This is a genomic window from Pseudomonas sp. S35 (assembly GCF_009866765.1).
In the GTDB taxonomy this organism is placed as follows: Bacteria; Pseudomonadota; Gammaproteobacteria; order Pseudomonadales; family Pseudomonadaceae; genus Aquipseudomonas.
Genome location: NZ_CP019431.1, coordinates 1 through 56,774, shown reverse-complemented (window position 1 = coordinate 56,774; position 56,774 = coordinate 1). Strand labels below are relative to the sequence as shown.

At 60.2% G+C, this 56,774-nt stretch carries 54 protein-coding genes (1 of these 54 running past the window's edge); 24 read left to right on the top strand and 30 right to left on the bottom strand.

The features are described 5' to 3' along the window. The 6 genes from PspS35_RS00270 to prlC all read right to left on the bottom strand — a co-directional run. A protein-coding gene (locus tag PspS35_RS00270; RefSeq protein ID WP_159932258.1) for a PA0069 family radical SAM protein crosses the window boundary here: on the bottom strand, nt 1-905 show its 5' portion. 154 nt of this gene lie to the left of the window's left edge; the window shows 905 of its 1,059 coding nt (coding positions 1-905); its start codon is at nt 903-905; the stop codon falls past the left edge of the window. A gap of 81 nt (nt 906-986) precedes the next feature. Further along, complete coding sequence (locus PspS35_RS00265; RefSeq protein ID WP_159932256.1) at nt 987-2,282, bottom strand: cytochrome c; 1,296 nt, start codon at nt 2,280-2,282, stop codon at nt 987-989. Between the two features lie 12 nt (nt 2,283-2,294). Continuing rightward, a complete protein-coding gene (locus PspS35_RS00260; RefSeq protein ID WP_159932254.1) occupies nt 2,295-4,079 on the bottom strand; it encodes a GMC family oxidoreductase in 1,785 nt (594 codons plus the stop codon). 2 nt (nt 4,080-4,081) lie between these two features. After that, nucleotides 4,082-4,834: a gluconate 2-dehydrogenase subunit 3 family protein gene (locus PspS35_RS00255; protein ID WP_159932252.1), complete on the bottom strand. Its 753-nt coding sequence runs from the start codon at nt 4,832-4,834 to the stop codon at nt 4,082-4,084. A 261-nt stretch (nt 4,835-5,095) separates the two neighbouring features. Continuing rightward, nucleotides 5,096-5,371 carry a YheV family putative zinc ribbon protein gene (locus PspS35_RS00250; protein ID WP_010207776.1) on the bottom strand — a complete coding sequence of 92 codons (276 nt, stop codon included), beginning with the start codon at nt 5,369-5,371 and terminating at the stop codon, nt 5,096-5,098. Beyond that, nucleotides 5,368-7,467, bottom strand: coding sequence for an oligopeptidase A (gene prlC / locus PspS35_RS00245; protein ID WP_174244773.1), 2,100 nt, complete (start codon nt 7,465-7,467; stop codon nt 5,368-5,370). Before prlC ends, PspS35_RS00250 begins: the two co-directional genes overlap by 4 nt. A gap of 54 nt (nt 7,468-7,521) precedes the next feature. Here prlC and PspS35_RS00240 point away from each other — a divergent pair, with 54 nt between their 5' ends. Together PspS35_RS00240 and PspS35_RS00235 are read left to right on the top strand one after the other, a co-directional pair. Next, the gene (locus tag PspS35_RS00240; RefSeq protein ID WP_159932248.1) at nt 7,522-8,064 is read left to right on the top strand and encodes a gamma carbonic anhydrase family protein; all 543 of its coding nucleotides are present in this window, start codon (nt 7,522-7,524) and stop codon (nt 8,062-8,064) included. After that, nucleotides 8,061-8,720: an HAD family hydrolase gene (locus PspS35_RS00235; protein ID WP_159932246.1), complete on the top strand. Its 660-nt coding sequence runs from the start codon at nt 8,061-8,063 to the stop codon at nt 8,718-8,720. Before PspS35_RS00240 ends, PspS35_RS00235 begins: the two co-directional genes overlap by 4 nt. 255 nt (nt 8,721-8,975) lie before the next feature. On the opposite strand, the gene PspS35_RS00230 is transcribed toward PspS35_RS00235, so the two are convergent. Further along, on the bottom strand, nt 8,976-10,019 hold the full coding sequence (locus PspS35_RS00230) for an aminopeptidase (RefSeq protein WP_159932244.1): 1,044 nt from the start codon (nt 10,017-10,019) through the stop codon (nt 8,976-8,978). 74 nt (nt 10,020-10,093) lie between these two features. Between PspS35_RS00230 and PspS35_RS00225 the strand changes: the two genes are divergently transcribed. Further along, nucleotides 10,094-10,516 (top strand): hypothetical protein, encoded by a 423-nt coding sequence (locus tag PspS35_RS00225; RefSeq protein ID WP_159932242.1) that lies wholly within the window; start codon nt 10,094-10,096, stop codon nt 10,514-10,516. On the opposite strand, the gene PspS35_RS00220 is transcribed toward PspS35_RS00225, so the two are convergent. Beyond that, nucleotides 10,517-10,756, bottom strand: coding sequence for a DUF1161 domain-containing protein (locus PspS35_RS00220; protein WP_159932240.1), 240 nt, complete (start codon nt 10,754-10,756; stop codon nt 10,517-10,519). Between the two features lie 209 nt (nt 10,757-10,965). Then, a complete protein-coding gene (locus tag PspS35_RS00215; protein WP_017253980.1) occupies nt 10,966-11,397 on the bottom strand; it encodes an OsmC family protein in 432 nt (143 codons plus the stop codon). Nucleotides 11,398-11,618: 221 nt separating this feature from the next. On the opposite strand from PspS35_RS00215, the gene PspS35_RS00210 reads away from it, so the two are divergent. Next, on the top strand, nt 11,619-12,620 hold the full coding sequence (locus tag PspS35_RS00210) for an LLM class flavin-dependent oxidoreductase (RefSeq protein ID WP_159932238.1): 1,002 nt from the start codon (nt 11,619-11,621) through the stop codon (nt 12,618-12,620). A 68-nt stretch (nt 12,621-12,688) separates the two neighbouring features. On the opposite strand, the gene PspS35_RS00205 is transcribed toward PspS35_RS00210, so the two are convergent. Then, nucleotides 12,689-12,913: a DUF1161 domain-containing protein gene (locus PspS35_RS00205; RefSeq protein ID WP_159932236.1), complete on the bottom strand. Its 225-nt coding sequence runs from the start codon at nt 12,911-12,913 to the stop codon at nt 12,689-12,691. A gap of 116 nt (nt 12,914-13,029) precedes the next feature. Beyond that, complete coding sequence (locus PspS35_RS00200; protein ID WP_057011580.1) at nt 13,030-13,245, bottom strand: dodecin; 216 nt, start codon at nt 13,243-13,245, stop codon at nt 13,030-13,032. A gap of 156 nt (nt 13,246-13,401) precedes the next feature. Between PspS35_RS00200 and PspS35_RS00195 the strand changes: the two genes are divergently transcribed. Then, entirely contained in the window at nt 13,402-13,728 is a 327-nt protein-coding gene (locus PspS35_RS00195) for a DUF883 family protein (RefSeq protein WP_032885107.1), read from the top strand. Here the strand turns inward: PspS35_RS00195 and PspS35_RS00190 are convergent. Next, entirely contained in the window at nt 13,725-14,621 is an 897-nt protein-coding gene (locus PspS35_RS00190; protein WP_159932234.1) for a LysR family transcriptional regulator, read from the bottom strand. The two genes, PspS35_RS00195 and PspS35_RS00190, sit on opposite strands and share 4 nt — an antisense overlap. 110 nt (nt 14,622-14,731) lie before the next feature. Between PspS35_RS00190 and trpB the strand changes: the two genes are divergently transcribed. The 5 genes from trpB to PspS35_RS00165 all read left to right on the top strand — a co-directional run bounded on the left by trpB (nt 14,732) and on the right by PspS35_RS00165 (nt 20,710). Further along, nucleotides 14,732-15,958 (top strand): tryptophan synthase subunit beta, encoded by a 1,227-nt coding sequence (gene trpB / locus PspS35_RS00185; RefSeq protein WP_159932232.1) that lies wholly within the window; start codon nt 14,732-14,734, stop codon nt 15,956-15,958. Beyond that, entirely contained in the window at nt 15,958-16,770 is an 813-nt protein-coding gene (gene trpA, locus PspS35_RS00180; protein WP_159932230.1) for a tryptophan synthase subunit alpha, read from the top strand. Before trpB ends, trpA begins: the two co-directional genes overlap by 1 nt. Before the next feature lie 199 nt (nt 16,771-16,969). Next, nucleotides 16,970-17,635 carry a hypothetical protein gene (locus PspS35_RS00175; protein ID WP_159932228.1) on the top strand — a complete coding sequence of 222 codons (666 nt, stop codon included), beginning with the start codon at nt 16,970-16,972 and terminating at the stop codon, nt 17,633-17,635. A gap of 20 nt (nt 17,636-17,655) precedes the next feature. Further along, nucleotides 17,656-18,804 (top strand): hypothetical protein, encoded by a 1,149-nt coding sequence (locus PspS35_RS00170; RefSeq protein ID WP_159932226.1) that lies wholly within the window; start codon nt 17,656-17,658, stop codon nt 18,802-18,804. 247 nt (nt 18,805-19,051) lie between these two features. Next, nucleotides 19,052-20,710 carry a BBE domain-containing protein gene (locus PspS35_RS00165; RefSeq protein WP_159932224.1) on the top strand — a complete coding sequence of 553 codons (1,659 nt, stop codon included), beginning with the start codon at nt 19,052-19,054 and terminating at the stop codon, nt 20,708-20,710. Between the two features lie 39 nt (nt 20,711-20,749). Here the strand turns inward: PspS35_RS00165 and PspS35_RS00160 are convergent, their stop codons facing one another. The 6 genes from PspS35_RS00160 to PspS35_RS00135 all read right to left on the bottom strand — a co-directional run bounded on the left by PspS35_RS00160 (nt 20,750) and on the right by PspS35_RS00135 (nt 26,367). After that, entirely contained in the window at nt 20,750-22,060 is a 1,311-nt protein-coding gene (locus tag PspS35_RS00160) for an MFS transporter (protein WP_159932222.1), read from the bottom strand. A 120-nt stretch (nt 22,061-22,180) separates the two neighbouring features. Further along, nucleotides 22,181-23,329: a galactonate dehydratase gene (gene dgoD / locus PspS35_RS00155; protein ID WP_159932220.1), complete on the bottom strand. Its 1,149-nt coding sequence runs from the start codon at nt 23,327-23,329 to the stop codon at nt 22,181-22,183. Nucleotides 23,330-23,377: 48 nt separating this feature from the next. After that, entirely contained in the window at nt 23,378-23,998 is a 621-nt protein-coding gene (locus PspS35_RS00150) for a 2-dehydro-3-deoxy-6-phosphogalactonate aldolase (RefSeq protein ID WP_159932218.1), read from the bottom strand. 1 nt (nt 23,999) lies between these two features. Next, nucleotides 24,000-24,959 (bottom strand): 2-dehydro-3-deoxygalactonokinase, encoded by a 960-nt coding sequence (locus PspS35_RS00145; RefSeq protein ID WP_159932216.1) that lies wholly within the window; start codon nt 24,957-24,959, stop codon nt 24,000-24,002. 96 nt (nt 24,960-25,055) lie between these two features. Then, nucleotides 25,056-25,385, bottom strand: coding sequence for a DOPA 4,5-dioxygenase family protein (locus PspS35_RS00140; RefSeq protein ID WP_159932214.1), 330 nt, complete (start codon nt 25,383-25,385; stop codon nt 25,056-25,058). A gap of 31 nt (nt 25,386-25,416) precedes the next feature. After that, on the bottom strand, nt 25,417-26,367 hold the full coding sequence (locus PspS35_RS00135; protein ID WP_159932212.1) for a LysR family transcriptional regulator: 951 nt from the start codon (nt 26,365-26,367) through the stop codon (nt 25,417-25,419). A 103-nt stretch (nt 26,368-26,470) separates the two neighbouring features. Here PspS35_RS00135 and betC point away from each other — a divergent pair, with 103 nt between their 5' ends. The 3 genes from betC to PspS35_RS00120 all read left to right on the top strand — a co-directional run bounded on the left by betC (nt 26,471) and on the right by PspS35_RS00120 (nt 30,628). Then, nucleotides 26,471-27,985, top strand: a complete 1,515-nt coding sequence (betC, locus tag PspS35_RS00130) for a choline-sulfatase (protein WP_159932210.1) — start codon at nt 26,471-26,473, stop codon at nt 27,983-27,985. 16 nt (nt 27,986-28,001) lie between these two features. Next, nucleotides 28,002-28,916, top strand: a complete 915-nt coding sequence (choX, locus tag PspS35_RS00125; protein ID WP_159932208.1) for a choline ABC transporter substrate-binding protein — start codon at nt 28,002-28,004, stop codon at nt 28,914-28,916. Between the two features lie 143 nt (nt 28,917-29,059). Then, nucleotides 29,060-30,628, top strand: a complete 1,569-nt coding sequence (locus PspS35_RS00120; RefSeq protein WP_159932206.1) for a SulP family inorganic anion transporter — start codon at nt 29,060-29,062, stop codon at nt 30,626-30,628. A gap of 28 nt (nt 30,629-30,656) precedes the next feature. Here the strand turns inward: PspS35_RS00120 and aroE are convergent, their stop codons facing one another. Both aroE and hemF read right to left on the bottom strand, forming a co-directional pair. Beyond that, nucleotides 30,657-31,475 (bottom strand): shikimate dehydrogenase, encoded by an 819-nt coding sequence (aroE, locus tag PspS35_RS00115; protein WP_159932204.1) that lies wholly within the window; start codon nt 31,473-31,475, stop codon nt 30,657-30,659. Continuing rightward, nucleotides 31,475-32,407: an oxygen-dependent coproporphyrinogen oxidase gene (hemF, locus tag PspS35_RS00110; RefSeq protein WP_159932202.1), complete on the bottom strand. Its 933-nt coding sequence runs from the start codon at nt 32,405-32,407 to the stop codon at nt 31,475-31,477. The genes aroE and hemF overlap by 1 nt, the downstream gene beginning before the upstream one ends. A 160-nt stretch (nt 32,408-32,567) precedes the next feature. Between hemF and PspS35_RS00105 the strand changes: the two genes are divergently transcribed. After that, nucleotides 32,568-33,545, top strand: coding sequence for a quinone oxidoreductase (locus PspS35_RS00105; RefSeq protein ID WP_159932200.1), 978 nt, complete (start codon nt 32,568-32,570; stop codon nt 33,543-33,545). Between the two features lie 42 nt (nt 33,546-33,587). Here PspS35_RS00105 and PspS35_RS00100 read toward each other — a convergent pair whose 3' ends face one another. From PspS35_RS00100 to PspS35_RS00090, 3 genes are all read right to left on the bottom strand, one after another. After that, complete coding sequence (locus PspS35_RS00100; RefSeq protein WP_159932198.1) at nt 33,588-34,145, bottom strand: L-threonylcarbamoyladenylate synthase; 558 nt, start codon at nt 34,143-34,145, stop codon at nt 33,588-33,590. 75 nt (nt 34,146-34,220) lie between these two features. After that, entirely contained in the window at nt 34,221-35,324 is a 1,104-nt protein-coding gene (dprA, locus tag PspS35_RS00095; protein WP_159932196.1) for a DNA-processing protein DprA, read from the bottom strand. A 63-nt stretch (nt 35,325-35,387) separates the two neighbouring features. Then, nucleotides 35,388-36,164: a peptidoglycan-binding protein gene (locus tag PspS35_RS00090; protein WP_159932194.1), complete on the bottom strand. Its 777-nt coding sequence runs from the start codon at nt 36,162-36,164 to the stop codon at nt 35,388-35,390. A 135-nt stretch (nt 36,165-36,299) separates the two neighbouring features. Between PspS35_RS00090 and def the strand changes: the two genes are divergently transcribed. From def to PspS35_RS00065, 5 genes are all read left to right on the top strand, one after another. Then, nucleotides 36,300-36,806 (top strand): peptide deformylase, encoded by a 507-nt coding sequence (def, locus tag PspS35_RS00085; protein ID WP_159932192.1) that lies wholly within the window; start codon nt 36,300-36,302, stop codon nt 36,804-36,806. A gap of 69 nt (nt 36,807-36,875) precedes the next feature. Next, nucleotides 36,876-37,829 (top strand): methionyl-tRNA formyltransferase, encoded by a 954-nt coding sequence (gene fmt, locus PspS35_RS00080; protein ID WP_159932190.1) that lies wholly within the window; start codon nt 36,876-36,878, stop codon nt 37,827-37,829. Continuing rightward, nucleotides 37,826-39,136, top strand: a complete 1,311-nt coding sequence (gene rsmB / locus PspS35_RS00075; protein WP_159932188.1) for a 16S rRNA (cytosine(967)-C(5))-methyltransferase RsmB — start codon at nt 37,826-37,828, stop codon at nt 39,134-39,136. Before fmt ends, rsmB begins: the two co-directional genes overlap by 4 nt. Before the next feature lie 23 nt (nt 39,137-39,159). Further along, nucleotides 39,160-40,533 (top strand): Trk system potassium transporter TrkA, encoded by a 1,374-nt coding sequence (gene trkA / locus PspS35_RS00070; RefSeq protein WP_159932186.1) that lies wholly within the window; start codon nt 39,160-39,162, stop codon nt 40,531-40,533. A gap of 18 nt (nt 40,534-40,551) precedes the next feature. Beyond that, nucleotides 40,552-40,863, top strand: a complete 312-nt coding sequence (locus PspS35_RS00065) for a hypothetical protein (protein WP_159932184.1) — start codon at nt 40,552-40,554, stop codon at nt 40,861-40,863. 72 nt (nt 40,864-40,935) lie between these two features. Here PspS35_RS00065 and PspS35_RS00060 read toward each other — a convergent pair whose 3' ends face one another. Both PspS35_RS00060 and tag read right to left on the bottom strand, forming a co-directional pair. Beyond that, nucleotides 40,936-41,823 carry a lysophospholipid acyltransferase gene (locus tag PspS35_RS00060; protein ID WP_122306920.1) on the bottom strand — a complete coding sequence of 296 codons (888 nt, stop codon included), beginning with the start codon at nt 41,821-41,823 and terminating at the stop codon, nt 40,936-40,938. A 40-nt stretch (nt 41,824-41,863) separates the two neighbouring features. Continuing rightward, complete coding sequence (gene tag, locus PspS35_RS00055; RefSeq protein WP_159932182.1) at nt 41,864-42,421, bottom strand: DNA-3-methyladenine glycosylase I; 558 nt, start codon at nt 42,419-42,421, stop codon at nt 41,864-41,866. 81 nt (nt 42,422-42,502) lie between these two features. Here tag and glyQ point away from each other — a divergent pair, with 81 nt between their 5' ends. The 4 genes from glyQ to PspS35_RS00035 all read left to right on the top strand — a co-directional run bounded on the left by glyQ (nt 42,503) and on the right by PspS35_RS00035 (nt 46,900). Continuing rightward, complete coding sequence (gene glyQ / locus PspS35_RS00050; RefSeq protein WP_003213601.1) at nt 42,503-43,456, top strand: glycine--tRNA ligase subunit alpha; 954 nt, start codon at nt 42,503-42,505, stop codon at nt 43,454-43,456. Then, a complete protein-coding gene (glyS, locus tag PspS35_RS00045) occupies nt 43,453-45,507 on the top strand; it encodes a glycine--tRNA ligase subunit beta (RefSeq protein ID WP_159932180.1) in 2,055 nt (684 codons plus the stop codon). The genes glyQ and glyS overlap by 4 nt, the downstream gene beginning before the upstream one ends. Beyond that, nucleotides 45,507-46,046 (top strand): D-glycero-beta-D-manno-heptose 1,7-bisphosphate 7-phosphatase, encoded by a 540-nt coding sequence (gene gmhB, locus PspS35_RS00040; RefSeq protein WP_174244848.1) that lies wholly within the window; start codon nt 45,507-45,509, stop codon nt 46,044-46,046. The genes glyS and gmhB overlap by 1 nt, the downstream gene beginning before the upstream one ends. Nucleotides 46,047-46,129: 83 nt before the next feature. Beyond that, nucleotides 46,130-46,900, top strand: coding sequence for a lysophospholipid acyltransferase family protein (locus tag PspS35_RS00035; RefSeq protein ID WP_159932178.1), 771 nt, complete (start codon nt 46,130-46,132; stop codon nt 46,898-46,900). Nucleotides 46,901-47,078: 178 nt separating this feature from the next. Here PspS35_RS00035 and PspS35_RS00030 read toward each other — a convergent pair whose 3' ends face one another. Beyond that, entirely contained in the window at nt 47,079-49,364 is a 2,286-nt protein-coding gene (locus tag PspS35_RS00030; RefSeq protein WP_159932176.1) for a CHASE2 domain-containing protein, read from the bottom strand. A gap of 370 nt (nt 49,365-49,734) precedes the next feature. Here PspS35_RS00030 and PspS35_RS00025 point away from each other — a divergent pair, with 370 nt between their 5' ends. Continuing rightward, nucleotides 49,735-50,457: a response regulator transcription factor gene (locus PspS35_RS00025; RefSeq protein WP_159932174.1), complete on the top strand. Its 723-nt coding sequence runs from the start codon at nt 49,735-49,737 to the stop codon at nt 50,455-50,457. 108 nt (nt 50,458-50,565) lie between these two features. On the opposite strand, the gene gyrB is transcribed toward PspS35_RS00025, so the two are convergent. From gyrB to dnaA, 4 genes are read right to left on the bottom strand one after another with little or no spacing between them, the layout of a single operon-like run. Further along, nucleotides 50,566-52,983, bottom strand: coding sequence for a DNA topoisomerase (ATP-hydrolyzing) subunit B (gene gyrB, locus PspS35_RS00020; protein ID WP_159932172.1), 2,418 nt, complete (start codon nt 52,981-52,983; stop codon nt 50,566-50,568). A 4-nt stretch (nt 52,984-52,987) separates the two neighbouring features. Further along, nucleotides 52,988-54,091 (bottom strand): DNA replication/repair protein RecF, encoded by a 1,104-nt coding sequence (gene recF, locus PspS35_RS00015; RefSeq protein ID WP_122306927.1) that lies wholly within the window; start codon nt 54,089-54,091, stop codon nt 52,988-52,990. A 20-nt stretch (nt 54,092-54,111) separates the two neighbouring features. Then, nucleotides 54,112-55,215 carry a DNA polymerase III subunit beta gene (gene dnaN / locus PspS35_RS00010; protein WP_005783345.1) on the bottom strand — a complete coding sequence of 368 codons (1,104 nt, stop codon included), beginning with the start codon at nt 55,213-55,215 and terminating at the stop codon, nt 54,112-54,114. Nucleotides 55,216-55,253: 38 nt separating this feature from the next. Then, on the bottom strand, nt 55,254-56,774 hold the full coding sequence (gene dnaA / locus PspS35_RS00005; protein ID WP_159932170.1) for a chromosomal replication initiator protein DnaA: 1,521 nt from the start codon (nt 56,772-56,774) through the stop codon (nt 55,254-55,256).

Sequence of the window (56,774 nt, the reverse complement as noted above, 5' to 3'; positions counted from 1 at the left end):
AAACGGCTGTCATACACCTCGCCACCACGTACCTGACGCACCAGGCTCATCACATGGGCTGCGCGCTGCGGGTAATGCGCCGCCAGCCACTCCTCGAACAACGGCGCCACCTCCAGCGGCAGGCGCAGCATCATGTAGGCGGCGCTTTGCGCACCAGCAGCGTGGGCTTCGGTCAGCAGGCTCTCCAGTTCGCTGTCGTTGATCATCGGAATCATCGGCGAACACAGCACGCCCACCGGAACCCCCGCCTCGCGCATCACCCGGATCGCCCGCAGCCGTGCCTTGGGCGCTGCCGTGCGCGGTTCCAGGATGCGCTTGAGCTCGTCGTCCAGGCTGGTGAGGCTGATCATCACCGCCACCAGGCGCTGGCGGGCCAGTTCGGTGAGCAGGTCGAGGTCGCGCAGGATCAGCGAACCCTTGGTGATGATGGTGACCGGGTGCCGATAACGCAGCAGTACTTCGAGGGTTTGCCGGGTAATCCTGTATTCACGCTCGATGGGCTGGTAGGGGTCGGTATTGGAACCCAGGTTGATCGGCGCGCATACATAGCCCGGCTTGGACAATTGCTGCTCCAGCACATCGGCGGCATTGCTCTTGGCGATCAGCTTGGTTTCGAAATCCAGCCCCGGCGACATGTCCCAATAGGCATGGCTGGGCCGCGCATAGCAATAGATACAGCCATGCTCGCAGCCGCGATAAGGGTTGATCGAACGATCGAAGGGTAAATCCGGCGAGTTATTGCGGGTGATGATGGTCTTGGCCGTCTCAATGCGCACTTCGGTGCCCTGGGTCGGTGGCACTTCCTGGTACCAGCCATCGTCCTCGGCCACGCTGACCGTAGGCGCGAAGCGGTTGTGCAGGTTGGTGGCCGTGCCCCGGCCACGGGGCGGCAGCGGAGTAGACATAAAAGCGCCTCGATACTGTTTTTATATACAGTATCGAGGCGCGGGGTTCCTGACCAGTGCCGTTTGGCGGCTAGCCAGGAATCAGTGCTTTTGCGTGACCTGCCCCAGGTCATCGCCCGAGGTGGTTCGCATATCGTGCTTGCGCAGGTCGGCCACGTCGCTGGCTTTGACCGGCGCACCTTTATTGCCCCAGCTGCCACGGATGAAACTGACCACATCCGCCACTTCCTGATCCGACAGGCGCCAGGCAAACGCCGGCATGGTGAAGGTGGACGGCGCCGCGTGCGTGGCTGGCAGGGTGCCGCCGTTCAACACAATGTTGATCAACGAGGTCGCATCCGCCGTCTGCAACACCGGGTTGCCCGCCAGCGCCGGGAACACCCGTGTGTAGCCGTGGCCATCGGTACGGTGGCAGGCCGCGCAGTTGTCGATATACACCGACGCACCCGCCTGGCTGTCATCGCCTTTCCACAGCGCCTGGGCCACCTGCTTGTCGTACACATGCGGCGTGTCCTTGGGATCGACCGCCGGCAGGCTCTTGAGGTAACGGGCGATCGCGGTCAGGTCGTCTTGCGACATGTACTGCATGCTATGGACTACGACGTCGCTCATGCCGCCAAACACCGCGCTGCGATCACTGCGACCGGTCTTGAGGAACTGTACCAGTTGCTCCTCGCTCCAACTGCCGAGGCCGTCCTTATGGTCGCCACGCAAGCTCTTGGCGATCCAACCTTCCAACGGCGCACTGCCAGACAGGAACGCATTGCCATCGGTGGCGCTCAGGGCTTTTTCCTGCATGGTCAGGGCACGCGGTGTATGGCATGCGCCGCAGTGGCCGAGGCCTTCGACCAGGTACGCGCCACGATTGATCACCGGGTCGGCGTCCGCGGCCGGGGTGTCCGCCACCTCCGGCGCAAACATCCAGCGCCACGCCGCCAACGGCCAACGCATGCTCAAGGGCCACGGAATGTCGCTGGCCTTGTTCGCTTGGGCGACCGGCTCCACACCCTTCATGAAGTACGCATACAACGCCTGCATATCGCTGTCGCTGACACGCGCATAGGACGGGTATGGCATCGCTGGGTAAAGCGTACTACCGCTCTTGGCGACGCCATGACGCACGGCCTTGTCGAAGTCTTCGAAGCTGTAGTCGCCCAGGCCGGTCTTGTCTGGGGTGATGTTGGTGGAGTAGATCACGCCAATCGGGGTTTCCATCGGCAGGCCACCGGCGAAGGGCTTGCCGCCTTTGGCGGTATGGCAGGCGACACAGTCGCCAGCGCGGGCCAAGTATTCGCCCTGTTTGATCAGGTCGCTTTCGGCGGCGCTGATCGAGCAACTGCTGAACAGCGCAAAGGTCGCGATAACAAGTGCTTTCATGGTCATCGCTCCTTATGCCTGAACCAGTGGGCCGGGGTTTTTCAGGTACTGCTCGCGGATCGCCCGGGCCGACCAGTAGGTCAGCGCTGCCACCAGGCCTGTCGGGTTGTAGCCCAGGCCCTGTGGGAAAGCGGACGCGCCTGGGACAAACACATTGTGTACATCCCAGCTCTGCAGGTAACGGTTCAACGCACTGGTTTTTGGGTCGGTGCCCATGATTGCGCCACCGTTGAGGTGGGTGGTCTGGTACGACGCGGTGTTGAAATGCTCGCCGACTTTTTTGCCGAGCACGGCAATCGCCTTGGGGCTCATCGCTTCGGCGACCTTGCCCATTTTCTCGACCATGAAGCGGTTCATCTTGATGTCGTTTTCCTGCCAATCGAACGTCATACGCAGCAGCGGCAAGCCGTAGGCATCGCGGTAAACCGGGTCCAGATCCAGGTAGTTGCCCCGGTAGGATTGATGGGCGCCGTGGGCGTCCATCGACACCTGATGGGTGTAGTAATCGGCGGTGGCGCGCTTCCACGCACTGCCCCAAGCCGGGGTGCCGGGTGGGTTGGACGTACCGGCAATCGGCCGGCTGCCGGCCTGGTTGACCCACATCGGCGAGCCGCCCACAAAGCCGTGGGGGCCGTGGTCGAAGTTGTCCGCGTTGAAGTCGTCCATCGCCACGCCATTACCGCCCGCGCCGATGAAGTTGTTGGTGTGGGTGTCTTTGTCGAAGAAGGCCTTGATGGTGGCCATGTTCTGGTAGGCGAAGTTCCGCCCGACCACGCCCTCATTGGTGATCGGGTCGTACGGCTTGCCGATGCCCGACAGCAGCATCAGGCGCACGTTGTGGAACTGGAATGCACCGAGGATCACCAGGTCCGCCGGCTGCTCGATCTCGCGGCCCTGGGCATCGATGTAGGTCACACCCGTGGCTTTTTTCTTGGTGCTGTCGAGGTTGACCTTGAGTACGTGGGAATTGGGCCGCAGCTCGAAGTTCGGCACCTGGCGCAGCGCCGGCAGGATGTTCACGTTCGGCGAGGCCTTGGAGTACATGTAGCACACGTAGCCACTGCAAAAACCGCAGAAGTTGCATGGGCCCATTTGCGCGCCATAGGGGTTGGTGTACGGCCCCGAGGTGTTGGCGGACGGCAGGTTGTAGGGTTTGTAACCTACATCGGCAGCCGCTTTCTGAAACAGCTGTGCGGAGACGGTATTTTTCTGCGCTTGCAGCGGGAACGGGTTGGAACGGTCCGGCGCATACGGGTTGCCGCCACGGCCTTCGCCCACCAATTGCCCTTTCACCGTCCAGGCCTGGCCGGAGGTGCCGAATACTTTTTCCGCGTAGTCGAAGAACGGCTCCAGCTCTTCGTAGCTGACGCCGAAGTCCTGGATGGTCATGTCCTTGGGAATGAAGTTTTTCCCGTAGCGCTCTTCGTAATGGCTGCGCATACGCAACTCGATGGGGTCGACACGAAAGTGCACGCCCGACCAATGCAGGCCCGCACCGCCCACGCCATTGCCCGGCAAAAAAGCGCCGAGCTGACGGTTAGGCAGGGCGACGTCATTGACGCTGTGGCGAATGGTCACCGTCTCCTTGGAAATGTCCTGGAAGAGTTTCTTACGCACGCTGTAGGTCAATTCGTCGATGACCTGGGGATAATTGCCGTCCGGGTACGTGTCCTGCATCGGGCCGCGCTCCAGCGCCAGCACGTTGAGGCCGGCTTCCGTCAGCTCCTTGGCCATGATCGCGCCGGTCCAGCCGAAGCCTACGATCACTGCATCCACTTTCTTCATGATGGTCGCCACGTTTATGCCCTCTCGCCACGGATGGAAACAGCCGGGAAGGGGTATTGCTCGTTGCGTTCCACCCAATCCATAAAGTCGGCGCGAGCGCCGGGGAAGCCGATCATGGTCCAGCCGACCATGCCTTTATTGCCACCGTGGATCGGGTCGCAGAAGAAGCCTTCCTTGGTGTTTTGCAGCAGCAGGTTGAAAAACATCTTGGCGGGCACCGCCTCGAAATGCGCCGCCATTTCACTGCCGCCAGCCTCCAGACGGTGCAACATATCGTCTCGGGTAGCGCTGTCTTGCGCAGCAAAAGCTTTACCGTTGAAGGCTTTCGACCAAGCGTCCGTCGCGGCAATGCCCAGGCGATAGATCTCTTTGGGCACCAGTTTGCTCTGCCAGCCCATCTGCGGCGCAGCGTCGGCGTTGAACGGACCTTGCATGAACCACAGCGCGCCGCTGGCATACGGTGTGTTCATCTGACGGTCGATGTATTCCGGCGCGCCGGCTTCCAGGGCGCCAGGGCCTTGGGCATCGGCGGGGATCAGGCGCTCGACGGCGGCGTTGATAAACGCCCATTCCTCTGCGGTGAAATAGCTCGGCTCGTAAGCCTTGTCGCTCGTTGCAGGCTTGGCTGGCGCGGCTTGGGCCGGCTCCGGAGCAACCATCAATATCGAGCCGCCGAGGCCGGTACTGGCAACCGTGACCACCGGGATCAAGGTCAAGGATTTGCGTAGAAAGTCACGCCGGGGGTTGTCTTGATCTTGATCAGACATGGGTGCACCTCATCATGTGGTCACGGGTTTGTTCGGCCGCTTCTGGGGAGCGGCTCGTGTATTTTTGGCAATCAATGGTTACAAATGATAGCAGGCTAAGGATGTGGAGAATGGATTCAGCGACCTAAGTCGAATAAACGCAGGCAAAAAAATGTGGAAGGGGGCTGGCTCCCGATAGCGGTGGGTCAGCCAATTTAGAGCCTGACTGGCCTTGCGCTATCGGGGGCAAGCCCCCTCCCACATTGGATGTGCGTAAAACTTTTAGTCTTTTTTCAACTTCGGGTTCGGGAAGAATTGCACTGCCTGAACCTTGGGGTCCGCCGGCGCTTTGAGCGCCGAAGTATTGACCCGCGTACCCAGTTCCTTGGGCACTGACAGCCCTTGGTCGTTCAAGGTGTCGGTGTACCCGCAGGCCACGCACTCGCGGTGTGGCACGTTGTCTTCGGTCCACATTTTCAGCTTGTCCGGCTCGCTGCACGCCGGGCAGACCGCCCCGGCGATAAATTGCTTCTTGGTGATCACAGGCCCTTCACTCATGCTGCCGCGTCCTCACTCAGGCCGCTGTGGCGCAAGAGTGCGTCAATCGACGGCGCACGTCCGCGAAAATCGACGAACAGCACCATCGGCGCCTGGGAACCACCGCGGGCCAGGATTGCCTCGCGAAACGCGCGACCAGTATCGGCATTGAGTACGCCGTCCTCTTCGAACTTGGAGAAGGCATCCGCCGACAGCACTTCGGCCCACTTGTAGCTGTAGTAACCCGCCGCGTAACCACCGGCGAAGATGTGCGCAAAGCTGTTGGGGAAGCGGTTGTAGGCTGGCGGACGCATCACCGACACCTCGTCACGTACGCCTTCCAGCACCTGCGCCACACTGCGGCCATCACCGTGGGTGGCGTGCATTTCGAAGTCGAACAACGAGAATTCCAGCTGGCGCACCATCATCAGGCCAGACTGGAAGTTCTTGGCCGCGAGCATTTTTTCCAACAGGTCCTGAGGCAGCGGCTCACCGCTTTCATAGTGGCCAGAGATCAGCGCCAGGCCTTCCGGCTCCCAGCACCAGTTCTCCATGAACTGGCTCGGCAACTCCACCGCATCCCAGGCCACGCCGTTGATACCGGATACGCCAGCGTGCTCGACGCGGGTCAACAGGTGATGCAGGCCGTGGCCGAATTCGTGGAACAGCGTAGTCACTTCATCATGGGTCAGCAGGGCAGGCTTGCCGCTGTCGGCCGGGGTGAAGTTGCACACTAGGTTGGCCACCGGGCTTTGCAGCACGCCATCGACAGTGCGGCGGCGGTCGCGCGCGCCGTCCATCCAGGCACCGCCACGCTTGTTGGCGCGGGCGTAGAGGTCGAAGAAGAAGCGGCCGACGTGCTGGCCGTTTTCCTTGATTTCAAACAAGCGGACATCCGGGTGCCAAGTGTCGAAGCCTTTCTGCTCGGCAATCTCGATGCCGTACAGGCGCTGCACAATGGCGAACAGGCCGCCCAGCACCTTGTCGATCGGGAAGTAGGCGCGCAGGGCTTCCTGGGACACGCTGTAGCGCTGCTCGCGCAGTTTTTCGCCGTAGAAACCGCTGTCCCAGCTTTGCAGGTCGGCGCAGCCTTGTTCAGCCGCGTAGGCCTTGAGTTGTTGCAGGTCTTGGGTGGCAAACGGCTTGCTGCGCTTGGCCAGGTCGCGCAGGAAACTCAGGACCTGGTCGCTGGATTCAGCCATTTTGGTGGCCAGGCTCAGTTCCGAGAACGACGCGAAGCCGAGCAGTTGAGCCAGTTCCTGACGCAGGTCGAGGATCTGTTCCATCACCGGGCCGTTATCGTTCTGACCGGCATTCGGGCCTTGGTCCGACGCACGGGTGCAGTAGGCCGCGTAGATTTCTTCACGCAGGGCGCGGTCCTGGGCGTAGATCATCACCGCGTAGTAGCTAGGAAACTCCAGGGTGATCAGCCAGCCGTCGAGGCCTTTGGCCTGGGCGGCAGCGGCCATTTGCGCCTTGGCCGAGTCGGTCAGGCCGGCGAGGGTGGCTTCATCGGTGACGTGTTTGGTCCAAGCCTGGGTGGCGTCCAACAGTTGGTTGGAGAACTTGCTGCCCAGCTCGGAGAGTTTGCTCTGCACTTCGGCATAACGCTTCTGCTGCTCAGGCGGCAGGTCGATACCCGACAGGCGGAAGTCACGCAAAGAATGCTCAAGGATGGTTTTTTGCGCCACATCAAAACCGGCGGCTTCGGGGCTGTTGGCCAGGGCTTCGAAGGCCTGGAACAGTGCACGGTTCTGGCCCATTTCGGTGGAATACGCGCTCAATGCCGGCAGGCAGCTTTCATAGGCCTCACGCAATTCGGCGCTGTTGCACACCGCGTTGAGGTGGCTGACCGGGCTCCAGGCGGCGCCCAGTCGGTCGTTCAATTCGTCCATGGCCAGTACAAGGCCAGCCCACGTAGGATTTTTACCCTGGCTTTGCAGGATGCCTTCGATGGCAACGCGGTTGTCGGCAAGGATCTGTTCGATGGCCGGCTGCACGTGCTCGGCACGGATCACCGAGAACGGCGGCAGGTCGTAGGACTGCAGAAGAGGGTTGTTCGCGCTCACGGTTGGCACCTTGGCTGAAGAAACATGTAAGAACAAAGATGGGGCCATCTTAATTACAATCAACGCCCACCGCAGCTATCAGCAGAAGAGAGAGAGCCTATCGTGACCCTTCGCACCTATCAGAACCACACGCCAACCCTGGGCGCCGGGGCTTTTGTCGATGTTTCGGCGGTGGTGATCGGCGATGTCGAAATCGGCGCCGACAGCTCGGTATGGCCGTTGACCGTGATTCGCGGCGACATGCACCGCATCCGCATCGGTGCGCGCACCAGCGTGCAGGATGGCTGCGTGCTGCACATTACCCACGCCGGGCCGTTCAATCCTGACGGTTTCCCGCTGCTGATCGGCGACGACGTGACCATCGCCCACAAAGTCATGCTGCATGGCTGCACCGTGGGCAGCCGCGTGCTGATCGGCATGGGCAGCATCGTGATGGACGGCGCCGTGGTGGAAGACGACGTGATCATCGGCGCCGGCAGCCTGGTGCCGCCGGGCAAGAAACTCGACAGCGGCTTCTTGTATGTGGGCAGCCCGGTTAAACAAGCCCGCGCGCTGACGGACAAGGAGCGCGCCTTTTTCACCTACAGCGCCGCGAACTACGTGAAGCTCAAAGACCTGCACCTGGCTGAAGGATTCGACCAATGAGCCTGCCTTACCAAACCGTGCTGTTTGACTTGGATGGCACCCTCACCGATCCGCGTGAAGGCATCACCCGCTCGATCCAGTACGCCCTCGGCAAACTGGGCATCGATGAACCGGACCTGACCAAACTCGAACACTTCATCGGCCCGCCGTTGCTGCAAGCGTTCATGCAGTTTTACGACTTCGATGAAGCCAAGGCGTGGGAGGCGGTGAATTTCTATCGCGAGCGCTTCAAGGTCACCGGGCTGTATGAAAACCGCGTGTTCGACGGTGTGATGCCGCTGCTGCAGGACTTGAGCAGCCAAGGCCGCCAGCTGTATGTCGCCACCTCAAAGCCGTGGGAATTTGCCCGTGAAATCGCCAGGCATTTCGACTTTGCCAAGCACTTCAAGGTGATCTACGGCAGCGAAATGGACGGGACGCGTACCAACAAGGTCGAGCTGATCGCCCATTTGATGCGCGAGGAAGGCCTGGACCCGGCCACCACCTTGATGATTGGTGATCGCAAGCACGACCTGATCGGCGCGCGCAGCAATGGGCTGGATTCGGCGGCGGTCGGTTATGGGTTTGGTAGCTTTGAAGAGTTGAACGCCGAGGCGCCGACTTGGCACTTTGAGACGTTGGCGCAGATGCATCAGGCGTTTTTGCAGCGGCCTTGAGGCCGCCATCGGGGGCAAGCGCCCTCCCACCTTATCCGGCTTATACATAACTCTGTGGTGAGCGGGCTTGTCCCGCGCTGGGCTGCGCAGCAGCCCCAAAACCAGGCAACTTGGTTTTTCTGAAAAAACGCGGTGGCTTTGATGGGGCTGCTTCGCAGCCCAGCGCGGGACAAGCCCGCTCACCACAACAGCCCATTTGCCATAGATTCAGCATCCACGGGAAGTTGTGTAGATACCTATGCCCCCGATGAGGCCCTACAGATCAACCCCCGCCAACTGCCTCAACGCAGCCTTGCGCTGCGCCACCGGCAATTCACCCAGCTGCTCAACCGCAGCATAGAACTTCAGCCAATCGCCACCTGCCTGCCGGAACAACGCCGCAAACGCCGACACCCATTGGTCATACAGACCAAACGGCAACAGCCGCGCATTGTTCATCGGCTGGTTGATCCAGGCGTCATAGCGTTTGTCGCCACCCCACTGGCTGTCGCGCATCTGCCGGTATTCAAGGCGCAAGTGCTCGAATTCGGCCGCCTTGGCTTGGCGCATCACATCAGCCGCCAACGGTTGAGCGTAGAGTTGTTCCAGGCGCTTGCGGGTGTCGAGAATCAGCTGGGTAAATTGGTCACGCTGCTGCACAGAGCCATTGCCGGTGGGTGCCAAACCACGGGCGGCGCGCCATTGGCGAGTGCCTTCCTGCTCGACAAAATTGGCAAATGACTCGTTGAACTCGGTGTCGTCCTTCACGTAGAAACGCTGGTGCGCCAGCTCATGGAAGATCAGCGTGGCCAGCCGCTCATCGCCCCAGTGCATCATCGAATTCATGATCGGGTCATTGAACCAGCCCAAGGTGGAATAGGCTTCGACGCCGCCAACCGACACATCCATGCCTTGCTGGCGCAATAACGCCGCCTCACCGCGCGCCGCGCCTTGGCTGTAATAACCGCGATAGGCCACGCAACCGGCAATGGGGAAGCAGTGGTTTTCGGGCGACAGGGAAAATTCCTGGGTGGCGAAGACATTCCAGACGACATAAGGCCGACCAATATCGGCGTACAGCCGGTAACTCTGGTTGTCAGGCAGGTGCAGATGTTCGCTGGCGAAGGTTCGCGCTTTCTGGGATTGAGCGAGATGGTCGCGCAATGGCTGCGGCCGGGAAAGGTCGGCGATGACCTCTGAAACCGGCTCCCTGGCCCGTAGGAGCTGCCACTGACCGCTCGCCAGTTGCCCGTAATAACTGACGCTGGAGCAACCACTGAGCAGCACCACCATCAACCCCGGAAGAAAACGCCTGACCATGCCCTGACTGCTCCTGGGTGTTAGGTTCGTGCTTATACTGACAGAACTACCCGTCCTATCGCCGAGTGCCTGTCATGCGTCAGCTCTTGCTTTGCGTCGCCATCGTGTTCATCGGCGCCTGTACTTCGACCCCCTTGCCTGCAGCCGACCCGCAGCAGGCCTGGGTCGATTTCATCACGCCAACGCCAAGGGCCAAGTTGGTGATGGCACAGCGTCTGGACGGCAAAAACCTCAACGACGGGCGCTATTTCCAGATGCCGCCCGGGGCCCATGAGCTGATGGTGCGCTTTGACTTTGAAGTGCCCGCCGGCGCAGGCCTGGGCGGCATGACCGAAATGCAGGAGCGCACGTGCTTCATGACCTTGCAGTACGACCACTTCCAAGCGGGCCAGCGCTATGTGCTGGAGGGACGCTCGCTGGCGTTCACACCCAACATCCGGCTATACGACTCAAGCCGTCAGTTGCTGGCAGAAGAACGCAGCGTGAACTGTCTCTGATCAGTCGTTGTTGCGCTGGTAGATGATCGCCTTCGTCCCATTCTCACAGCTGCCGACGACCATGGCTACGTCGTGCTTGTCCGCTTCTTCCTTGCTGACGATCTCGAGGGTGTAGGAAGGCACCGCATTAGCCTGGATCTTGACCTCGATCTCTTTCCTGAGCTCTTCACAATCTTTGGGCGCGGCCACAGCCGAAGTGGCCAACACACCGCAGATGATCGCCAAGGCAAAACGTTTCATGTGTGAAGCTCCCTGAATACAGTGCGCACGGGTGTGCGCCTAGGCTGCATATGGCTATTCGACCACAGTTTGGAAACACGAGTTCTGATTTAACGCACAAATGAATGTAGGAGGGGGCTGGCTCCCGATAGCGGCGGATCAGGCAACATCTCTGTCACTGATTAGACCGCTATCGGGGGCAAGCCCCCTCCCACAGTGGACCTACGGGGTTAGCTAACCAGCGTGGCATCCAGGCTGATTTTTGCATTCAGCACTTTGGACACCGGGCAGCCTTCTTTCGCCTTCTTGCTCAGCTCATCGAACTGCGCCTGGCTCGCGCCTGGGATCTTGGCCTTGAGGATCAAGTGCACAGCGGTGATCGCAAAACCGCCATCTACTTGGTCCAGCGTCACTTCGGCCTGGGTGTCGATGCTGTCAGCCTTAAGCCCCGCATCACCCAGAATCATGGAAAACGCCATGGAGAAACAGCCAGCATGGGCCGCGCCAATCAGTTCTTCCGGGTTAGTGCCCTTGCCGCCTTCAAAACGCGCCTTGAAGCCATAGGGCGCTTCACGCAGTACGCCGGTTTCCGTGGAGATGGAGCCCAGGCCCGTCTTCAGGTCACCTTCCCAATGCGCGGATGCTTTTTTAACGATACTCATAGCGGTCTCCTCGAACGGTGGTTTTGCGTCAGTAAGGGTTCTGAGGATAGACAGCCTGGCAAAGTTCATCTTCTTGTCGGAGAAACCTAGCAATTCAGTAGGAATTTTCACGCTCACTATTGAATCTCGGGTATATGCCCTCATTGCATAGAGCATGCACATGAAGCGGCAGGTTTTGGATCGTCTAAAAAGCCTGCGCGCCCCCTTGGAGAAGCAGGCTTATGAAATCGCTGTCCGACGTGAAGTTTTCGACCCTCGACCTGGTTCCGGTGCGAGCCAATGGCAGTCCGGCGCAGTCGCTGCGCAATTCCCTGGACCTGGCCCAGCATGTGGAAAAGTTTGGCTACAACCGTTTCTGGGTGGCTGAACACCACAATATGGACGGCATCGCCAGCTCGGCCACCTCGGTGTTATTGGGTTACCTGGCGGGTGGTACATCAACCATCCGCGTCGGCTCCGGCGGCGTGATGCTGCCCAACCACGCGCCGCTGGTGATCGCCGAACAGTTCGGCACCTTGGAAAGCCTGTACCCCGGCCGTATCGACCTGGGCCTGGGCCGCGCACCGGGTTCCGACCAGATGACCGCCCGCGCCCTGCGCAGGGAACGCTCCGGCAGCGCCGATGAGTTCCCTGAAGATGTTGCCGAGCTGATGGCCTACCTGGGCCCGCGCACACCCGACCAACGCATCATCGCCGTACCCGGCACCGGCACCAACGTACCGGTCTGGCTGCTCGGTTCCAGCCTGTTCAGCGCACAGCTGGCAGGCGAGCGCGGCTTGCCCTACGCCTTCGCTTCGCATTTCGCACCGCGCCTGATGCACGAGGCGATTCGCGTCTACCGCAATCACTTCAAGCCGTCGGCCGTGCTGGACAAGCCCTACGTGATGCTCGGCATCCCGCTGGTCGCCGCCGACACCGACGAGCAAGCCGATTACCTGGCCACCTCGGTGTACCAACGCATCCTCGCGCTGATGCGTGGGCAAAGCCTGGTGCAACGCCCGCCGGTAGAGACCATGGACGGGCAGTGGCTGCCCCATGAGAAAGACGCAGTGGGCAGTTTCCTCGGCCTGGCAATGGTCGGCAGCCCGGCGAAGATCCGCGCCAAACTGGAGGTGCTGATCGAACAGACCGGCGCCGACGAGTTGATCTTCACTTGCGACTTGTATGAGCACGCCGACCGGATTCATTCCTACGAGCTGCTGGCGCAGTTGATGAAGGGCTAAACCCCAGACGAAAAAAAACCGACGCTCCCTTGCCACAGGTGCGTCGATTTTATGTCTGCAACACGCAATCAACCGCGCTTGTAGACGATTTCCTTGGTGCCGCCTTCACAGCTACCGACCACTTCTGCGTCGGTTGCAGCGCCTTTATCCACCACTTCCAGCGAATAACCCGAAGCGCCCTTGGCGTCGATTTTCGCTGCAATTTCACTTTTCAGCTCTTCACAAGGCTTGCCCGCAGCCAGTGCGGTACCCGCGAGACTCAACAACCCTACCGCTAACAGAAACTTCTTCATCCGTTACTTTCCTTGCGCTGATCTAAAAGAACATGCCGACGCACATGGCGTCGGCACCCATTGTTTGTAGCGCAGGTTATGGCAATCGGCCAGCGGGCAAAGTTCAACTCGCCCTATCAGCTACTGGCAATTCGGAACCCCACCTTGAGGGTAACTTGAAAATGCGCAGCTTTGCCGTCCTTGATGTGACCTCGGGTTTCAGTCACCTCAAACCACTCCAAGTGCTTGATGCTCTTATTGGCTTCAGCCAAGGCATTGTTGATCGCATCTTCGATGCTGGTGGTGGATGAGCCCACCAATTCGACTTTCTTGTAGGTGTGGTGATCAGTCATGGCGTATCTCCTTTGGGTCGTTTATGAAGCCTAGCAGTCATTCTTCGTACTGCTTCTGGCGACCGTTCCCACCCGAAAGTTCAGATTTACTGCACTTTCTGAAACCGCTGGAGTCGGTATCTACACACGCCACTCAATCACTTCAGGAGAGTCCACATGGCCAACACTTCTTTACGCAAAGCGTCGCTGGAAAGCATGGAAGCCGAGATTTCGAGCCTGCTCAAGTCCCTTGAGAGCCTCAAGGACGATGCGTCCGATGAGTCGCGCAAAACATTGAAGGCCCTCAAAAGCAATGCCGAGAATGCCCTTAAGCACTCCCGCCATCTGATCAGCGACGCCTACGAAGAAAGCAAAGTCAAAATCCGCGAAACCAGCGTTGCCACCCGTGACTACGCCCAAGAGCACCCGTGGACTACAGCGGGTGTAGCGGTAGGCGCATTGGGCCTGCTGGCCGCTTACCTGTTGTGCAAACGCGGTGACTAAATCGGTTGGCGCATCAGCTCAGCCTTGAGCCATTGCGCCAACTGTAGAGCGCGCCCGTCTGCGGCGCGCTTGGGCAGCCACAGTGCCAGGTGCGCCGGGGTTTCACTGAAACCCCACGGCGCCACCAGGCGGCCTGCACGCAAGTCCTCTGCCACCAGTGGCTGTGGTGCGATTGCCACACCCAAACCGGCCACCGCCGCCTCCAGCAAATAATACAAATGCTCGAACCCCTGGCCGTGCTTTAACGCGCTGGGCGTGATGCCGTGTTGCAGCGCCCAACTGGGCCAGGCCTGTGGACGCGACGTGGTGTGCAACAACGCCTCGCCGCACAAGGCCGAAGCAGGCGCTTGGCGCAAGCGCTCGTAGCCGGCAAAACGTGGGCTCATGACCGGGCCAATGCGCTCGCTGGCCAACTCATACACATGCATGTCCACTGGCCACGGCGGCTCGGCGAATACCAGCAACGCGTCCAGGCCCGGACGACGCGGGTCGAGATCGCCGTCGCCCGCCGAGAGGTGCAAGCGCAGGTCCGGAAGGTCGGCGTTCAAGCGACCCAGGCGCGGGATTAACCAGCGAGCCAATAAGCTGCCTGAACACCCCAAGACGAACGGCGCATCGGCACTGCTCTGGGTGAGCTCAGCGCACACATCCCTCAACCGCTCGAAGGCCTCGGCACTGGCATCCCGCAGTCGGACCCCGGAATCTGTGAGTTTAAGGCCACGTCCGTCCTTAACGAACAGGCTGACACCCAAGTGCTCTTCCAGCACTTTCAGCTGGCGACTCACCGCACCGTGGGTCACATGAAGCTGCTCGGCAGCCTGGCTGACGCTGTTGAGTCGTGCGGTCGCTTCAAACGCGCGCAGGGCATTGAGGGGCGGAAGATCTCGGCTCATCTGTGAGTTTTCCTGACAGGTTGCAGCGATCTTATCGGTTTTCAGCGTAGTGCGTCAGGGGTAGAGTGGCCCTCATTGTTTCCTACACACTTTCTTTCCTGGAGCGTCCCATGACTCAGTCCCAGACCGATCTACGCAACGGCCCTGACGCCAACGGCCTGTTTGGCGCGTTCGGCGGCCGCTACGTCGCTGAAACCTTGATGCCGTTGATCCTCGAGCTGGCCCGCGAATACGAAGCGGCCAAGATTGATCCGGCATTCAACGAGGAATTGGCCTACTTCCAACGTGACTACGTGGGCCGCCCGAGCCCGTTGTACTTCGCCGAACGCCTGACTGAGTTTTGCGGCGGCGCCAAGATCTACCTCAAGCGCGAAGAGCTCAACCACACCGGCGCGCACAAGATCAACAACTGCATCGGCCAGATCCTGCTGGCACGGCGCATGGGCAAAAAACGCATCATCGCCGAGACCGGCGCCGGCATGCACGGCGTGGCTACTGCTACCGTGGCCGCGCGTTTCGGCCTGCAGTGCGTGATCTACATGGGCACCACCGACATCGAGCGCCAACAGGCCAACGTGTTCCGCATGAAGCTGTTGGGCGCCGAAGTGATCCCGGTGGTGGCCGGCACCGGCACCCTCAAGGACGCGATGAACGAGGCCCTGCGTGACTGGGTCACCAACGTCGACGACACCTTCTACCTGATCGGCACCGTCGCCGGCCCACACCCTTACCCGGCGATGGTGCGCGACTTCCAGGCCGTGATCGGCAAAGAAACCCGCACCCAACTGCAAGCCCAGGAAGGCCGCCTGCCGGACAGCCTGGTGGCGTGCATCGGCGGCGGTTCCAACGCGATGGGCCTGTTCCACCCGTTCCTGGATGACACCAGCGTCGAGATCATCGGCGTGGAAGCCGCCGGCCACGGCATTGAAACCGGCAAGCACGCCGCGAGCCTCAACGGCGGTGTACCGGGCGTGCTGCACGGCAACCGTACGTTCCTGCTGCAGGACGACGATGGCCAGATCATCGATGCGCACTCGATTTCCGCCGGCCTGGACTACCCCGGCATCGGCCCGGAGCATGCCTGGTTGCATGATATCGGCCGTGTCCAGTACACCTCGGTGACCGACGACGAAGCCCTCGATGCATTCCACAAATGCTGCCGCCTGGAGGGGATTATTCCTGCACTGGAAAGCGCCCACGCCCTGGCCGAAGTGTTCAAGCGCGCACCGACCCTGCCCAAGGATCACCTGATGGTGGTCAACCTCTCTGGCCGTGGCGACAAAGACATGCAAACCGTGATGCACCATATGGAACAGTCCCAGCAGGAGAAACACTGATGAGCCGCCTGCAAACGCGCTTTGCCCAACTCAAAGAACAGAACCGTGCCGCCCTGGTGACCTTCGTCACCGCCGGCGACCCTGGTTATGACACCTCCCTGGCGATCCTCAAGGGGCTGCCGGCAGCTGGCGCCGATGTGATCGAGCTGGGCATGCCCTTCACCGACCCGATGGCCGACGGCCCGGCCATTCAATTGGCCAACATCCGCGCGCTGGAGGCCAAGCAGAACCTGCTGAAAACCCTGCAAATGGTTCGCGAGTTCCGCAAAGACAACAACGACACTCCGCTGGTGTTGATGGGCTACTTCAACCCGATCCACAAATACGGCGTGCCTACGTTCATCGCTGATGCCAAAGAGGCCGGCGTCGACGGCCTGATCGTCGTCGATATGCCACCTGAGCATAACGGCGAGTTGTGCGACCCGGCCCAGGCCGCAGGCATCGACTTTATCCGCCTGACCACGCCAACCACCGACGACGAGCGCCTGCCAACCGTGCTCAATGGCAGCTCCGGCTTTGTGTACTACGTGTCGGTGGCCGGTGTGACCGGCGCCGGCGCCGCCACCCTGGAACACGTCGAAGAAGCCGTGGCCCGCTTGCGCCGCCACACCGACCTGCCGATCAGCATCGGTTTTGGCATCCGCACGCCGGAACAAGCCGCTGCCATCGCGCGCTTGGCAGACGGTGTGGTGGTGGGGTCGGCGCTGATCGATCACATCGCCAATGCCAGCAATGACCAGCAAGCCATCGATGGCGTGTTGAGCCTGTGCGCGGCGTTATCGCACGGCGTGCGTAACGCGCGCGCAGGTTAAGGCGACCAACAGAGGGTTCAACAGCTCTGTTGAACCCTCTTTATTCAGGCTTTTGCGCGCACTGTCTTGCTCTGAAAGACTCCAATATCTGATGCGTTGTCTTACGGCAGAACACGACGCCGGCTTCACCCATACGGTTACTCTTCACTGATAATCCTTCGGCAAATTTTGGTTCTATAACGCCAGAAAGGATACTTTGATGAAGGTAAATACTCTTCCACAACCCCATCCCCAGGCTGACGCCGCTCTAGCGTCCACCACGCCTACGCCAATTCCCCCTGAAAAACAATTCAGCTCACGCGTTTACGAAGAATTGAAAAGTCTCGATCACCTGTCGGCACTCCTTAAAGAGTCCCCGTATAAAAACGGCTACTTGCGCTTCTCAGAGGACACCGGGTGGAAGTTCAGCCCCAACATGAGCTGGCGCGACAAACTTAACTTACGGGATGCCGGGTTTTCAAAGGCCGCTATCAACCCCGCCGATATGGGGCTGGTAAAACCTGGTGAAGAAATCGCGCGTTGCAACCTTTTACAACGGGTGAAGACAAAAATAAACAGCTACCCAGTCACGGTGGAGTCATTCGAAAAAACACCCGCCAAACCACCCGTTGCCAAGCCACACACGAGCTTACTCGCTGCGAATATCGTAAAGCCTACGCCAATGCCTCGTACGATTTCCCCAGACGCTACACCGACTGACAGACCGATCCCCGCACTACGTCTGGATATACAAAAGCATCTGAACGCTATGGACGATTCTATACAGCCGCCAACATTATCCAGCGCCCCTGTCGAGCCAGATAGTTTGTCCATCAAGGAACGTGCGCAAGCGTGGGAACGCCGTAATCAACCAGCGATTAACTAACCTGAAAAATAGGTCATCCTATGTTAAGTACGATTAGAAATCACCTTGTGCATCGTGAGCTGTACCCAACAGACACCTCTCAAGAACTCCAAACTAAAGCAGAGCGACTCAACGACCAGATTAAGCTCACAGAAAACAGCAATGAACTTCGAACGAAAAAACTCGAGCATCTGGCTAAACATCCTCTTTTGGCAGCGGAGCTCTCCAGTGCTGCCGCAAGTAGCGAGAGAAAGTTGGCGCACTTCACCAAGTACACATCGCCTTGGAGCACCGAGTCCAGGACGGAGGGCTATCCCCGGATAAAAGATGGCAAATTTACCCTCTCCGCGCACAAAGGGGTGAAAGTGTACTGGGCTGAAAAGTTTGACCGGACGTTCGATACCCAGTTGACGTTAAAACACAAATCCTGCAACGGCGGCTTTAAAGAGGCACAGCATAAATTAATTCCGCTTGACGCAAGCCTTGCCGAGAGGATGATTGACACATCATCACGAATTACAGTTTTAGACTTAAAACTTGCCGTAGATGCCATTAAGCAATTAGAAGTACTCGATGTACGCGAAAAAGAGAAAGCTGTTTATGAGGAAAAACAGGCCAGGAACCAGAAAAAACTTGACAAGGAAACTGCAAAGCAAAATGCAGCTAGCCATTTGAGGGAAGGCGCTCTAAACATCTTTAAAGACGGGCCGGCTATGGACTATGTAAACAAAAAAGCCACGCCCGACCGTTCCAATAAACAGCCTACATTGAAAAATACTGAAGATCCGAGCATGGCAAAAATATGGGCTCATTCGCGCGAAGGTATCATTACTTATATGAATGCCGCGCTGAACAATCAATCGGACAAGGGAAATATGTATACGCATACGACTTATTTGTCCGAGAAAGAGGTCAAAAACCTAGTAAAACTTGAACACACTCAAAAGCATTACAAGCCCACCGGCTTTATCACCGCCTCATTGAGTAACAGCAACGCGGTCGAAGGTCATCAACCACTCAATGCGGTATTCACTATCGTCGGAAAACCTTACCAGGCAACGACTCATGATGGAGCCGATAATGTGTTCAAGAGCGGGACACCCTTTATTGTCGAGTCCGTCACTCAGGAAAACGGAATGGCCCATGTAAAAATGCGTGAATCTGGCGTGCCACCACTCATGGAGTCATAGTCAGTAATTATCCAAGCAGCCGGCTATACCGACAGTCAATACGTTCCATCCCGGCCGGAGTGTGGATCGCGTTGTAGTTAGCCATCAATACTTCGATTTTCCGCTAGGCTTGAGAGGGGGACATTCCGTCCCCCCAACACACTTCGTGCCTATTGTCGTCTAACCACCTCGCAAGCCCCGCATTCCTTGCCTTTCGGTCGTTAAGTTAGCTGCATCAGAAGTCATCCTTGTCTCCTAGGAGTACATCATGGCATTTGATCTCGTCACCGCTTCGGACCGCCGTCACTCAACCTTGCAGAAAGGCTTCAACCTGCGCTGGCCACTGGGCAACGCCCAAGGTCAATCATCAGCCAATGGCGCCAACCTGATTTACCTCTGTTACAGCCCACAGGACATTATCGACGCGGCTGCACAGGCCCTGGCGATTGCCAACGGCCGGATCACGGTTCGCAGTGGCGGCCACTGTTACGAAGGGTTTGTCGCTAACAAAATGCCCGGTGCTCCCAACGAGGTGTTATCGATTCTGGATATTGGGCAAATGAACCAACTGGCCTATGACGCGACGGGGCAAATCCAATCCCAACTGGTGGCAGGCCTACCCTATCGCTACACCGTTCGCCTGGAAGCAGGCGGCCAGAATTGGGATGCCTATGTCGCGCTCTACAAACTGGCCGGCAAGACACTGCCCGGTGGCTCTTGTTATTCCGTGGGGCTGGGCGGGCATATCTGCGGCGGCGGCTACGGGTTGCTGTCGCGCAAACACGGGTTGGTGTGCGACTGGCTGGACGGGGTCGACATACTGGTCCCCAACGCCCAGGGCAACGGCTTGATTCCGGTTCACGTCTCCCGTGACAGCACAGACCCAGACGAACTCAACCTGTTCGCCGCGTGCTGCGGTGCGGGGGGCGGCCAGTTCGGCATCATCACCAGCTATTACTTCAAGGCATTGCCGGACGCACCGAAAGAGGTGCTTTGGCTGGTGCTGGAATGGGACTGGGCGCTGCTGACCAAACCGGCAATCGACAACCTGCTGGCCGCCTACCAACTGTGGTTTGCCAGCAATCAGAACAACCCGGATACCTGGGGATTGGCGAGCAAACTGGAGATGCGCCATCAGCACACGGGCAACGTAACCCTGGGCATTCACTACGTGGACAAGGATGGCGAACTGAACGACCAGGCGCCCTTCGACGATTTCGTCACCCGGATGCTCGCCGCCATCGCACTACCGGCCACGGAGTCGCTGGTTCCGTTTCACGTAGTCCATATGCCACGCGGCAATGCTGCCGGGCGTACCATCCACTCTTTGTCCGCTGCCCGGGAAGCCGCTCAACGCCTGGATTGGCTACCGTGCCAGCAAACCTTGAATGGTTCAGGGGACAACCAGCGAGGACGGTACAAGTCGGCGTACCAGAAGGGGGGGTTCACGCCTCAGGTACTGCAGGCCATCTGGGACACCTTAACCCTGGATGACCCCGACAACGAGCTGACCCAGAGTCTGATCCAGATTCAATCCTTTGGCGGGCGCATCAATGAACCCGCTCCGGGCGTACGTCGAGAGTCGTCGGCGGCGCAGCGCTCCTCTTACTTGAAGTGGCAACCGCAATGTTACTGGCGCGGTGCCAGCGCCGCCTCGGATCAGGCTCACGCGCGATGGATCCAGGGGTTGTATTTCAAGGCCTTCGTCAATGACGGCGGCGTGCCCGTCAACAGCGAGTTCGAGGGCTGCTACATCAACTACCCCGACCTGGACATGACGCACCTCGGGGGTAACCCCGCCAATGCCAAAAACCCCAATTGGTACAGCATCTTCTTCCCGAACCTGATCATCGAAAGCCGTCTGCGGCGTACCAAGCAACACTGGGACCCGTTGAATGTGTTCCGTAACGAGATGTCGGTGCCGTAATCCAAAAAAAGAAGGGCGCCCCAGGAGGCGCCCGCTTTTCTACACCTCGATCCGTTCGACCTTGCCCACCAGCAGGATGTAGGACAACGCCCCCAGCAGCGCCAGCACCGCGATATAGGTGATTGCCGGCGCAAACGAATCGCCGCTGGCCAAAAAGCCAATCACGATCGGCGTGGTAATCGCTGCCAGGTTGCCGATGAAGTTGAACACGCCGCCGGTGAGCCCCAGCAACCGTGCGGGCGCCAGCGTCGAGACCAACGACCAGGTAATCGAGGCCAGGCCATTGCCGAAAAACGCCACAGCCAGGAAGGCGATAACCAGCGGTGTCGAGTCAACGAAGTTGGCGCCGATGATCGCCGTGGAGATCAACAGGCCGCTGATGATCGGCAACTTGCGTGCAAAGCCCACCGACGCACCCCGGCGGATCAACCAATCGGAGAACAACCCGGAACACAACACCCCGACAAAGGCTGCCAGGAACGGCAGGGAGGCCAGCATCCCGGACTTGATGAAGTCCATGCCGCGATATTTCACCAGGTACGTCGGGAACCAGGTCAGGAAGAACCACAGCGTGGAGTTCAGGCAGAACTGCCCCAGGTAAATCCCCCACAATTTGCGCTTGCTCAGCACAATGCCCAGGTCAACCCAACTGAATGGCGCCTTGCTTTTGGCCGCCTGTGCGTTGAGGTCGACCAGCCCGCCACCGTCGCGGATCAACTCGATCTCGGCCTCGTTGACGCCCTTGAAATCACGGGGTTCGCGATACACCGCGTACCAGATCGCCGCCCACAAAATACCGACGCCACCGGTGACGATAAACACCATGTGCCAGCCGTAGTGATGCTGCAGCCAGGCCAGAACCGGCGTAAGGAATGCCAACCCGACGAACTGCCCTGAGGTGTAGAAACCAATGGCCGTGGCGCGCTCGCGCTCCGGAAACCAACTGGTGACCACACGGCTGTTGATCGGATACGCCGGCGCCTCCAGCGCCCCTACCGCCATGCGCAGCACAAACAGCGCAATGAAGCTGGCAGCGAAACCCAGCATCACCGTGGCGATGGACCACAGCAACAGCGCGACGGTGTAGAGGATGCGCGGCGGCACGCGGTCGACCAGCCAGCCGCCGGGGATCTGCATGGCGGCGTAGGTCCAGCCGAACGCGGAGAAGATCAGGCCGACGTGCACCGGGTCTATCCCTAAGTCGCTGGTCAACGCCGGGGCAGCAATCGACAGGTTGCTGCGGTCGAGGTAGTTGATGACCACGGTGATAAACAGCAACACCATGATGAAGTAGCGCTTTCGGGTAGGCGTGACTAAAGACGCCTTTCCGGTGAGGGATTCAGGGTGCATGGGGGTTGCCTCTTCTTATGTTTGTTGAGGACTGAAACTGAGCTGACTGAAGAAACCGGATCAAGTGTGGGAGGGGCTTGCCCCCTCCCACATTTTTGACCGTGTTCTTTCAGGCAGAAATCACCACTCGGCGAAGCTGCCGTCGGCATGGCGCCAGATCGGGTTGCGCCAGCGGTGGCCGATGGCTGCGCGTTCGATCACGTATTCCTCGTTGATCTCAATGCCCAGGCCCGGCCCGTTGGGGATCTTCACGAAGCCCTGGTCATAGTCGAACACGCCCGTGTCACGCACGTAGTCGAGCAGGTCGTTGCTCTCGTTGTAGTGAATGCCCAGGCTTTGCTCCTGGATAAACGCGTTGTAGCAAACCGCGTCCAGTTGCAGGCAGGCTGCCAGGGCAATCGGGCCCAGCGGGCAGTGCAGGGCCAGGGCCACGTCGTAGGCTTCGGCCATGTTGGCGATCTTGCGGGTTTCGGTGATGCCGCCGGCGTGGGACGCGTCCGGCTGGATGATGTCGACGTAGCCTTCGCTGAGCACGCGCTTGAAGTCCCAGCGCGAGAACAGACGCTCGCCCAGGGCAATCGGCGTGCTGGTCAGCGGCGCGAGTTCCTTGAGTGCCTCGTAGTTCTCGCTGAGCACCGGCTCTTCGATAAACATCAGTTTGTACGGGTCCAACTCCTTCATCAGCACCTTGGCCATTGGCTTGTGCACACGGCCGTGGAAGTCGACGCCGATGCCTACGTTCGGGCCCACCGCATCACGCACGGCAGCGACGTTGGCCAGGGCCAGGTCGACTTTTTCGAAGCTGTCGACGAACTGCAATTCTTCGGTGCCGTTCATTTTCACCGCAGTGAAACCACGGGCCACGGCCTCTTTGGCTGCGCGGGCGGTGTCGGCCGGGCGGTCGCCGCCGATCCATGAATACACGCGGATCTTGTCACGCACCTGGCCACCCAGCAGGTCGCTGACGGACACGCCGAGGGCCTTGCCCTTGATGTCCCACAGCGCCTGGTCGATACCGGCGAGGGCGCTCATGTGCACGGCGCCGCCCCGGTAGAAACCGCCGCGATAGAGCACCGTCCAGATGTCTTCGATATTGCGTGGGTCTTTGCCGATCAGGTAGTCGGACAGTTCTTCAACAGCAGCCGCCACGGTGTGGGCGCGGCCTTCGACCACGGGCTCACCCCAGCCAGTCACGCCCTGGTCGGTTTCGACCTTGAGGAAGCACCAGCGCGGCGGGACGATAAAGGTCGTCAGTTTGGTGATTTTCATCTGTTATCTCTCTTATAGATGCAGCGCCTGTGGGCGCGGAACTTGATATCAGCTCAGGGCTTTCCAGGCGGCGACATAAGCCTGGGCGCGGCTCGCTACCTGATCCACTGTCATACCCGGTTTGAACAACCCGGAACCCAACCCGAACCCCTTGGCGCCGGCGTCGGTGAACACCTGCATGTTGTCCGGGGTAATACCGCCCACCGGCAGCAGCAATGTGCCCGCCGGCAATACCGCCAGCCACGCCTTGATCACCGCCGGGCCCATTTGCTCGGCCGGGAACAGCTTCAACACGTCGGCGCCTTCGCCCAGCGCCGCAAAGGCTTCGGTGGGCGTGGCCACACCCGGCGACAGGTACAGGCCAGCGGCTTTGGCGGCGCGCAAGACCTTGGCATCGCTGTGGGGCATGACGATCACTTGGCCGCCGGCGGCTTTGACTTGCTCGACGTGCTCCGGCGTCAACACCGTGCCGGCACCGATCAGGCAATCGGCGGGCAGGCTGTCGCGCAGGGTGCGGATGCTGGTGTAAGGGTCCGGCGAATTCAGCGGGACTTCGATCACGCGAAAACCGGCGTCGTACAGCACCTGGCCGACCGCCTGGGCTTCATCCGGGCGCAGGCCGCGCAGGATCGCGATCAAACCGTTTTGTGCGAGTGCTTGCTTGAGCATGTCAGGCCTCCGATACAGGTTGAGTGAGCCCGGCTGCCACGGCGAGTTGCCACAGGCCACGCTCGGTGGCTTCCTGCGCCAGGCTGACGCGGGCAAAGCCGCAGAGGGCCAGGGCGCGCTGGTAGCGGGCGCACAGCGGCGCGGCGCCCACCAAAATAATAGGGTTCGTGCGGGCAGTGGCTGGCAGCCCGGCCAGTTCGTGACCGATCAACAGGCCAGACAAATAATCGGGCTGCTGGTCGGCGGCGAGCTCGGCGGTGAGCCCCAGGGTACGGGCGCTGAACAAGGTCGACAGCACGCCGCGCTGGCCGTCCTGGGAGAGCGCCACGCGCACGCCTCGGTCAAAGGCGTCAGCCTGGAACGCTTCGGGCGTCTGTTGGGTGCGGCCGAGGATGCTGTGCTTGCTCAGCACGGCGAACACTTCACCGGTCATGAACGTATCGAAGTGAGTGATGCAGCCATCGACCACCTCGACCCACTTGGAGTGGCTGCCCGGCAGGCCGATCAACACCTCAGCGGCCAGCCCTTGCAGCACACCCAGCACTTGGGTTTCTTCGCCGCGCATCACATTGGGCAGACCGACCTGCTCGATCACACCGGGCACGATGTGCACATCGACACCGCGCAGGCTGCGCACTGTGTGCAGCGCCTGGCCCAGGCTGGCGACGTCGACAGGCGTGTTGCGATAGGTCGCTTCGCTCCAGCCTTGGGCGCTGCCGACCATGCCGCAGGCAATCACCGGCAAGCCCGGCTGGGCGTCGAGCCAGTCACCGCAGGCCGCATCGAAGGCCAATTCAAAACCATCACTGCAACGCACACCGGCGATGTCCCGGGGCTCGCTGGGCAAATGCATGATGCCCGACGCCAGCGAGCGTTGTTCCAACACCACGCCTGCGGGGCCGAGTTTGTAAGCACGAAGGGAGCTGGTCCCCCAATCGAGCGCGATCAATTGCGCCTGCATCGCTTCACCTGATTTCAGAGCGGATGCGGCGAATATAAACCTAAGGGCTGAAAAGTCTCAATATATAAATATCAATCCCATATTTAGGGATTATATTTAAGATAAGGCTGACAGGTTCAGGTCACGCATGGCGCCCATCCAGACTGCGTAGTCGGTGTGGTCCTTCAAGTCGTCGCCGGTATCCGGGTGCAGGAACACCACCAAGCCGTTGCGATGGATGACCAGCCACGGCAGCACCACGCCGATGTATTCGGGGTCGAACGCCAATTGGCAGCTCCAGTCCGGGTGCGGGCCTACGGGCTTTTGGTGCACACGGCCCATGCGCAGGGGGAAGAGCTTGGCAGCGTCTTCGCACAGCGTGCGCGCCTGCTCGAGGGTGCTCGCGTCGAAGTAGATATGGGCGTGATAGCCCTTGATACGTTGCATGGCGGACTCCGGATCCAATAGGCGCCAAATCCTAGACCGCAATCGACGGCAGGGCCAGCCCGGTCAACGACTGCGCGCTGTTGGCCTGCTCGGCCACCAGCCACTCGACAAAGCGCTCGACCAACTGCCCACGGCGTTTGCGCTGGGGCTGCACCACGTAATAGCCGTAGCGTGAGATCACGGTCTCGCTGATCGGCCGGCACAGCCAGTTCTGCTCCAGCAGGTTATCCACCAAATGGCGCCAGCCAATGGCCACACCCTGGCCAGCAATCGCTGCCTGGATCAGCAAGGTGTAGTTATCGAAACGCAGCTGGCCGGGGGTCGGCACGGTGGTGATGCCCAGTTCGCGGAACACACCGCTCCAGTCGAACCACTGGCTGTTGTTTTCCTGGCGCAGGTGCAGCAGGGGAACGTCATGCAGGTTCTGCAAGGTCAGGGGTGTCGCCTGGGCCTTGAGCCACTGCGGGCTGCACACCGGGAACACTTCTTCATTGAACAGCCACAGGCTGTCGCCCTGCTTGAAGCGGCCATCACCAAACAGCACCGCCACGTCGATGTCGCTGCGCAGGGTGGCGTGGTTGCGTTCGCTGGTCACCAGGCTCACATCGACCTGAGGGTTGGCCTGGTGGAAACGGTGCAGGCGCGGCATCAGCCAATAGGCGGCGAAGGCGAAGTCGGTGGCCACTTGCAGCACTTCGTGCTGGTCCTGTTGGGTGATGGCGCTGAGGCCCTGGTTGATGCTCTGCAAGCCGCCTTGCACATGCTCGAACAGCAGCGCGCCGGCGTCAGTCAGTTCGATGCCACGGTAGATACGATCAAACAGCCGGACCGCCAACTGTTCTTCCAGGCGCTTGATCTGCTGGCTGATCGCCGGTTGGGTGGTACCCAGCTCCATCGCCGCCGCCGTAAAGCTGCGATGGCGCGCCGCCGCTTCGAACGCGCGCAGCAGGTCGAGGGACAAGTCACCCAGGGCTTCATACATAAGCTGTGCTTATCCTAGACATTGCTTTTCATGGGCTTTACCCGATTTTCCATGGGCCGCATGCTCATTCGCATAAACACCGCCTATGGAATGCCGAGAACCCATGAAGCGCAAGAACATTCTTTTCATCATGGCCGATCAAATGGCCGCGCCGATGCTGCCGTTCTACGGTTCTTCCCCAATCAAGCTGCCTAACCTGAGCCGCCTCGCCGAACAGGGCGTGGTGTTTGACGCCGCCTATTGCAACAGCCCGTTGTGCGCGCCGTCGCGCTTCACCTTGGTCAGCGGCCAATTGCCGAGCAAGATCGGCGCCTACGACAATGCGGCGGACTTCCCCGCCGATGTACCGACTTATGCCCACTACCTGCGTCGCCTCGGTTACCGCACCGCGCTGTCGGGCAAGATGCACTTCTGCGGGCCGGACCAGTTGCACGGCTACGAAGAACGCCTGACCAGCGACATCTACCCCGCCGACTACGGCTGGGCGGTGAACTGGGATGAGCCGGACGTGCGCCCCAGTTGGTATCACAACATGTCGTCGGTGCTGCAAGCCGGCCCCTGCGTGCGCACCAATCAGCTGGATTTCGACGAAGAGGTGGTGTTCAAGGCCCAGCAGTACCTGTTCGACCATATCCGCGAGGACGGCGACCAGCCGTTCTGCCTGACCGTGTCGATGACCCATCCCCACGACCCGTACACCATTCCCAAGCCGTTCTGGGACCTGTACGACGACAACGACATCCCATTGCCTGTAACACCCGCGCAAGCTGATCTCGACCCGCACTCCCAGCGCCTGCTCAAGGTCTACGACCTGTGGGACAAACCGTTGCCGGTGGATAAGATCCGCGATGCGCGCCGGGCTTACTTCGGTGCTTGCAGCTACATCGACAGTAATGTCGGCAAGCTGCTGCAAACCCTGGAAGATACCGGCCTGGCCGACGACACGGTCATCGTGTTCTCCGGCGACCACGGCGACATGCTCGGCGAGCGCGGCCTCTGGTACAAAATGCACTGGTTTGAAATGGCCGCCCGCGTGCCGCTGCTGGTCTGTGCACCGGGGCAGTTTGCGGCGGGGCGCGTCTGCCACGCGGTGTCCACCGCCGACCTGCTGCCGACCCTGGTCGAGCTGGCTGGCGGCCAGCTCGACCCACAACTGCCACTGGACGGCCGCTCATTGGTCCCGCACTTGCAAGGGCAGGGCGGTCACGACGAGGTGTTCGGCGAGTACATGGCCGAAGGCACCATCAGCCCACTGATGATGATTCGCCGGGGCGCCCACAAATTCATCTACAGCGAGGACGATCCCTGCCTGCTGTTCGATGTGCACAACGACCCACGGGAGCAGGAAGAACTCAGCCAGTCGCCGCAACATCGGGCACTGTTCGACGCCTTCCTGGCTGAAGCGCGGGCCAAATGGGACATCCCGGCGATCCACCAGCAGGTGCTCGCCAGCCAACGCCGTCGGCGCCTGGTGTTCGAGGCGCTGACCCAAGGCAAGCTGAAGAGCTGGGACCACCAGCCACTGGTAGACGCCAGTCAGCAGTACATGCGCAACCATATCGACCTCGATGACCTGGAGCGCAAGGCACGTTATCCACAACCCTGCCAAAACCAATAAATACAGAGGGAAGGCCATGCAAAAATTAACCGTGGTATTGGGCATCCTGGCGCTAGGCAGCGCCAACGTGTACGCAGACGCCAGTTGTGAAACGGTGAAGATGGCCGATCCAGGTTGGAGCGACATCGCGGCTACCAATGCCATCACTGGTTTTCTACTGACCGGCATGGGCTACAAACCCAAGGTCGATACCCTGGCGGTACCGATTACGTTTGGTGGGCTCAAGGACGGCCAGGTGGATGTGTTCCTTGGCAACTGGATGCCGGCGCAGCAGGGTTTCTATGACAAGTTCGTGGCCAATGGCGATGTGGTGCAACTGGCGAAGAACCTCGACGGCACCGAGTTCACCCTCGCCGTACCAGACTACGTGTGGGACGCGGGTGTGCATGATTTTGCCGACCTGAACAAGTTCGCTGACAAGTTCGACAAGAAGATCTACGGCATCGGCTCCGGCGCACCGGCGAATATCTCGCTGCAGGAGATCATCAAGAAGAACGACTTTGACCTGGGCCAGTGGAAGCTGATCGAATCCAGCGAACAGGCGATGCTTGCCGAAGTGTCGCGGGCGGTGAAGAAACAGCGCTTCGTCACGTTCCTCGGCTGGACCCCGCACCCGATGAACGTGCAGTTGAAAATGCACTACCTCAAAGGGGGCGAAAAGTATTTTGGTGACACCGGCAGCGTGTACACCCTGACCCGCAAAGGTTATGCACAGGCCTGCCCGAACGTAGGCAAACTGCTGACCAACCTGAGTTTCACCCAGGAGATGGAGAACAGCATCATGGCCGAGGTGGCCAACAACAAGGTCAGCAATGGCGAGGCAGCGAAGGCGTGGATCAAGGCCAATCCGGCAGTGCTGGATAAATGGCTGGATGGGGTGAAAACCGTGGATGGCAAAGAGGCGCTGGCAGCCGTCAAAGCCAAGCTCTAACGCCTGGCACAGCCTCAATGTGGGAGGGGGCTTGCCCCCGATTGCGGTCTGCCAGTTACAAATACCCTAGCAGGCAAGCCCCCTCCCACAACATTCGGCGTGTACTGATACCCTTGAGCCAAACCTTTTCAGCCGAGTTATAAATGCCCCGGCCCAACCGCCACACACTCTTGCCCTTCCTCAGCTGGCTCCCACGCCAAACCCGCGCCAGCGTTGGCCGGGACGCGCTGGTCGGTCTCAGCGGTGCCGTGCTCGCGTTGCCGCAGTCGATTGCCTACGCGCTGATCGCCGGTCTCCCACCGGAATACGGGCTGTATGCCGCCATCATTCCAGTGCTGATCGCCTGCCTGTGGGGCTCGTCCTGGCACCTGATCTGCGGTCCGACCGCGGCGATTTCCATTGTGCTGTATGCCAGCGTCAGTCCACTGGCCGTGCCGGGATCACAGGACTACATCACCTTGATCCTGTTGCTGACGTTCCTCGCGGGCGTGTTCCAGTGGTTGCTGGGCATGCTGCGCTTCGGCGCGCTGGTGAACTTTGTGTCCCACTCGGTGGTGCTGGGGTTCACCATGGGCGCCGCCGTGGTGATCGCGCTCGGGCAGTTACCCAATCTGCTGGGGCTGGACCTGCCGAGCCAGGCCACGGCGATCAATAGCCTGCTGGCGTTGATCGACCACGGCGGCGAATGGGACCACGCCTCACTCGCCCTGGGTCTGGGCACTCTGCTGGTAGGCGCAGTGCTCAAATTCCTGATGCCACGCTGGCCGACACTGTTGATCGCCCTGACCCTGGGCAGCCTCGCGGCATGGCTGTGGCCGGCGATGTTCGGGCATGTGGCGCTGGTCAGTGCGTTTATCGGCAAACTGCCGCCGTTCAGCCCGTTGCCGCTCGACCTGGACATGATCCTGCGCCTGCTACCGAGTGCAGTAGCGGTGGGCATGCTGGGGCTGGTGACCAGCCTGTCGATTGCCCGCTCGCTGTCGGCGCGTTCGCAGCAGTTGCTCGACGCGAATCAGGAAGTTCGCGCGCAGGGTTTATCCAACATCGTCGGCGGATTTTTCTCCGGCTACTTGTCGGCCGGTTCTTTTACCCGCTCGGGTCTGAGCTACGAGGCGGGCGCCTGCTCACCGTTGGCCGGGGTATTTTCTGCATTATGGGTGGCGCTGTTTGCGCTGTTTGGCGCAGCGTTGATCGCGCACATTCCGATCCCGAGCATGGCGGCGAGCATCCTGCTGATTTGCTGGGGCTTGGTGGATCATCGCGGTATTCGCGCACTGTTGCGTGTCAGCCGCGCCGAGTTTGTGGTGATGAGCCTGACCTGCGTCGCCACCTTGCTGCTGGAGCTGCAAACGGCGATTTATGCCGGGGTGTTGGCGTCGCTGTTTTTCTACCTCAAGCGCACCTCGCAACCACGGGTCCAGCAATGGCGCGACGGTGACGAAGATGTGCTGCGGGTCGGCGGCTCGATCTTCTTCGGCGCCAGCCATTACCTGCAAGTGCGCCTGCAAAGCCTGGCGGGCGAGCGGGTGGTGATCGAAGCGCAGCAGATCAACTTTATCGACTATTCCGGGGTGGAGATGCTGCACCAGGAGGCGCGGCGGTTGAAGGGTTTGGGGCGTAGCCTGACGTTGCGCGGGGCAAGGCCGCAGGTGGTGCAAGAGCTGAAGAAGCTGGAAGGGGCCGACAAATGCCCCCTCCATTTCGAGAACTGAACGCGGTTCACATGTGGAAGGGGCTGTATCAGGCCAACTGGCGGCGTAGCTCAGCCAACACCGGTGCCGAATCCGGGCGCACACCGCGCCACAGGAAGAACGCTTCGGCTGCTTGCTCAACCAGCATGCCCAGGCCATCCATCGCCACCGCTGCACCTTGCTCTGTGGCCCAACGGCAGAACGCGGTGGGCTCCTTGGCGTACATCATGTCGTAGCAAAACGTCTTGCCCGGCTCGATCAGGCTGCCGGCAATCGGCGGTACTTCGCCTGACAGACTGGCAGACGTGGCATTGATAATCACGTCCACCGGCTCACGCAGCCAGTCGAAACCACTGGCAGACACTGGGCCCAGGTCGTCGAACAGCTCGGCAAGCATTTCAGCCTTTTCCACCGTGCGGTTGGCGATGATCAACGAAGCAGGCTGCTCAGCCAGCAACGGCTCCAGCGCCCCGCGCACGGCGCCACCGGCACCCAGTAACAGGATGCGTTTGCCCTGCAGGCTCAACCCTGCGTTGACCGTCAGATCGCGCACCAGGCCCGCGCCGTCGGTGTTGTCGCCCAGCAGCGTGCCATCGGCCAACTTGCTCAGGGTGTTCACCGCGCCGGCGCGTTGGGCGCGCTCGGTAAGGCTGTTGGCCAGGCGGTAGGCATCTTCCTTGAACGGCACGGTGACGTTGGCGCCACGGCCTTGCAGAAAGAACTCACGGGCACAGCCGGTAAAGTCCTCCAGCGGCGCGAGCAAGGTGCTGTAGTCCAGTTGCTCGCCGGTCTGCTCGGCGAACATGCGGTGGATCAGCGGCGATTTGCTGTGGCCGATGGGGTTGCCGAACACGACATAACGGTCCATCAGACTGCCGCCTTGGGCGCGGCAACGCCCAGCCAGTCACGGTCCTGCAGGAAGTAATCGGTGAGCCGCGCCTCTTCGCTGCCGGCCTCGGCTTTCCAGTCATAGCTCCAGCGCACTTGGGGCGGCAGCGACATCAGGATCGACTCGGTGCGCCCACCCGATTGCAGACCGAACAGCGTGCCGCGGTCGTAGACCAGGTTGAACTCAACGTAGCGGCCGCGACGGAACTCCTGGAATTCGCGCTGCTGCTCGGTATAGGCCAAGGCCTTGCGGCGCTGCACGATGGGCAGGTACGCGTCGATGTAGGCATCGCCGATGGCGCGGATGAAGGCGAAGCAGGTGTCGAAGTCCCACTCGTTCAAGTCATCGAAGAACAGGCCGCCGATGCCACGGGGCTCGTTGCGGTGCTTGATGTGGAAGTAGGTGTCGCACCACGCCTTATAGCGTGAGTACACGTCCGGACCGAACGGCGCACAGGCCTGTTCGGCCACCCGGTGCCAGTGGACGCAGTCTTCTTCATTGCCGTAGTAGGGCGTGAGGTCAAAGCCTCCCCCGAACCACCACACCGGCTCTTCACCTTCTTTTTCAGCGATGAAAAAACGCACGTTGGCGTGGGAAGTCGGCACGTGGGGGTTGTGCGGGTGGATCACCAGCGACACGCCGAGGGCTTCAAAGCCACGGCCAGCCAACTCGGGGCGGTGCGCACTGGCGGACGGCGGGAGGCCGCTGCCAAACACGTGGGAAAAGTTAACGCCGCCTTTTTCGATCACCGAACCGTTTTCGATCACACGGGTGCGACCGCCGCCGCCGGCAGGCCGGGTCCAGGCGTCTTCGATAAAGCGAGTGTCCGTCTCGAAGGTTTCCAGGGCACTGCAAATGCGGTCTTGCAGGTCGAGCAGGTAGGCCTTTACAGCCTCGGTGCGGGTAGTCATGGCATCACCTTGAATCGGGCAAAGCTACGCGAGGCCATTGGGCGTCGGCGGCAAATGGGCGCACAGGATACCACTGCACCCCACACCGCCGCAGTTGACGAAGATCAAGCTTAGGAGTCCGATAGGGGGCTACGCAAATTCGAACCCAGGAGAAGTGCAGATGGCCAAACGTATCCAGTTCAGCGCCCATGGCGGCCCCGACGTACTTGAATATGTCGACTACACGCCGGCAGAGCCGGGCCCGCAGCAGGTTCGGGTGCGTAATGAGGCCATTGGCCTGAACTTCATCGACACCTATTTCCGCAGCGGCCTGTATGCGCCGCCTGCCTTGCCGTCCGGCCTGGGCGCAGAAGGCGCCGGCGTGGTTGATGCCGTTGGCAGCGAAGTCAGCCAATTCAAGGTCGGCGACCGCGTGGCCTATGGCAGCGGGCCGCTTGGCGCCTACAGCGAACTGCACGTCTTGCCCGCCGCCAACCTGGTGCACCTGCCGGAGGACATCAGCTTCGAACAAGCCGCCGGTGCCATGCTCAAGGGCCTGACCGTGCAGTATCTGCTGCGCCAGACCTATGAACTCAAGGGTGGCGAAACCATCCTGTTCCACGCCGCAGCCGGCGGCGTGGGTTCCCTGGCCTGCCAATGGGCCAAGGCGCTGGGCGTGAAGTTGATCGGTACCGTGAGTTCGCCGGAAAAGGCCGCCCTAGCCAAATCCCTCGGCGCCTGGGAAACCATCGACTACAGCAAGGAAAACGTCGCACAGCGCGTGCTGGAATTGACCGACGGCAAAAAAGTGCCGGTGGTGTACGACGGCGTGGGTAAGGATACCTGGCTGACGTCGCTGGACAGCGTGGCACCACGTGGGTTGGTGGTGAGCTTTGGCAATGCCTCAGGGGCTGTGGATGGGGTGAACCTGGGGATACTCTCGGCCAAGGGCTCGCTGTACGTGACTCGACCGACCCTGGCGACCTACGCCAACAACCCGACGAACCTGCAGGCGATGGCGGATGATCTGTTTTCGATGATCCAGAGCGGCAAGGTGCGCATTGATATCAACCAGCGGTATCCGCTGGCGCAGGCGGCGAAGGCGCAGACGGAGCTGTCGGGTCGACGTACCACGGGGTCGACCATTCTGTTGCCTTGAGGGCCTCTTCGGGGGCTTGCCCCCGATGGGTACGACGCGGTCTCAGGAAGGCCGCACCACCTCACCCGTCGCGAGGTTGCGAATCAGGCTAGGGTTCTTGCGCCCACCCAAGGCGCCACCCAACACCAGGTCCACCTGCCCACGGAAATACTGCTCGACACGAATCCGCGAGCGAGCCGCCGGGCGTCCCTGGGGGTTTGCCGAGGTGGAAATCAACGGCCCCACCTGCGCGCATAAATCGCGCACCAAGGGGTGATCGCTGACCCGCAGCGCCACGGTGTCATGCACACCGGTGACCCATTGCGGCAGTAAATCCTGATGCGGCACCAGCCACGTGTTCGGCCCAGGCCAGGTGCTGGCCATGCGGTCGATCCAGGTATCCGGGAAGTCCTCGAACAGGAAATCGAACTGGCGGATATTGTCGGCTACCAGGATCAGGCCCTTGTCCACCGAGCGATTCTTGATCGCCAGCAACCGGTCCACCGCTTCTTCGTTCCAAGGGTCGCAGCCCAGGCCCCAGACTGCCTCGGTTGGATAGGCAATCACCGCACCTGCGCGAATTTCTCGTGCGGCTTCCAGCACACGCCACCTGTTGACCATTGTTTACTCTCCGGACTAAAGCTCTGGGCAGTTTACCGATCTTCGTTACAAAACCTAGTTCCAAAAAACCGGCAGCTACAAAAGCTGGCCGCGCGCATGCCAGCGCCCACTTTCACAGATCACCAGGCCTTCAAGCTCCAGCTCCGTGAGGGTTGCCAGCACTTGGGACAAAGGCCGTCCACTGGCAATGGCCAGGGCCTCACTGGTGTGGGGGGCCGCGTGCAACAGCGCCACCAGCGGGTGCGTCACCGGTATGGGCGCCGGCCGCGAGAAGGCCTGCCATCCGCGCAAGCCTTCGAGAATATGCTCGATGGTCTGCACCAGCGTGGCGCCCTCGCGGATCAACTGGTGGCAGCCTTTGGCGCCGGGATGATGAATGGAACCTGGGATCGCATACACCTCGCGCCCTTGCTCAGCCGCCAGTTTCGCGGTGATCAGCGAGCCGCTGGCCATGCTGGCCTCCACCACCAGCACGCCCAGGGACAGACCACTGATGATGCGGTTGCGCCGGGGGAAGTTACCGGCGTGGGGCGCAGTGTCCAACGGGAACTCCGAAACTACCGCGCTGCCTTGGGCAATCATCGCCGCTGCAAGCCGTCGGTGGCGCTGTGGATAAAAATTTTCCAGCCCGGTGCCGAGTACGCCGATTGTATGGCCACCCACATCCAATGCGGCTTGATGCGCCGCGCCATCGATGCCCAACGCCAAGCCGCTGGTGATGACAAAACCGGCACTCGCCAGACTGCGGGAAAACGCGGCGGCAGTGTCCATGCCGGGGCGCGAGGCGCGGCGGCTGCCAACCATCGCCAGTTGCGGTTTTTCCAGGATAGTTGGGTCGCCAGCGACAAATAACAGCGGCGGCGCATCGTCGATCTGTGCCAGCAGTGCCGGGTAATCAGGCTGGTCCCACATCAGCAAATGCTGGGCCGGACCCTCCAGCCAGGCCAATGCCGCACCGGCACCGTCGCGCACTTCAGGGCTGCGTCGAGCATCGGCGCTGATGGACGACAACCCCAGGGAGCGCCAGGCACTGGCAGGAGCACTGATGGCTTTTGACGCGCTACCGAACGCTTCGATCAATACGCGAAAACGCTTTGGGCCCACCTCTGGCAGCCTGTGCAAGCGTAGTCGCGCTTCCAGTTCTGACGGGGAAATTTCACGGCTGTTGGTCGGATACATCAGATCATCCTTGATCGGAAAAAGCTGTGGATAACTCTGTTGGTAACTTATTTAGCAGGCTATTTATTGCGTATGACGGACAGTCTCGAAACGGTCCATCACCGCCAGTGACCGTGACGCGCTGAGGACCAGGCCGTAACTGAGCTTTTCGTAGGTGCGGAACACCAGCAGCTGGCCGGCGTGTTCATCGGCAAGTTTCACGGGCGCCCCTGTAAGGGCGTCACGGACGGTCGCACCGGTCTTGATGACGGCCATCAACTGACCTTCCACCAGCCCGTCGCGCCGGCCTTTGTTCAAGGTGATTGCATCGAGCACCCCGATCTGGGTAACGCCCTTGGGAACATCGATAATGTGCCCGTCGATGAAGGCTGCGGATTTAGGGATATGCAGGTGTGCCAGTTCGACAGGCGCCTGGGCACGGAGCAAGCGGTCGCCAGGGCGTATTTCCTGGGTGATTCGCTGGACGACCAGGGTGCTGAGGTCGCCAGCCGTCACAAAGCGTGCGGTGCCGATGTCGTCGGCATTGATGCCCAGCAATTCCTGGGTTTGCGGGTCGGTATAGACCCGGCCTCGGCGAAAGATCCCGTAGCTCGGCTGGGCGGGGTCCAGGTTGCCCCTGGCATACACACGTTCGCCGTTGGCGCCCAGCACGCGGCCGGTATCGGCCGCGACAATGTAAGGTGCTGTGTCCAGATCCTGAGGTGTATCAAGAATACGGTTATGCAGTAAAAAGCGCTGGATGGCCTGTTGCGTCGCCAAATCCAGGCGCTGGCCTGGCTGGGGAGACAACGCAATGGCCAACGGCGCCCACAGCAGCAAGACGAGTAGCGATTTCCTCATGGGGTGAATCTCCTTTATTATGTGCGTTCGCGTGAAATGCCATAGCCTTCGCGGCTTTTGGGCGTTTCACACCGGCCGTATGGGTCCATCCCACCGCCGATTTGCCTTTACCTCACATGTGCAGCAATTACGCTTATGGCTATTTTGAACATCCTCGAATTCCCCGACTCGCGCCTGCGCACGATCGCCAAACCGGTGGCCGTAGTGGACGACAAGGTTCGTCAGTTGGTCGATGACATGTTTGAAACAATGTATGAAGCCCCGGGCATCGGCCTCGCCGCCACCCAGGTCAATGTGCATCAGCGCGTCGTGGTCATGGACCTGTCGGAAGACCGCAGCGAGCCGATGGTGTACATCAACCCGGAATTCGAACCGCTGACCGAAGAGATGGGCGAATACCAGGAAGGCTGCCTCTCAGTGCCGGAGTTCTACGAGAACGTCGAACGCCCGTTACGCGTGAAGATCAAGGCGCTAGACCGCGACGGCAAGCCGTTCGAGCTGATTGCCGAAGGCCTGCTGGCAGTGTGCATCCAGCACGAATGCGACCACCTCAACGGCAAGCTGTTTGTCGATTACCTGTCCATGCTCAAGCGCGACCGGATCAAGAAGAAGCTGGAAAAAAAGCATCGCCAGCAAGCTTGATGCCCTTCTTCCAAAGGCTTGCTGCGGCAAGCCTTTTTCTTTTGTGACTGCTTTTAACCGAGACCTCCCATGACCGAGCCACTGCGCATTGTTTTTGCCGGCACCCCAGAATTTGCCGCCGAACACCTCAAGGCCCTGCTTGCCAGCCCTTACGACGTGGTCGCGGTGTACACCCAGCCGGATCGCCCGGCCGGTCGCGGGCAAAAACTGATGCCGAGCCCGGTCAAGCAGCTGGCGCTGGAGCACAACGTTCCCGTGCTGCAGCCGCCGACCCTGCGCAACGCCGAAGCCCAGGCCGAACTCGCCGCGCTCAAGCCCGACCTGTTGGTGGTAGTGGCCTACGGTTTGATCCTGCCGCAAGTGGTGCTGGATATCCCACGTCTGGGCTGCATCAACAGCCACGCCTCGCTGCTGCCACGCTGGCGCGGTGCGGCGCCGATCCAGCGCGCGGTGCAAGCCGGTGATGCTCAAAGCGGTGTGACCGTGATGCGCATGGAGGCAGGTTTGGACACCGGCCCGATGCTGCTCAAAGTCGTTACGCCGATCACCGCCGAAGACACCGGCGGCAGCCTGCACGACCGCCTCGCCGAAATGGGCCCACCGGCCGTGATCCAAGCGATCGCCGGTCTCGCTGCCGGCACCCTGGAAGGCGACGTGCAGGATGACAGCCTGGCCACCTACGCCCACAAATTGAACAAAGACGAAGCGCGCATCGACTGGAACCGCCCGGCGGTAGAGCTGGAGCGCTTGGTACGTGCCTTCAACCCGTGGCCGGTCTGCCACAGCACCCTCGACGGCGAAGCCTTGAAAGTGTTGGCCGCCACATTGGCCGACGGCACAGGCGCCCCCGGTGAAATCATTGGCGCTAGCAAAGACGGCCTGTTGGTCGCCTGTGGTGAGCAGGCGCTGTGTCTGACCCGTCTGCAATTGCCCGGCGGCAAGGCGCTGAATTTCAGCGACTTGTTCAACAGCCGTCGTGAGAAATTTTCCCTGGGCACCGTACTTGGGGTGGCCGCGCAATGAACCCACGTCTGGCCGCCGCCAAGGCTCTCGCCGCCGTACTCAACGGCAAGGCTTCGCTGAACAGTTCGCTGCCGACGCAGTTGGATAAGGTCGAGGACCGTGATCGCGGTTTCACCCAGGACCTGGCCTTTGGCACCGCCCGCTGGCAACCGCGCCTGTCGGCACTGGCGGCCAAGCTGCTGCAAAAGCCGTTCAAGGCCGCGGACGCCGATGTCGAGGCGCTGCTGTTGGTCGGCCTCTATCAGTTGCTCTACACCCGTGTACCGGCCCACGCCGCCATCGGTGAAACCGTCGGTTGCGCCGACAAGCTGAAAAAGCCTTGGGCCAAGGCCTTGCTCAACGCCGTGCTGCGCCGCGCCCAACGCGAAAGCGAAGCCCTGCTGGCCGAGCTGGAACATGACCCGGTGGTGCGCACCGCTCACCCGCGCTGGTTGCAAAAATCCCTCAAGGCCTTCTGGCCCGAGCAGTGGGAAGCCATTTGCGCGGCCAACAATGCGCATCCACCCATGATTTTGCGGGTCAACCGCCGTCATCACAGCCGTGACGCCTACCTGCAATTGCTCACCGACGCCGGCATCAACGCCACGCCGTGCGTGTACAGCGTCGACGGCATCGTGCTGGAAGCCGCCACTGACGTGCGCAGCCTGCCGGGCTTTGCCGAGGGTTGGATCAGCGTGCAGGACGAAGCCGCGCAACTGGCCGCCGACTTGCTCGACCTCGCCCCAGGCCAACGGGTGCTCGATGCCTGCTGCGCGCCGGGCGGTAAGACGTGTCACATTCTGGAGGTCGAAAAAGACCTGGCCGGTGTAGTAGCTGTCGACCTGGAAGCCAAGCGCCTGGTGCGCGTACGGGAAAACCTCGCACGCCTGGGCCTGAGCGCCGACCTGATCGCCGCCGATGGTCGCGACACCGCCACCTGGTGGGACGGCAAGCCATTCCAGCGCATCCTGCTCGACGCGCCGTGCTCAGCCACCGGCGTGATCCGCCGCCACCCGGACATCAAGCTCACCCGCCAACCTGACGACATCGCCGCCCTGGCCGCGCTGCAAGGTGAACTGCTGGACGCGATGTGGCCAACCCTGGACGTCGGCGGCATCCTGCTCTACGCCACCTGCTCCACCTTGCCTACCGAAAACACCGAGGTGATCCAAGCCTTCCTCTCCCGCACCAGCGGCGCACGGGAACTGGACCTGGCCACGACAGCCGGGATCAAGCAGCCCCACGGCCGCCAATTGCTGGCACAAGAAGGCGGACACGATGGCTTCTACTACGCCAAACTGATCAAGATCGCCGCCGCACGCGGCTGAATGGTTTTTGAGGGAGTGACCGGATGAAAATCATCATCCTTGGGGCAGGGCAGGTTGGCGGCACACTGGCCGAGCATTTGGCCAGCGAAGCCAACGACATCACCGTGGTCGACACCGACAGCGAGCGCCTGCGCGACCTGGGCGACCGCCTGGACATCCGCACCGTACAAGGTCGTGCGTCGTTTCCTACGGTGCTGCGTCAGGCCGGTGCCGACGATGCCGACATGCTGGTGGCTGTGACCAACAGCGACGAGACCAATATGGTCGCGTGCCAGGTCGCGCACACCTTGTTCCACACCCCGACCAAGATCGCCCGGGTACGCGAGGCCGCCTACCTGACCCGCGCGGGCCTGTTCGACAACGACGCGATCCCGGTCGACGTGCTGATCAGCCCGGAACAAGTGGTGACCCACTACATCAAGCGCCTGATCGAAATTCCGGGCGCCTTGCAGGTCATCGACTTCGCTGGCGGCAAGGCGCAGTTGGTGGCGGTGAAGGCCTACTACGGTGGCCCGCTGGTTGGCCAACAACTGCGCCAGCTACGCGAACACATGCCTAACGTGGAAACCCGCGTCGCGGCGATTTTCCGGCGTGACCGGCCGATCCTGCCCCAGGGCGATACCGTGATCGAGGCCGACGACGAAGTATTTTTCATCGCGGCCAAAGCGAATATTCGCGCCGTGATGAGCGAAATGCGCCGGCTCGACGAGAACTACAAACGCATCGTTATCGCCGGCGGCGGGCAGATCGGCGAGCGGCTGGCCGAGGCCATCGAAAGCCGCTATCAGGTGAAGATCATTGAAATGAGCCCGGCGCGTTGCCGGCATTTGTCCGACACCCTCGACAGCACCGTCGTCCTGCAAGGCAGCGCCTCGGACCGCGACCTGTTGATGGAAGAAAACATCGCCGACGCCGACATCTTCCTGGCCCTGACCAACGACGACGAAGCCAACATCATGTCCTCGCTGCTGGCCAAGCGGCTGGGGGCGAAGAAGGTGATGACCATCATCAACAACCCGGCCTATGTCGACCTGATCCAGGGCGGCGATATCGACATCGCCATCAGCCCGCAACTGGCGACCATCGGCACCTTGCTCGCCCACGTGCGCCGTGGCGATATCGTCAGCGTGCACTCCCTGCGCCGGGGCGCGGCAGAGGCCATCGAGGCGATTGCCCACGGCGACGCCAAGTCGAGCAAGGTGATCGGCAGGGCCATCCGCGATATCGGTTTGCCTCCGGGTACCACCATTGGCGCGATCATCCGTGACGAAGAGGTGATCATTGCCCACGACGATACGGTGATCGCTACCGGCGACCACGTCATCCTTTTCCTTGTGGATAAAAAACACATCCGCGATGTGGAGAAGTTGTTCCACGTGGGGCTGAGCTTTTTTTGATCAAACGGAGTGGTTCAAATGCTCGAATCCCTGGAAAAAATGCTCGCCAAGGGTGTGGATAATTCGCTGCTGCGCTTTGGGCTGGGCAAGGGTTATCTGGATCTGAAGGACAATGCCAAGGCGGCCGAGCATTTGCACAAGTGCGTCGAGTTTGATCCGAAGTATTCGGCGGCGTGGAAGTTGTTGGGTAAGGCGCAACTTGGCTTGAATGATCTGAGCGCCGCACGGCTGGCATGGGATAAGGGCATAGAAGCGGCCCAAGCCCATGGCGATAAGCAGGCCGAAAAAGAGATGATCGTATTCCTGAAGAAACTCGACCGAAAGGCTTAAGCGGAACCAAATGTGGGAGCGAGCAAGCCCGCTCCCACATTGTTTTTTGCCGACCTTGCGTTCAGTGGTGAATCAGTACCACCGCTCTTCACCCGGCGGGCGTTTCTTGAAGCGTTTCATGCTCCACATGTACTGGCTCGGATAGGCGCCAACATAACGCTCCACCACCTTGCTCATCGCCGCGCAGGACGTTGCGGTGTCGGTGCTGTACATGTCTTCCGGTGCCGCTTCCAGGATCACTTTGTAACCCGAACCGTCCGGCAGTCGCAGGGCGTGCAGGAACACACCGACCGCCTTGTGGCCCGCGAGCATGTTCGGCACAAACTTGCTGGTGAGCGCCTGGGTGGCGAAGAACGGCACGAAGATCCCGGCGGATTCAGCCGGCTCCGGGTCAGCGGGAATACCCACCTGGCCACCCTTGCGTACCTCTTTGATGACACTGAGGATGCCTTCCTTGGTCGACGCCGCCACCCGGTTGCCCAACTGCACGCGCTGCTTGCGCAGCAACTCGTCCACCGCCTTGAGCTTGGGCGGGCGGTAGAAAATGATCGGTTTGCACTGGTTGCAGTAGAAGTGGTTCAACACTTCCCAGTTGCCCAGGTGGCTGGTAATGCCGACCACGCCTTTGCCCGAGGCCAGGGCTTCGTGCAGCACTTCCAGGCCTTCGACCTCACGTACCAAGTCGATGGAACGCTGGGCCGGCCAGATCCAGGCGCAGGCGCTTTCGGTCAGGGACTTGCCGATGTCCATCAGGCTCTGGCCAACCAGGCGCTCGCGCGCGGCCGGGTCCATGTCCGGGAAACACTTGGACAGGTTGATCCGCACCGTCTCGCGGGAGCGGTTGGGGGTTTTCCACATGATCCAGCCAATCGCCGTACCGACGGCCTGGACGGCGCGCCAAGGCAGCAGGGCAAACAACCGAAGAGCGCCTACCAGCAAGGCGCCTTTAAACTTTTCCACAGGTCACTCCTGATCGTGTGTGGTGCGCAAATCGACCATTCTAACCGGCGTTGACCAAGTCCGCGTAACGGTCGCAGTCCTGCGTGTGGTCCATGACCATGCCAGAGGCCTGCATGAACGCGTAGCAGATGGTCGGTCCAACAAAGGTGAAGCCGGCTTTTTTCAGGGCTTTGCTCATGGCTTCGGCCTGCGGTGTAATCGCCGGGACCTCGCTGCGATCCTTGAAATGATTGACCTTGGGCACGCCGCCGACAAACGACCAGAGCAAGCCCACCGGGTCTTCCAACGCCAGCCAGGCCGCCGCGTTGCGCCGTGTGGCGTTGAGCTTCAAGCGGTTGCGCACGATGCCCGGGTCAAGCATCAGCGCTTCGATCTCGTCATCACTCAATTGCGCCAAGCGCTGGGCATCAAACCCGAACAAGACCTTTCGATAATGCTCGCGTTTGCGTAAAACGGTGATCCAGGACAGGCCCGCCTGGAACCCTTCGAGCAAAAGCAACTCGAACAAACCCTGCGCATCGCGTAGCGGCGTTCCCCACTCCTGATCGTGATAAGCCATGTACAGCGGATCTTCAGAACACCAAAAGCAGCGTGGCATAAGGCTCCAGGGAGTGGTGGCGGGGCCGAATCGGGTATACTCCCGCTCTTTAAATCGCAGCCCAAGTAACAGGTGAATTTCGTGAGCCAGCCTACGCCAGCCGTGCGTACCTTCCAAGACTTGATCCTCGCCCTCCAGCAATACTGGGCCGAGCAAGGTTGTGTGGTACTTCAGCCCTACGATATGGAAGTAGGCGCCGGCACTTTCCACACCGCTACATTCCTGCGGGCCATCGGCCCGGAAACCTGGAACGCCGCTTATGTGCAGCCCAGTCGTCGCCCGACTGACGGCCGCTACGGCGAAAACCCGAACCGTCTGCAGCACTACTACCAGTTCCAGGTGGTGCTGAAGCCGAACCCGGACAATTTCCAGGAACTGTACCTGGGCTCGCTCAAGCATGTGGGCCTGGACCCGTTGGTCCACGACATCCGTTTTGTCGAAGACAACTGGGAGTCACCGACCCTGGGCGCCTGGGGCCTGGGCTGGGAAGTCTGGCTCAATGGCATGGAAGTGACGCAGTTCACCTACTTCCAGCAAGCGGGCGGCATCGAGTGCTACCCGGTGACCGGCGAAATCACCTACGGCCTCGAGCGCCTGGCCATGTACCTGCAAGGCGTGGACTCGGTCTACGACCTGGTGTGGGCTGACGGCCCGTTCGGCAAAGTGACCTACGGCGATGTGTTCCATCAGAACGAAGTGGAGCAGTCCACTTACAACTTCGAACACGCCAACGTCGAGAAGCTGTTCGAGCTGTTCGACTTCTATGAAAGCGAAGCCAAGCGCCTGATCGAACTCGACCAGCCGCTGCCGTTGCCAAGCTATGAAATGGTGTTGAAGGCGTCCCACACCTTCAACCTGCTGGACGCCCGCCGTGCCATCTCGGTAACCGCGCGCCAGCAATACATCCTGCGAGTACGCACCCTGGCGCGTTCCGTCGCCCAAGCCTACCTGTTGGCTCGCGCCAAGCTGGGCTTCCCGATGGCGACCCCGGACCTGCGTGATGAAGTGTTGGCTAAGCTGGAGGCTGCACAATGAGTGCTCAAGATTTCCTGGTTGAACTGGGCACCGAAGAGCTGCCACCCAAGGCACTCAACACCCTGGCCGATGCATTCCTGGCCGGTATCGAAAAAGGCCTGCAAAGCGCTGGCCTGAAGTTTGAAGCGAAAAAAGTCTACGCCGCGCCACGTCGCCTGGCGGTGTTGCTGACCGCGCTGGAAACCCAGCAGCCGGACCGCAGCATCAACCTCGACGGCCCGCCGCGCCAGGCGGCTTTCGATGCCGAAGGCAACCCGACCCAGGCCGCCCTTGGTTTTGCCAAGAAGTGTGGCGTGGAGTTGAGCGAGATCGACCAGAGCGGTCCGAAACTGCGTTTCAGCCAGGTCATCACCGGTAAGCCGACTGCCAGCCTGCTGCCAACCATCGTTGAAGACTCCCTGAACGACCTGCCGATCCCCAAGCGCATGCGCTGGGGCGCGCGCAAGGAAGAGTTCGTGCGCCCAACCCAATGGCTGGTGATGCTGCTCGGTGACCAGGTCATCGACTGCACCATCCTCGCCCAGAAGGCTGGCCGTGATTCCCGTGGTCACCGCTTCCACCATCCAGAGGCCGTACGCATCACCTCGCCGGCGAACTATGCCGCCGACCTGCGTGCCGCTTACGTGCTGGCCGATGCCAATGAGCGTCGCGAGCTGATCAGCAAGCGCACCGAAGAGCTGGCCCGCCTGCAGGAAGGCACCGCCATCGTGCCGCCAAGCCTGCTCGACGAAGTGACAGCGCTGGTTGAGTGGCCAGTACCGTTGGTGTGCTCGTTCGAAGAGCGCTTCCTCGACGTGCCGCAAGAAGCATTGATCACCACCATGCAGGACAACCAGAAGTACTTCTGCCTGCTGGACGTGGACGGCAAGTTGCTGCCGCGCTTTATCACCGTGGCCAACATCGAAAGCAAAGACCCGCAGCAGATCATCGCCGGTAACGAGAAAGTCGTTCGCCCGCGCCTGACCGACGCCGAGTTCTTCTTCAAGCAAGACAAGAAGTCGAAGCTCGAAGACTTCAACCTGCGCCTGCAAAACGTGGTGTTCCAGGAAAAACTCGGCAGCGTCTACGACAAGGCTGCGCGCGTTTCCAAACTCGCTGCCTACATCGCACCACGCATTGGCGGCGAAGCGGCCTCGGCCGCCCGTGCTGGCTTGCTGTCCAAGTGCGACCTGGCTACCGAGATGGTCGGCGAGTTCCCTGAGATGCAAGGCGTTGCCGGCTACTACTACGCCCTCAACGATGGCGAGGCCGAAGACGTTGCGCTGGCACTGAACGAGCAGTACATGCCACGCGGTGCCGGTGCCGAGCTGCCAACCACCTTGACCGGTGCGGCCGTGGCCATCGCCGACAAGCTGGATACCCTGGTGGGCATCTTCGGTATCGGCATGCTGCCGACCGGTAGCAAAGACCCGTACGCCCTGCGCCGTGCAGCCCTCGGCGTACTGCGCATCCTGATCGACAAGAAGCTGGACCTCGACCTGACCCAGGCCGTGGTGTTCGCCGTCGGCCAGTTCGGTGCCAAGGTCAAGCAAGCCGGCCTGGCCGAGCAAGTGCTGGAGTTCGTGTTCGACCGCCTGCGTGCGCGCTACGAAGACGAAGGCGTGGACGTTTCCGTCTACCTGTCGGTACGTGCCCTGAAACCGGGTTCGGCGCTAGACTTCGACCAGCGCGTACAAGCCGTACAGGCCTTCCGCAAGCTGCCCGAAGCCGATGCCCTGGCCGCGGTGAACAAGCGTGTATCGAACCTGCTGAGCAAGGCCGAAGGCCTGGGCAACGGCGACGTCGACCCTGGCCTGTTTGCCGATGCCAAGGAGTTCTCGTTGAACTCGGCCATTGCCAAGGCAGAAAACGCGGTGAAGCCGCTGATCGCCGAGCGTAACTACGCCGAAGCACTGGCGCGCCTGGCTACCCTGCGTGAACCGGTGGATGCGTTCTTCGAAGCTGTGATGATCAATGCCGAAGACGCGGGCGTGCGCAAAAACCGCTACGCCATGCTGGCGCGTCTGCGCGGCTTGTTCGTCAACATCGCTGACATTTCGACCCTGAGCTGATCATGGTGAAACTGCTGATTCTCGATCGGGACGGGGTGATCAACTACGACTCCGACGCTTACATCAAGTCGGTGGCGGAGTGGATTCCACTGCCCGGTTCGATCGAGGCCATCGCGCAGTTGAGCAAAGCCGGCTGGACAGTGGCGATTGCCACCAACCAGTCCGGCATTGCCCGTGGTTACTACGACATCGCTACCCTGGACGCCATGCACGCGCGCTTGCGCACGTTGGTGGCCGAGCAGGGCGGTGAGGTGGGGCTGGTGGTGTACTGCCCCCATGGGCCGGATGAGGGTTGCGATTGCCGCAAACCCAAGCCCGGCATGTTGAAAATCATTGCAGAACATTACAAGGTGCCGTTAGCTGGGATATGGTTCGTCGGGGACAGCCTCGGTGACCTGGAGGCGGCCAAAGCCGTCGACTCTCAGCCAGTTTTGGTAAAGACCGGGAAAGGCGAAAAGACCCAGGCGAAAAACCTGCCGGTAGGCACTTTGATTTTTGACGATCTGGCGGCAGTTGCCGCAGAACTTATCAACAACTAGCCACCCTCGACTTCCTGGCCAAGGAGTGTTCGGGAGTGCGCTTTCCAACAGGCGGGCCGTGTCCCGCAACGGTAAATGCCGCCATGTCGATCTTGCAGGCCATCAGAACCTTTTTCTTTTACCTGCTGCTGGGCACCAGTTCGCTTCTCTGGTGCACCCTGAGCTTTTTTATTGCACCCTTCCTGCCGTTCAAGGCGCGTTATCGCTTTATCAACGTCTATTGGTGCCGCTGCGCGTTGTGGCTGACCAAGGTGTTCCTGAACATCCGTTTCGAGATCAAGGGCGCGGAAAACGTCCCGGAGCAGCCCTGCGTGATTCTGTCGAACCACCAGAGCACCTGGGAGACGTTCTTCCTCTCGGCGTACTTCTCGCCGTTGAGCCAAGTGCTTAAACGCGAGCTGCTGTATGTGCCGTTCTTCGGCTGGGCCATGGCCATGTTGCGTCCGATCGCCATCGACCGTGACAACCCCAAGGCCGCACTCAAGCACGTGGCCAAGAAGGGCGACGAGCTGCTCAAGGACGGCGTATGGGTGCTGATCTTCCCGGAAGGGACGCGGGTACCCTTTGGCACCGTGGGCAAATTCTCCCGGGGCGGTACGGCCTTGGCGGTCAACGCCCAGCTGCCGGTGCTGCCGATTGCGCACAACGCAGGCAAGTTCTGGCCAAAGACTGGTTGGGCAAAGCGTGAAGGCACCATCACCGTGGTGATTGGCGAGCCGATGTACGCCGAAGGCGAAGGCCCACGGGCAATTGCTGCGCTGAATGAGCGCGCACAAGCGTGGAATGAAGCCCAACAGCGCGACATGGGTTCGCTGCCGCCGGGGCCGATTGTGGTGGACACGCCGGTGGTGTGAGCATCTGTGGATAACCTGTGCACGGTTTGTTGGCGAATTGGCTTTTTTGCTCTATAAGAAATTGATTTACTTACATATTTCTCGAGCTCATAAAATCGCTAAAAACGTGCATAAGTTTTTTCAGCATAAAAAAACCGGTCCTTGCGACCGGTTTTTTATGCACAGCCAAACAGCGCGCTCAGCTGTCTTCCAGCAACGGAAGTTGCAGGGTGAAGGTCGTGCCTTTGCCCACGGTACTTTCACAGTCAATGCGGCCTGCGTGACGTTCCACGACCGCCTTGACCATGCTCAGGCCCAACCCCAGGCCCTCGCTGCCTTGCGCGGAATCAAAGCGTTTGTATTGGCTGAACAGCTCCGGCAAATCCTCAGCGGCTATCCCCGGGCCCTGATCGCTGATGCGGCATTCCAACCAGCCTTGGGTGCTGCTGTGTCGCAACCTCACGGTGGTACCAGACGGCGAGTATTTGATCGCGTTCTCCAGCACATTGAACAATGCGCGGGTGAGCAGCGACTGATCGGCGGACACCCTACCTTCATCGGCCTCATCCAGATCATGGACAAGGTGAATGCCCTTGAGCTGGGCAATCACCGCCACTTGGTCGAAGGCATCCATCACCAGCATGGCGAATAGCGTTGGTTGGAACTGGTAGCCGTCGGCCTCGGCTTTTGCCAGTTGGACGAACGATTCGGTCAGGCTCAAGGCACGGCGTACTTGCTGTTCGATCTGGGCAAATACCGGCGCCTGCGTGTTATGCACATCCAGCAACGCGAGGATCGCTGAGTGAGGCGCACGCAAGTCATGGGAGAGGAAGCGCAACATGGTTTCGCGGTGCTGCTGCGCCTCACGCTCCTTACTCAGGTCGGTAAGGCTCAACAGCCAGCCCAGCGCCACGTCACCTTCAGCCGGCAGCAAGGGGGCAAGCTCCATGCGCAGGCTGCGTTGGTGGATGTCCCGAAACTCAACCAACTCCAACGCCGAAAGGGCAGGGCGCACACCGTTGTGCAGCGGTGGATAACCCAGGTCAACCAGTTGCTCCAGGAGGTTCTGGTTGACTAGGTCATTGCCGAACACCTCGCGGGCAATGCGGTTGGCCAGCAGGATATTGCCTTGGGTGTCGGTGATCAGCGTCGCCACCGGCAGGCACTCCAGCCCATCGGCCATAAAACGTCGGGTGTCACGGGTGCGGCTTACCGCTTGCTCCAGGGCAAAGATGCGTCCCTGCAACACATCACCTTTGCTGGCGGGGGCACGGCGGCGCTCGGGAAGAACCTTGGGCTCGTTATCCAGCCGCGCCAGTTCCCAGCCAAAGTAGGCCAGGATCACGCTCAGACGCCGCCAGTTCCAGATCAGGTAGCTGAGCAGCAAACCGATCAGGCAAGCCGCAGGCGACCACCAGTAGCCCAGCCGCAATAGAGCAAATGAGCCGAGCAAGGCCGCGAACATACATCCCAGCGTCATCCATAGGGCATAACGCGGACGGTAGAGCAGCAGACCCAGCAGCAACGCTACCAGGGATGTTGCCATCACCGCCGACAACCATTGGAGCAGGTCCACAACGCTGCGCCCTTGGAGTAAGCCATTGAGCACATTGGCCTGGATCTCCACCCCTGCCGTGGTGCCAACCATGGGAGAGAGCGGGGTGACAAAGCGATCGCCCATGCCGGATGCGGTGGCCCCTACCAGAATCAGACGGTCTCGCAGTCGCTCGGGAGGGACTTCACCACGTAATACGCTGACATAAGACACACTCGGGAAATGGGTGTCAGAGGCAATAAACGGGATGCGAACGGCATGCGTCCGGTGCCAGTCCTGGGTGATCGACGCTTCAGGTTCCCCCGGCATATCAGCCGGTTGCTGGCCGCTCATCGTATAGGCCAACCACGCCAGTTGCGGCACCGGGGCATCGGGTGGGCCTTCGCGCATATACAGGCTGCGCACCACGCCATCGCTGTCCGCTTCAACGTTGATATGCCCAACGCCCTTGGCACACTTGAGCAGTGCCAGCACGGGCGCCGCGGGTTGGCTGGCGCTGGCGGAATCGTCACGTGCCAGGGGCAACAAGACGTTACCGGCGTTGCACACCGCGTCGGCCAAGCGTTTGTCATTGGCCGGGTTTCCGGGCTCGCTGAAGATCACATCGAACAGAATACCGGTGGGTTGCGCAGCACTTAGCCGGTCGATCAGGTCGGCGTGCAAACTACGGGGCCAGGGCCACTGGCCGAGCTTTTTCAAGCTGGTGTCATCGATGGTCACCAGCAAGATACGCGGGTCCACTGGCAATGGGGTCACGCGGCGAAGACTGTCATACAGCGGGTTGTTCAGGGCAAGGCCAGGGCTCATCGACAGGTAGGCGGTGATCGGCAACAACAGCAAGCCGATCCACAACCACTCACGCACCAGCCCGTGGAACAGCCGCTGGGCATGGGTGGGTTGACGTTTTTCGGCCTTGCCCCAGAGCATCATTGATCAGCGTGTCCCTGTTGTTGGCATACGGTAGAAGGTGGCGTAACGCCCAGTGAAGCGCATTTTCGGCACTGTGGAAAAGTATTCCTGCATAAAGGGTAGAGCGCCAAAGGCCATCCACTATCAGGCCACGGGAGTTTACGACAGCGCACGCGTCGGCTGATCCTTTTCCTTATGGCCTGGAGCCGGTATCTTTCCCACATAGGTATCGAGGACTTTCAATGGGGTGACCGCTCATTGATCTCAGCGTACCGAGAGATCCAAGGGGCCATTGAATCTGCGCACAATTCTTCAGATTCAATGACCGGCATCTGCGCAGTACGTGCTCTCACTACGACTGCCGTACTCTTCGAGAAGAAAGGACCCACCCATGCGTGTCGCAATACTGGATGACGAACCCGCTGAATTGCGACGGGTAGAACAGACACTGCGACAAATCCCCAGCACCGCCGAACAGCCTTGGACCCTGCATTGCTTTGAACGCGGTGAAGACCTGTTGCGTCAATTGCGTCGGGAAACGTTTGACCTGCTGATACTCGACTGGCAACTGCCCGATATCACCGGTATCGCATTGCTACGCTGGACCCGTGAACACATGGAGTCACCGCCGGCCGTGATCATGCTCACCAGCCGTGATGCCGAAAGCGATATCGTTACCGCGTTGAACAGTGGCGCCGACGATTACGTCAGCAAACCCTTCCGCCCGAATGAACTCAAGGCGCGAGTCACTGCTGTACTGCGTCGGCATGGCCTGCAGAAATCGGCAACCCATGAAGTGCAGAGCTTCAATGACCTGACGTTCGACGATGCCGAACTCACCGTCACTCGTGCAGGCAAACCCATCAACCTCACCGAACGCGAGTACCGCCTGGCCAGTTGCTTGTTTGCCAACCTGGCCCGGCCGCTGTCCCGTGAGTACCTTTATGAGCGCTTCTGGACTCATGAAGAAATGGTATCGTCGCGGCCGTTGGATACGCATATTTATCGGCTGCGTAACAAGCTAGGGCTCACCGCCGATAGGGGTTGGCAACTGTTGACGATCTACGGGTATGGGTACCGGTTGGAGAGTGTGGCCACGGCGTCTCATGGTTAGGCAAACACCGATGTTCCACGTGGAGCATTTCAAAAACCAGTGATTTGCACGCAATAAAAAAGGCCAACGCTAAGCGTTGGCCTTTTGGTTTGGAAGGTCGAGCCCTGATCAGAAGTCCAGGTTCGACACCGCCAGAGCATTGCTCTCGATGAAGTCACGACGAGGCTCGACCGCATCACCCATCAGGGTGTTGAAGATCTGGTCTGCGCCAATGGCGTCTTCGATGGTCACACGTAGCATGCGGCGCTGAGCGGGATCCATCGTGGTTTCCCACAACTGATCCGGGTTCATTTCGCCCAGACCTTTGTATCGCTGAATGGTGTGGCGCTTGGTGCTTTCGGCCATCAGCCAGTCAAGTGCCTCTTTGAACTCCTTGACCTGCTTCTTGCGTTCGCCACGCTGAATATAAGCGCCGTCGTCCAGCAAGGTGCTCAGTTGCGCGCCCAGGGTGACCACGGTCTTGTAGTCATTGCTGCCGAAGAAGTCGCGGTTGAAGGTGACGTAGTTAGACAGACCGTGAGAGATCAGTTCGACCTCCGGTAGCCACACGTTACGTTCACGGTCTTCACGCAGGCTGGCTTTGTACACCAGGCCGGACTTCTCGACGGTGCGCAGGCGTGCTTCGTACTGGGTCAGCCAATCCTGCATCGCTGCGTGATCGCCCAACTGTTCCAGGCTTACCGCCGGCAGGTAGATGAAGTGCTCGGTCAGTTCCTGAGGGTACAGGCGCGACAGACGCTTGAGGGTCTTCATCACCATGCGGAAGTCGTTAACCAGACGCTCCAGCGATTCACCGGAAATACCCGGTGCTTCGTCATTCAAGTGCAGGCTCGCATCTTCCAGGGCCGACTGCGTCATGTACTCTTCCATGGCGTCATCGTCTTTGATGTATTGCTCTTGCTTGCCCTTTTTCACTTTGTACAACGGTGGCTGAGCGATGTAGATGTAGCCGCGCTCGATCAGCTCTGGCAACTGACGGAAGAAGAACGTCAGCAGCAGGGTACGAATGTGCGAACCGTCGACGTCAGCATCGGTCATGATGATGATGTTGTGATAGCGCAGCTTGTCGATGTTGTACTCATCACGGCCGATACCGCAGCCCAGTGCCGTGATCAAGGTGCCGACTTCCTGGGAGGAAATCATCTTGTCGAAGCGGGCCTTCTCGACGTTAAGGATCTTACCCTTCAACGGCAGGATGGCCTGGGTGCGACGGTTACGACCCTGCTTGGCGGAGCCGCCAGCAGAGTCACCTTCCACCAGGTACAGTTCGGAGAGGGCAGGGTCCTTCTCCTGGCAGTCAGCCAGTTTGCCTGGCAGGCCAGCGATATCCAGCGCGCCTTTACGGCGGGTCATCTCACGAGCCTTACGCGCAGCTTCACGGGCACGTGCAGCGTCGATCATCTTGCCGACAACCAGCTTGGCTTCGTTCGGGTTTTCCAACAGGAAGTCCGAGAAGTACTTGCCCATTTCCTGCTCTACTGCGGTCTTCACTTCGGAAGACACCAGCTTGTCTTTGGTCTGGGAGCTGAACTTAGGGTCCGGCACTTTTACCGAGATAATCGCGGTCAGGCCTTCACGGGCGTCGTCACCGGTAGTCGCGACCTTGTGCTTTTTGGCCAAGCCTTCGGCTTCGATGTAAGTGTTCAGGTTACGCGTCAGTGCGGAACGGAAACCCACCAGGTGAGTACCGCCATCGCGCTGTGGAATGTTGTTGGTGAAGCACAACAGGTTCTCGTTGAAGCTGTCGTTCCACTGCAGGGCGATTTCCACGCCGATGCCGTCTTCACGCTGGATGTTGAAGTGGAACACCTGGTTGACCGCAGTCTTGTTGGTGTTCAGGTATTCAACGAATGCACGCAGGCCACCTTCGTACTTGAACAGCTCTTCCTTGCCGCTGCGCTCATCCTTGAGGACGATACCCACACCGGAGTTGAGGAAGGACAGTTCACGAATACGCTTGGCCAGGATGTCCCAGCTGAAGTGGATATTCTTGAAGGTTTCAGCCGATGGCTTGAAGTGAATCTGCGTACCGGTCGATTCACTGTCGCCGACGATTTTCATCGGCTCTTGTGGAACACCGTGGACGTAGGTCTGCTCCCAGATTTTTCCGCTACGGCGAACGGTCAGGATCAGCTCTTCAGACAGTGCGTTCACTACCGAAACACCCACACCGTGCAAACCGCCGGAGACTTTATAGGAGTTATCGTCGAACTTACCGCCGGCGTGGAGCACGGTCATGATGACCTCTGCCGCCGAAACGCCTTCTTCTTTGTGCACATCTACCGGGATGCCACGACCGTTGTCGCGCACGGTAATGGACTCATCCGGGTGGATGATGATGCTGATGTCGTCGCAGTGACCGGCCAGAGCTTCGTCGATGGAGTTGTCGACCACCTCGAACACCATGTGGTGCAGACCGCTACCGTCATCAGTGTCGCCAATGTACATACCGGGACGTTTGCGTACGGCATCCAAACCTTTCAGCACTTTAATGCTGGTCGAGTCGTACGTGTTTTCTTCGCTCATGCCTTCACTCCCGATGGTCGTGGGTCTGGGTGATACGGCCTTGTTCCACGTGGAACAAAGCGACTGGCGTTTCCGTCTGCCAGCCTTCCCTCAATAATTCGTGGTCTACACAGGTGATAAACACCTGGCAGCGTAAGTCTTCCAACAAGCGGCATAGCGCGCGGCGGTGTTGCTCGTCGAGTTCGGACGGCAGGTCATCCACCAGATAAATACACTGACCGCGCCGGGCTTGGCTAACCAAGTGGCCTTGGGCGATACGCAGTGCACACACCACCAGCTTCTGCTGGCCACGGGACAAGATATCCGCGGCGTTGTGAGCGCCTAATCTAAGGCGCAGGTCAGCTCGCTGGGGGCCGGCTTGGGTGTGGCCAATTTGCTGATCCCGGTGCAAGGACGTGGCGAGCACTGCACTCAGTTCACGCTCTTTGTCCCAGCCACGGTAGTAGCTCAGCGTCAGCCCTTCGAGATCTAACAACTCACTCAAGGTTTGCTCAAAGACTGGTTTCAAGGCTTTGATATAGGCGCGGCGGTATTCATCTATTTCGTCACTGGCCAGGCACAGTTCCCGGTCCCAGGCCGCTTGCGAAGCGGCGTCAAGTGTACCATGCCGCAGCCATGAGTTCCGCTGCCGCAGGGCCTTCTGCAGGCGCTGCCACGTGGCCATGAAACGCGGTTCCACGTGGAACACTCCCCAATCGAGGAATTGCCTGCGGATTTTGGGCGCGCCTTCCAACAAACGGAAACTGTCGGGGTTGATCAGTTGCAGTGGCAGGATTTCTGCCAACTGGGCGGCGCTACGTGCATTTTGCCCATCGATGCGGATTTGAAATTCACCGCCGCGATCACGCGATATCCCCAGGCTGCTGTGCCCACCTTCCGCCAGTTCAACCTGGCCAAAAACGGTGCACGCCAGTTGTTCGTACTGGATAACCGGCAACAAGCGCGCACTACGAAAGGAACGGGCGAGTCCCAGCAAGTGGATGGCTTCCAGCACGCTGGTTTTGCCACTGCCATTGGCGCCGTGGAGGATATTGATGCGGGGGGAGGGGGAGAAGGTCACCGGGTGCAGATTGCGCACCGCGGTGACCGAGACGCGACTGAGGGACATCTAGCTTCTGCTGAGCATGATTACAGACGCATCGGCATGACAACGTAAGCCGAGTCGTCGTTATCGGATTCCTGTACCAGGGCGCTGCTGTTGGAGTCCGACAGAATCAGGCGAACCTGTTCGGTGGTCATCACACCCAGCACGTCCAGCAAGTAGCTCACGTTGAAGCCGATTTCCAGTGAACCGCCGTTGTAGTCGACGCCCACTTCTTCTTCCGCTTCTTCCTGCTCCGGGTTGTTGGCCTGGATCTTAAGTTGACCGTTAGCCAGTTGCAGACGAATACCACGGTACTTTTCGTTCGACAGGATCGCTGTACGGCTGAACGCTTCACGCAGGGCCTGACGATCGCCGATCACCAGCTTGTCGCCGCCTTTAGGCAGCACGCGCTCGTAATCCGGGAACTTACCGTCAACCAGCTTGGATGTGAAGGTGAACTCCCCGGTGGTGGCCCGGATGTGATGCTGACCCAATACGATGCTGACATTGCCATCCGGTTCGGTGAGCAGGCGCGCCAGTTCGAGAATACCTTTGCGCGGCACAATGACCTGGTGACGGTCAGGCTGGCCGATATCGGCCCGCATCGAGCACATCGCCAGACGGTGACCATCAGTGGCAACCGCACGGATGATGCCTTCGGATACTTCCAGCAGCATACCGTTGAGGTAGTAACGCACGTCCTGCTGGGCCATAGCGAAGCTGGTGCGTTCGATCAAACGACGCAACTTGCTTTGCTCCAGGCTGCAGGTCAGCGAGCCAGGGCCTTCTTCCACGGTTGGGAAGTCGTTGGCCGGCAGGGTGGACAGCGTGAAACGGCTGCGACCTGCCTTGACCACCAGCTTTTGCTCATCAACCTTGATGTCGATCAGCGCGTCATTTGGCAGGCTTTTGCAGATGTCCATCAGCTTGCGCGCTGGCACGGTAATCTCGCCCGGTTCAGCCGGCTCTTCCAACTGCACGCGGCCAACCAGTTCGACTTCCAGGTCGGTGCCAGTCAGGGACAACTGCTGGCCTTCGACAACCAGCAATACGTTGGAGAGCACCGGCAAGGTCTGTCGGCGCTCGACGACGCCTGCGACCAGTTGCAGAGGTTTCAACAGGGCTTCGCGTTGAATGGTGAAATGCATGGTCTAGTCCCTTGCCTTGATAAGCTGCGCTGGTGTCATCAAGTGGTCAGTGTACGCAGCAGGTTCTTGTAGTCCTCGCGGATATCCGCGTCGGATTCCTTAAGTTCGTTGATCTTGCGGCATGCGTGCAAGACAGTGGTGTGGTCGCGACCGCCAAATACATCGCCGATTTCCGGCAGGCTGTGGTTGGTCAACTCCTTGGAGAGGGCCATGGCCACCTGACGCGGACGTGCAACCGAGCGCGAGCGGCGCTTGGATAGCAGGTCGGAAATCTTGATCTTGTAGTACTCGGCCACGGTGCGCTGGATGTTATCCACACTCACCAGTTTATCCTGCAGTGCCAACAAGTCTTTCAGGGATTCGCGAATCAGCTCGATGGTGATGTCGCGGCCCATGAAGTGGGAGTGTGCGATGACCCGCTTGAGCGCGCCTTCCAGCTCACGCACGTTGGAGCGAATGCGTTGGGCAATGAAGAAAGCAGCGTCGTGCGGCAGGTCGACCTTGGCCTGGTCAGCCTTTTTCATCAGGATCGCAACACGGGTTTCCAGCTCGGGTGGCTCTACCGCAACGGTAAGGCCCCAGCCAAAGCGCGATTTCAAGCGCTCTTCCAGGCCTTCGATTTCCTTGGGATAACGGTCACTGGTCAAGATGACCTGCTGGCCGCCTTCGAGCAGGGCGTTGAAGGTGTGGAAGAACTCTTCCTGGGAACGTTCCTTGCGGGCAAAGAATTGAATGTCATCGATCAGCAAGGCGTCAACGGAGCGATAGAACCGCTTGAACTCGTTGATGGCATTGAGCTGCAAGGCCTTGACCATGTCAGCCACGAAGCGCTCCGAGTGCAGGTACACGACCTTGGCATTCGGGTTCTTCTTTAATAGGTGGTTACCCACAGCGTGCATCAAGTGAGTCTTACCCAAGCCCACGCCACCATAAAGGAAGAGCGGGTTGTAACCGTGCTTGGGGTTATCTGCCACTTGCCAGGCAGCGGCGCGAGCCAACTGGTTGGATTTACCTTCGACGAAGTTCTCAAAGGTAAAGGTGCGGTTCAGGTAGCTGGTGTGCTTGAGCGCGCCTTCTACTTGCACCGTGCGCTGCTCGGCACGGATCGGTGCCTGTTGCGAGCTCGCCCCAGCCATCGGGTCGAAGCTGTCGCGGGACGGTTCTTCATTAATAGGCGCGTTTTTCTGCGACGCTGGTTTCGAAGACGTCTGGGCAACCGGCGCGGGCGCGTTATTAACAGGTGCCGCTGCGGCCTGAGCCTGCGAGGCACTCGCCGCCAACGGCGCATTCGGCGCGGCACGCGGTGCCGAGCTGCGTTTGCTGCCTATTAGCAGAGAAAGCGAGGGCGCGAGGCCGTTGCCATGTTCATCGAGCAATTCGAGAACGCGGCTCAGGTACTTCTCGTTGACCCAGTCGAGAACAAAGCGATTGGGTGCATAGACACGCAACTCGTCGCCTTCGGCTTCGACCTGTAGTGGACGGATCCAGGTGTTGAATTGCTGGGCAGGCAGCTCATCGCGCAAAAGCTCCACGCACTGCTGCCAAAGTTCCACTGACAC

Bases quoted from the DNA above. Each gene is read 5' to 3' on its own strand.
- PspS35_RS00265 (WP_159932256.1), bottom strand. From the start codon at position 2,282: ATGAAAGCACTTGTTATCGCGACCTTTGCGCTGTTCAGCAGTTGCTCG.
- PspS35_RS00255 (WP_159932252.1), bottom strand. From the start codon at position 4,834: ATGTCTGATCAAGATCAAGACAACCCCCGGCGTGACTTTCTACGCAAA.
- PspS35_RS00250 (WP_010207776.1), bottom strand. From the start codon at position 5,371: ATGAGTGAAGGGCCTGTGATCACCAAGAAGCAATTTATCGCCGGGGCG.
- prlC (WP_174244773.1), bottom strand. From the start codon at position 7,467: ATGGCCCCATCTTTGTTCTTACATGTTTCTTCAGCCAAGGTGCCAACC.
- PspS35_RS00235 (WP_159932246.1), top strand. From the start codon at position 8,061: ATGAGCCTGCCTTACCAAACCGTGCTGTTTGACTTGGATGGCACCCTC.
- PspS35_RS00230 (WP_159932244.1), bottom strand. From the start codon at position 10,019: ATGGTCAGGCGTTTTCTTCCGGGGTTGATGGTGGTGCTGCTCAGTGGT.
- PspS35_RS00225 (WP_159932242.1), top strand. From the start codon at position 10,094: ATGCGTCAGCTCTTGCTTTGCGTCGCCATCGTGTTCATCGGCGCCTGT.
- PspS35_RS00220 (WP_159932240.1), bottom strand. From the start codon at position 10,756: ATGAAACGTTTTGCCTTGGCGATCATCTGCGGTGTGTTGGCCACTTCG.
- PspS35_RS00215 (WP_017253980.1), bottom strand. From the start codon at position 11,397: ATGAGTATCGTTAAAAAAGCATCCGCGCATTGGGAAGGTGACCTGAAG.
- PspS35_RS00210 (WP_159932238.1), top strand. From the start codon at position 11,619: ATGAAATCGCTGTCCGACGTGAAGTTTTCGACCCTCGACCTGGTTCCG.
- PspS35_RS00205 (WP_159932236.1), bottom strand. From the start codon at position 12,913: ATGAAGAAGTTTCTGTTAGCGGTAGGGTTGTTGAGTCTCGCGGGTACC.
- PspS35_RS00200 (WP_057011580.1), bottom strand. From the start codon at position 13,245: ATGACTGATCACCACACCTACAAGAAAGTCGAATTGGTGGGCTCATCC.
- PspS35_RS00195 (WP_032885107.1), top strand. From the start codon at position 13,402: ATGGCCAACACTTCTTTACGCAAAGCGTCGCTGGAAAGCATGGAAGCC.
- PspS35_RS00190 (WP_159932234.1), bottom strand. From the start codon at position 14,621: ATGAGCCGAGATCTTCCGCCCCTCAATGCCCTGCGCGCGTTTGAAGCG.
- trpB (WP_159932232.1), top strand. From the start codon at position 14,732: ATGACTCAGTCCCAGACCGATCTACGCAACGGCCCTGACGCCAACGGC.
- trpA (WP_159932230.1), top strand. From the start codon at position 15,958: ATGAGCCGCCTGCAAACGCGCTTTGCCCAACTCAAAGAACAGAACCGT.
- PspS35_RS00175 (WP_159932228.1), top strand. From the start codon at position 16,970: ATGAAGGTAAATACTCTTCCACAACCCCATCCCCAGGCTGACGCCGCT.
- PspS35_RS00170 (WP_159932226.1), top strand. From the start codon at position 17,656: ATGTTAAGTACGATTAGAAATCACCTTGTGCATCGTGAGCTGTACCCA.
- PspS35_RS00165 (WP_159932224.1), top strand. From the start codon at position 19,052: ATGGCATTTGATCTCGTCACCGCTTCGGACCGCCGTCACTCAACCTTG.
- PspS35_RS00160 (WP_159932222.1), bottom strand. From the start codon at position 22,060: ATGCACCCTGAATCCCTCACCGGAAAGGCGTCTTTAGTCACGCCTACC.
- dgoD (WP_159932220.1), bottom strand. From the start codon at position 23,329: ATGAAAATCACCAAACTGACGACCTTTATCGTCCCGCCGCGCTGGTGC.
- PspS35_RS00150 (WP_159932218.1), bottom strand. From the start codon at position 23,998: ATGCTCAAGCAAGCACTCGCACAAAACGGTTTGATCGCGATCCTGCGC.
- PspS35_RS00145 (WP_159932216.1), bottom strand. From the start codon at position 24,959: ATGCAGGCGCAATTGATCGCGCTCGATTGGGGGACCAGCTCCCTTCGT.
- PspS35_RS00140 (WP_159932214.1), bottom strand. From the start codon at position 25,385: ATGCAACGTATCAAGGGCTATCACGCCCATATCTACTTCGACGCGAGC.
- PspS35_RS00135 (WP_159932212.1), bottom strand. From the start codon at position 26,367: ATGTATGAAGCCCTGGGTGACTTGTCCCTCGACCTGCTGCGCGCGTTC.
- betC (WP_159932210.1), top strand. From the start codon at position 26,471: ATGAAGCGCAAGAACATTCTTTTCATCATGGCCGATCAAATGGCCGCG.
- choX (WP_159932208.1), top strand. From the start codon at position 28,002: ATGCAAAAATTAACCGTGGTATTGGGCATCCTGGCGCTAGGCAGCGCC.
- PspS35_RS00120 (WP_159932206.1), top strand. From the start codon at position 29,060: ATGCCCCGGCCCAACCGCCACACACTCTTGCCCTTCCTCAGCTGGCTC.
- aroE (WP_159932204.1), bottom strand. From the start codon at position 31,475: ATGGACCGTTATGTCGTGTTCGGCAACCCCATCGGCCACAGCAAATCG.
- hemF (WP_159932202.1), bottom strand. From the start codon at position 32,407: ATGACTACCCGCACCGAGGCTGTAAAGGCCTACCTGCTCGACCTGCAA.
- PspS35_RS00105 (WP_159932200.1), top strand. From the start codon at position 32,568: ATGGCCAAACGTATCCAGTTCAGCGCCCATGGCGGCCCCGACGTACTT.
- PspS35_RS00100 (WP_159932198.1), bottom strand. From the start codon at position 34,145: ATGGTCAACAGGTGGCGTGTGCTGGAAGCCGCACGAGAAATTCGCGCA.
- dprA (WP_159932196.1), bottom strand. From the start codon at position 35,324: ATGTATCCGACCAACAGCCGTGAAATTTCCCCGTCAGAACTGGAAGCG.
- PspS35_RS00090 (WP_159932194.1), bottom strand. From the start codon at position 36,164: ATGAGGAAATCGCTACTCGTCTTGCTGCTGTGGGCGCCGTTGGCCATT.
- def (WP_159932192.1), top strand. From the start codon at position 36,300: ATGGCTATTTTGAACATCCTCGAATTCCCCGACTCGCGCCTGCGCACG.
- fmt (WP_159932190.1), top strand. From the start codon at position 36,876: ATGACCGAGCCACTGCGCATTGTTTTTGCCGGCACCCCAGAATTTGCC.
- rsmB (WP_159932188.1), top strand. From the start codon at position 37,826: ATGAACCCACGTCTGGCCGCCGCCAAGGCTCTCGCCGCCGTACTCAAC.
- trkA (WP_159932186.1), top strand. From the start codon at position 39,160: ATGAAAATCATCATCCTTGGGGCAGGGCAGGTTGGCGGCACACTGGCC.
- PspS35_RS00065 (WP_159932184.1), top strand. From the start codon at position 40,552: ATGCTCGAATCCCTGGAAAAAATGCTCGCCAAGGGTGTGGATAATTCG.
- tag (WP_159932182.1), bottom strand. From the start codon at position 42,421: ATGCCACGCTGCTTTTGGTGTTCTGAAGATCCGCTGTACATGGCTTAT.
- glyS (WP_159932180.1), top strand. From the start codon at position 43,453: ATGAGTGCTCAAGATTTCCTGGTTGAACTGGGCACCGAAGAGCTGCCA.
- PspS35_RS00035 (WP_159932178.1), top strand. From the start codon at position 46,130: ATGTCGATCTTGCAGGCCATCAGAACCTTTTTCTTTTACCTGCTGCTG.
- PspS35_RS00030 (WP_159932176.1), bottom strand. From the start codon at position 49,364: ATGATGCTCTGGGGCAAGGCCGAAAAACGTCAACCCACCCATGCCCAG.
- PspS35_RS00025 (WP_159932174.1), top strand. From the start codon at position 49,735: ATGCGTGTCGCAATACTGGATGACGAACCCGCTGAATTGCGACGGGTA.
- gyrB (WP_159932172.1), bottom strand. From the start codon at position 52,983: ATGAGCGAAGAAAACACGTACGACTCGACCAGCATTAAAGTGCTGAAA.
- recF (WP_122306927.1), bottom strand. From the start codon at position 54,091: ATGTCCCTCAGTCGCGTCTCGGTCACCGCGGTGCGCAATCTGCACCCG.
- dnaN (WP_005783345.1), bottom strand. From the start codon at position 55,215: ATGCATTTCACCATTCAACGCGAAGCCCTGTTGAAACCTCTGCAACTG.